The organism is Hydrogenophaga sp. (genome assembly GCF_026125785.1).
Classification (GTDB): domain Bacteria; phylum Pseudomonadota; class Gammaproteobacteria; order Burkholderiales; family Burkholderiaceae_C; genus Hydrogenophaga.
Genome location: NZ_JAHCKL010000003.1, coordinates 225,440 through 282,442, shown reverse-complemented (window position 1 = coordinate 282,442; position 57,003 = coordinate 225,440). Strand labels below are relative to the sequence as shown.

The following is a 57,003-nucleotide window of genomic DNA, read 5'->3' as shown; positions in this document are numbered from 1 at the left end:
TGGTGCTGCTGGAAGCGCTGCAGGCCGACGTGGTCGGGCCGCGCAACCCGGACGCCTGTTCCATGGACGACTTCTACTTCCTGGCGCGCGCCGCGCTGGTGAAGGACGAGAAGCACTACGACAAGTTCGACCGTGCCTTCGCCGCCTACTTCAAGGGCGTGGAGATGATCGCGGATTTCACCAAGCCGATCCCGGCCGACTGGCTGCGCCAGGAGATGGAGCGCATCCTCTCCGAAGAGCAGAAGGCGAATGCGCCGAAGATGGACTGGGACGAGCTCATGGATACCTTGCGCAAGCGCCTGGAGGAGCAGAAGGAGCGGCACGAGGGTGGCAGCAAATGGATCGGCACCGGCGGCACCTCACCTTTTGGCAACGGCGGCGTGAACCCGCAGGGCATACGCATTGGCGGCAAGGGCGGCGGCAAGACCGCCGTGAAGGTGTGGGAGCAGCGCGCCTACCGCGACTACGACGACACGCAGGAACTGGGCACGCGCAACATCAAGGTGGCGCTGCGGCGCCTGCGCAAGTTCGCGCGCGAAGGCAACGACCTGGAACTCGACCTGCCCGACACCATCCGCTCCACCGCGGCGAATGCCGGCTACCTGGACATCCGCATGATCCCGGAGCGGCACAACAACGTGAAGGTGCTGCTGCTCATGGACGTGGGCGGCACGATGGACGAACACATACAGCGGGTGGAAGAACTGTTTTCGGCGGTGAAGAGCGAGTTCAAGCACCTGGAGTTCTATTACTTTCACAACTGCGTCTACGACTTCATGTGGAAGAACAACCGCCGCCGCTACGCGGAGAAGTTCCCGACCTGGGACATCATCCGCAAGTACAACAAGGACTACAAGCTCATCTTCGTGGGCGATGCGACCATGAGTCCTTACGAAATCTTGCAACCTGGCGGCAGCGTGGAATACAACAACGAAGAGGCGGGTGCAGAGTGGCTGCAGCGCCTCACGCACGCGTTTCCCCGGTTCGCTTGGATCAACCCGGAACCTCAAGGGGTGTGGCAGTATCGACAGAGCATCAGCGTCATCCAGCAGTTGATGGGCCAGCGCATGTTCCCGCTGACCCTCAAGGGGCTGGAAGACACCATGCGCCTGCTGTCGAAATAAGCCCACATGACATGTGTTCTCCCGGCCGGGCTTGCCCGGGCCTGGTTTCTCCTGCTTTGCGCTGCCGTGGTATTCGCAGCGCCGTTCCCGGCCGAGGCCCAGGCGCCGTCGGCGGTCGAGGCTGCCCCGGCGGGCGGTGCGGCGGCGACGCCAGCAGCAACGGACGCTGAGGCCGACGCCGACGATGCCGGCGACAGCGCGCAAGAGCGCGCGGCACAGGAGCGCCGTCTGGCACGGGCCCAGCGCGCGCCAGCGGGCCCGCGCTTCGAGATCGACCTGCAGGCCGGCGACGAGGCCATCCAGGCGTTCCTGCTGCGCCACCTGGAATTGCAACGCTACCGGGAGCTGCGCAATCTCGACGCCAACGAGCTGGGTCGCCTGCTGGTGCTGGCCCCGGCCAACGTGCGTGAGTTGCTCGCCACCCTCGGGCACTTCGCCCCGAAGGTGGAGGTCCTCGCGCCGCCCGGGCTGGGTGAAGCGGTGAGCGAAGACCGGTCCGCCAACGGCGCGGGCAACGCGCCACGCCCCCTGGGCACGGTGATCATCAAGGTCGAGCCAGGCCCGGTCACGCAGGTGGTCTCGGTGAACGTTTCCTTCGTCGGGGACATTTCCAGCCGGCCGGAGGCCGCCGAACAACGCGCGGAGATCCAGCGCGAAGCCGGCCTCATCGAGGGACTGCCTTTCACGCAGGCCGACTGGGATGCCGCCAAGACGGCCGCGCTGCGGCGGCTGGTGGCGCAGCGCTACCCGCTGGGCAAGGTGCAGAACAGCCTGGCCGACATCGACGCACAGGCCAACCAGGCGCGGCTCTACATAGAGCTCGACTCCGGCCGCGCCATGCGCATGGGCGAGGTCGTGGTGCAGGGCGCGCAACGCTACGACGGCATCACTGCCGAACGGCTGGTGCGCCTCTCGGGCATCGCGCCAGAAAGCGACTACGACCTGGGCAAGCTGCAGGACGCGCAGCGGCGCCTGGCCGAGAGCGGCTACTACGACTCGGTGTTCGTGTATGTCGACCCCACGCCCGATGGCAGCGACACGCTGCCGGTGATGGTGCAGTTGCGCGAGAGCAAGCGGCAGAAGGTGGTGTTCGGCGTGGGGGGCAGCACCGACAACGGCGCGCGCATCTCGCTGGAGCACACCCACAACAGCGTGCCCGGCCTGGGCTGGCGTGCGCTGAGCAAGCTGCAGCTCGAACGCAACGACCAGCTCGCCAACACGGACTGGAGTTCGCCGCCCGACGACGATGGCTGGCGCAAGATCTTCGGTGCCCAGGCGGCGCGGCAACTGGACAGCTTCACCACCACCAGCAGCCAACGCCTGCGCGCGGGCCAGGCGCAGGTGGGGGTGGAGTTCGACCGCAGCTTCTACCTGCAGTACGACCGCGCCCGCGTGGTCAACAACGTGGTGCCGGGCGCCCTCGACGCCAGCGCCGATGCCGCCATCAGCGCCAACTACGCCTGGACGCGCCGGCGCTTCGACGACCTGATCTTTCCCAACCGGGGCTACGGCCTGGCGGTGGAGCTGGGCGCCGGCTACACGCTGGGCGGCACCCGAGTGCCCTTTGGGCGCACGCAGGCACGCTGGCTCACCTACTGGCCGCTGGGTGCTGCGGCGGCCGCCGCCGAGCCCACTCCGGGCCAGGCACGCGACGTGAACGCCTCGCGCCGCACCCAACTGGGCCGCCTGGCACTGCGCGTCGAAGGCGGAGCGGTGGTCGCGCGCGACGATGCGCCGATCCCAGAGACGCAGCTCTTCATCACCGGCGGTGACAACACGGTGCGTGGCTACGGCCTGCGCGACATCGGCGTGCGCCGCGCCGACGGCAGCATCGGCCCTGGCCGCTACAAGGCCGTGGTCAGCCTGGAATGGCAGCGCCCGATCTGGAACGCGGACAACCGGTCCAACTGGGAGAACGTGATCTTCATCGACGGCGGCGCCATCGCCAACAAGGCCGGCGACCTCAAGCCGGTCTGGGGCGTGGGCACCGGTATCCGCTACAACAGCCCCGTGGGCCCGCTGCAGCTGGACCTGGCCTATGGCCTGGAGACCCGCCGCCTGCGCCTGCACCTCAACGTGGGCTTCACCTTCTGAGCGCGGCATGGCGGACGACGACCACGACAAGGCCCCCGACCGCATCGCTCCGCCGCCCTCGCGCGTGGGACGCTGGGTGCGCCGCATCTTCGGAGGCATGGCCGCGCTGGTGCTGCTGGTGCTGCTCGGCTTTGGCCTGTGGGCGGCCTCGCCGGGCTCGCTGGCCCAGGCAATCGGCTGGGGCCAGGCCCTCCTGGCGCGACAGGGCAGCGCCATGGGCACGCTGGCGGTGGACGAGGTGCAGGGCAGCCTCTTCGCAGGCGGCCACATCGGCCGGCTGCAGTGGGCGCGCGATGGCCTGACCGTCACCGCCACCGACACCCGCATCGGCCTGAGCCGGCTGTTCTGGATGGATGCCCTGCTCTGGCGCGGCGTGCGCCTGTCGCACCTGGACATCGGCCGCCTGCAGATCGACGACCAGCGGCCGCCCACGCCACCCGAGCCCCTGCAGCCGCTGGAGCCCGTCACGCTGCCGCTGCCCGTGTCGCTGCCCTGGTCGGTCGGTGAGCTGGCGCTCAGCGGTTCGCAAGCCGCCACGCTGAGCGAACTCAAAGGCCTGTACCGCTACCGTCCAGCCGATGCGGCCTGGCGCCTGGGCGTGGCCGATGCGCACCAGCTCGACCTCGACAGCCTAGTGGTGGCCGACGGCCGCTACCGCGTGCAGGCCGTGCTGGGCGCGCAGGCCCCCATGCCGCTGCGCGTGAAAGCCCAAGGCGAGGTGCGCGCCCCCGTACCGGGAAGCACCGAGACCCTGACGCTGCAAGCATCGGCCGACGTGAGCGGCACCCTCGCCACCCTGGACGCCGCGCTCGACGCGGTGGCCAGCCTGCGCACCACCGGCACGCCAGCCACGGACCGCGCTCCCACGCTGGACGCCAAGGCCCGCCTGCGCCCCTGGCGCCAGCAGCCACTCGAATCGGCCGAAGCCACCATGGCCCACCTGGACCTGGCCATGCTCTGGCCCAAGGCCCCGGTGACCCAGCTCAGCGGCACGCTGCAGGCGCGCCCCGACGGCGATACCTGGCGCGCCCAGGCTCGCCTGAGCAACGCGGCCAGCGGCCCGGCCGACCGTCAGCGGGTGCCGCTGGAGCGGATCGAGGCCGACCTGGCGCAGCAAGGCGAACGCTGGACACTCTCGCGCCTGGACGCGCAACTGGGCGGCGGGCGCCTGCAGGGCGAAGGCTGGTTCGAACCCGCCGGCGCGCTCGGCCGCTGGCAAGGCGAACTGACGGCCAGCCGCCTCAACCCGGCCTTGCTCTGGAGCGCCATCGCCCCGGCCGCGCTCGACGCCCGCCTGCAGGCGCGCACCGTGCAGGACGCGGTGGACCTGGAGGCTCGCGTGCTGCCCGCCGGCACCCAGCCCCGTGGCGGTGCGTTGCAGGGACTGCGGCTGCGCGAGCTCACGGCCAAGGGACGCTGGCAGCCGCAGGCCGCCGACCCCGCCCAGGGCGTGCTGACGCTGAGCGCACTGCGCCTGGGCGCCGCCGACGCCACCCTTGACGGCGAGGGCCGCTTCGACACCCTGGCGCGCGGCTTCGACGGCACGGTCACGCTGCAGGTGCCCGGCGCGCAGGCGCGCTGGCAAGGCCTGCTGGCGCACGCGCAGGGCCAGGGCGACCTCGACCTGCGGGTGGACGATGCCAGCCGCGTGCTGGCCTGGACCCGCAGCCTGCAAAGCCTGCCGGTGGCCGGGCCACAGATCGCCGCCGCGCTCAATGGCCTGCCGGGCCTGCAGGCCGAGGGCAGCGCCCGGCTGGAAGCCGGCTGGCAGGGTGGCCTGGGCGCATTCGGCTACCCCGCCCCAGCCAGCGGCCGTCCCGCCACGGCGGCGCCCCCCAGCCTGCGGCTGGGCCTGACGTCGCCGCGCCTGCGCGTCTCGCGTGAGGTGGCTGCTGCGAGCACGGGGCAGGCAGCCCACACCGAAACCACCGAACTGCGCGCCTTCAGCCTGCGCGCCAGCGGGCCGCCCGAGCGCCTGGCGCTGGCCCTGGACGGCCAGGCCGAGCAGGGTCCGTGGCGCGCCGCTCTGGACACCCAGGGCACGCTGCAGTTGGGCGGCGCCAGTGCCGCGCGGCGGCCCGACGTCGACAGCGGCCGGCTCGACCTCGCGCGCCTGAAGCTGCAGGCCACCGACAGCGCCCGCAGCGACCGCACCGTGACCTGGACGCTGGACAGCGCCGCGGCACTGGGCCTGCAGTGGCAGGGTGCGCGCAACGGACCGCTGCAAGTGCAGGTCGACCCCGGAGAGTTGCGCCTGCAGCCCACGTTCAACCGCCGCGCGGCCTCGGCCAGCGCCAGCGCCAACGCCACCAGCACCGCCAGCGCCAGCGTGGTGATTCCCGACGCCACGGCGGCGGCCGCCGCCGCGGCCACGCCCCAGGTCACCCAGCCCATGACCCTGGCCTGGGAACGCCTGACCTGGCGGGCTGGCGCCCTGGACACACGCGGACGCCTCGCGGGCCTGCCCATGTCCTGGGTGGACGCGCTGGCCACCGCCGAAGGCGCGCGCCACGGCCCGCTGAGCCAGTCCGGCCTGGGCGGTGACGTGGTGTTCGACGGCGCCTGGGACCTGTCTCTGCCGGCCGACGCCGGCACCCCGCCGCGCCTGTCGGCGCAGCTGCAACGCCGCAGCGGCGACCTGTCGGTACAGACCGACGGGGCCTTCGAAGAGAACACCAGCTCCGGGCAACGCCTGCAGACCGGCATCCGCGAAGCACGGCTGAACATCGACACCCAGGGCAGCACCGTGAACGCCCGCCTGCGCTGGGACAGCGAGCGGCTGGGCACGGCCAGCGCAGACCTGAACACCCGCCTGAGCCCGCCCAACAGCGAACACCCCGCCTGGCACTGGCCCGAGCAGGCACCCTTGAGCGGCCGCATCCAGGCCGAGCTGCCACAAATGGGCGTGTGGTCCGCACTCGCACCACCAGGCTGGCGCGTGCGCGGTTCCCTGGCCACCGACCTCACGCTCGCCGGCACGCGCGCGGCGCCGCTGCTCAACGGTTCGCTCAACGCCGACAACCTGGCCCTGCGTTCGCTGGTCAATGGCATCGCATTCACGCGCGGCCAACTGCGCGCCACGCTGGCCGGTGAGCGCATCACCATCGAACGCTTCTACCTGGAAGGCCGGGGCGGGGCAGCCAGCGGCGGCACGCTGCTGGCCACCGGCAGCACCGAATGGCGCAGCTCCACGGTGGACGGCCAGACACGCCGCCAACCCTATGTCAGCCTGCGCGCCACGGCGACGCAGTTGCGCGTCTCCACGCGGCCCGACCGCCGCCTCACCCTCTCCGGCCAGCTCCAGGCCGACCTGGCGGGGCCGGCGCTGCAACTGCGCGGCCAGCTCACCGCCGACGAAGCCTTGTTCGTGCTGCCGGACGAGTCCACGCCCTCACTGGGCTCGGACGTGGTGGTGCGTGGCACCGAGATCCCGCTGGAAGACCCCAACGCGTTCCGCGTGCAACCCGATGTGCTGGTCGAACTGGACCTCGGCCGCAATTTCGAGGTACGCGGCCAGGGCCTGCGTACCTTCCTGAGCGGGCAGATCAACCTGCGCAGCACCCCCGCCCTGCCCACCCCGCGCGTGTTCGGCGAAGTGCGCACGGTGCGCGGCAGCTACCGCGCCTACGGCCAGCAACTCGGCATCGAGACAGGCGTGCTGCGCTTCACCGGCCCCTACGACAACCCCACACTGGACATCACTGCCATACGGCCCAACACCACGCAGCGCGTGGGCGTGGTCATCAGCGGCACCGCCCAGGTGCCGCGCGTGCGCCTGTTCTCGGACCCGGAACTGCCCGACAGCGAGAAACTGGCCTGGCTGGTGCTGGGCCGCCCGGCCAGCGGCGCCGGAGCGGAAGCCGCCGTGCTGCAGCAGGCGGCGCTGGCGCTGATCGCGCGCAGCGGCGGCGGCATGGACGGCGGGCTGGCCAGCGCGCTGGGCCTGGACGAACTGTCTTTCGCCGGCAGCGCCACCAACGCCGACGGCACCACCTCGGCCGCCGCGCTCACGCTGGGCAAGCGCATCTCCAGCAAGCTCTACCTCAGCTACGAGAGCAGCCTGGCCGGCGCGATGGGCACGGTGTCGATGTTCTACGACCTCTCGAAACGGTTCACCGTGCGCGCCCGCGCAGGTGAAGAGAACGCGATCGACCTGATCTTCACGACGACATTTGACTGAACCCGCGCCGTGCCGATGGCGCGTCACCCCCTTTCAGGGGGCAACACCTGCGGCCTGGCCGAGCCAGTTCCGCGGTGTTCTCGGTAGGGGCCTTGCGCTCGCGCAGCCTCAGGCGACCTGAGCCACGCTGGGCTGGTTGGCGGCCGCGGCTGTCTGTCTGCGGATTTCACCTTCGGCGTCGGCCAGTGCTTTCGCCCTGGGTTCAGGTCCCATGGCCACGCCCTCGGCGCGCACGAAGCGCACGTCGGTGATGCCGAAGAAGCCCAGCACCGTCTGCAAGTAAGTCTCCTGGTGCTCCATGGCGCGACCACCTTCGCTGGAGGAATACACCCCGCCACGCGACAGCGCCACGATCACGGTCTTGCCGCCGGCCAGGCCCACGGCCCCCTTGTCGGTGTACTTGAAGGTGCGGCCGGCCTGGGCCAGGCGGTCGATCCAGGCCTTGAGCTGGGTCGGGATGGTGAAGTTGTAGAGTGGCGCACCGATCACGACCACGTCGGCCGCAAGGAACTGGGTCACCAGTGCCTCGGACAGCGCGTTCTCGCGGCGCTGGGCCTCGGTGGCGGCGGCCTGGCCGGTGCGGAAGCCCAGCGCATCGGCGCTCAGGTGGGGCACCACGTCGGAGGCCAGGTCCAGGTATTGCACCTGCGTGCCTGGGTGGCTGGCCACCCAGGCCGCCACGGCCTGGGCGCTGAGTTGGCGGGACACCGACTGGTCACCGGTGATGGCGGAATCAATGTGCAGCAGCTTCATGGATATCTCCTGATGGATGGGGATTGCCACCTCTTGTGGCCATAGATAGATTCTGAATTCGTATCCATTGACTGATAAGTCGGCAAAATTGCGACTTATCGTTCCACCATCAGGACAATAGAACGGCCTTCACACCATGCAGGACCTCAACGACATGCTGTTCTTCGCCGAAGTCGCCGAGCGCGGCGGTTTCGCGGCGGCCGCCCGGGCGCTGGGCGTGCCCAAGTCCCGGCTGTCGCGGCGCGTGGCCGGCCTGGAAGCGCGGCTGGGCGTACGGCTGCTGCAGCGCACCACACGCCGACTGTCCCTCACCACCGTGGGCGAGACCTACCTGCGCCATTGCCTGGCCATGCGCGAATCCGCCCAGGCGGCGGCAGACAGCGTGGCCCAGGCGCAGGCGGAACCGCGCGGCACCCTCCGCGTGACCTGCCCGGTGACGCTGGCGCAATCGGTGCTCGGTGAACTCATGCCCATCTACCTGGCCCGGCATCCCCAGGTGCGCCTGGACATGCAGGTCAGCAACCGCGTGGTCAACCTGGTGGAGGAAGGCGTGGACGTCGCGCTGCGCGTGCGGCTCACGCTGGAGGAAAGCGGCAGCCTGGTCATCAAGCGCCTGGACGAAGCACGTTCGGTGCTGGTGGCCAGCCCCGCCCTGCTGGCGCGGCAAGGGCACCCGGCCACGCTGGAAGAAGCCGGCCGGCTCGACAGCATGGCGATGTCGGCCGGCGCGGCCGACGGCAGCGCGACCATCCGCCTGACCAACCGCGAAGGCCGCGAAGGCGTGCTGCAGCACACGCCGCGCTACATCGCCGACGACCTGCTCACCTTGAAGCTCGCCGCCATCGCGGGCACCGGCATGTGCTGGCTGCCAGACTACATGTGCGAAGAGGAACTGCGCGACGGCCGGCTGGTGCAGCTGCTGCCCGAATGGACACCCCCGCTGGGCGTGGTGCACGCCGTCTTCCCCTCACGCCGGGGCCTGTCGCCCGCCGTGCGCAGCTTCCTGGATTTTCTGGGTGAACACATGCCCGGCCGCAGCAGCCTGCCGGGCCGCACCGCGGCCTGAGCCCCGAGAACGGACCCTTACAATGCGGGCTCCTTTCAACCGCCATAGTTCAATGGATAGAACGAGCGCCTCCTAAGCGCTAGATACAGGTTCGATTCCTGTTGGTGGTACCAGAAAAATGCCGGACCGATCCTGTATCGCCCGGCATTTTTGCTTTCTCTCTATAAATCAGCACCCCGTCGACCCCGACCTGCGGCCAAGCTTGGCCCAGCCCCCGGCTCACTGGATGCAAGCGATTGAAGCTCCTCTTTGTCCACCAGAACTTCCCCGGCCAGTTCCGGCACCTGGCGCCCGCGCTGGCCGCTCGCAGGGGCCATGAGGTCGTCGCCCTGGCCATCCGCCCGGATCCTGCTCCGCTGCAGTGGAACGGCGTGCGACTGGTGCCCTATCAGGTCACGGGCAGGAACGCCCCCGGCATCCACCGCTGGGTGCTGGAACTGGAAACCAAGGCCCTGAGGGCCGAGGCCTGTTGGCGCGCCGCACGCGCGCTGCGCGACGAAGGCTTTTCGCCAGAGGCCATCGTGGCGCATCCCGGCTGGGGCGAGGCCCTGTTCCTGAAACAGGTCTGGCCCGCCGCCAGGCTCGGACTCTATGCGGAGTTGTTCTACCAGGCCGAAGGCGCGGATGCGGACTTCGACCCGGAGTTCGCGCCACCGCACCCGGACGCCGAAGCCTGCCGTCTCCAGATGAAGAACCTGAACCACCTGGCGCAACTGCAGCACGCTCACGCCGCCCTCAGCCCCACCCACTGGCAGGCGGACACCTTTCCCGCCCCCTGGCGTGAGCGCATCCACGTGGCCCACGACGGCATCGACACCGAGGTCCTGCGCCCGCTCGCCAGCGCCCGCCTGGCACTGCCGGACGGCAGCACATGGACGCGCGATGACGAGGTCATCACGTATGTGTCGCGGCACCTCGAGCCCTACCGCGGCTTCCACATCTTCATGCGTGCGCTGCCCAGCCTGCTGCGCGCGGCCACGGGCTCACGTCGTGATCGTGGGCGACGATGGCGTGGGCTACGGTGCCGGCCCGCCCGAGGGCACATCGTGGCGGCAGGTGTTCACCGCCGAGGTGCGTGGCCAGATCCCGGACGCCGACTGGTCGCGGGTGCACTTCGTGCCCCGGCTGGCACGCGAGGACTTCACGGCGCTGCTCCAGGTTTCGCGCGTGCACGTGTACCTGAGTTATCCCTTCGTGCTGAGCTGGAGCCTGCTCGAAGCCATGAGCGTGGGCTGCTGCATCGTCGCGAGCGACACGGCACCGGTGCGCGAAGCCATCGCAAGTGGGGAGCACGGGCAACTGGTCGACTTTTTCGACGTGCACGGCCTGGTTCGGCAAATCAGCGACCTGCTGGAAGATGGCGCGCGGCGGCAGTTGCTCGGCACGCAGGCCCGGCAGCGGGCGCAGGAGCGTTACGACCTCAAGACGGTCTGCCTGCCCGCCCAGCTCGCCTGGCTCGACAACCTGGTCCACGGCACCCGCAGGTTGGAGAGGCGCTGATCAGCGCCCCAGGGTACGGCGTCTCAACGCAGCATCGCGTAGCCCACACCGATCGCTGCCGCCAGGCCCACCGCATCGGCGAACAAGGCGCAGGCCAAGGCGTGCCGCGCATGCCGGATGCCCACGCTGCCGAAGTAGACCGCGAGCACATAGAACGTGGTCTCGGTGGAGCCCTGCACGATGGCGGCCAGACGGCCTGCGAAAGAGTCCACGCCGTGCGTCTGCATCACGTCGATCATCAATCCCCGCGCGCCGGCGCCCGAGAGGATTTTCATCAGGCCCACCGGCAGCGCCGGCAGGAAATCGGTGTTCCAGCCCATGGCCGCCACCGCCGCGCCGATGCCCGAGAGCAGGAAATCCATGCAGCCCGCGGCGCGAAACAGGCCGATGGCGATGAGGATGGCGATCAGGTAGGGCACGATCTGTATCGCCACGCCGAAGCCTTCCTTGGCGCCGTCGATGAAGGCCTCGTACATGTTCACGCGCCGCCAGGCACCGGCCAGCAGGAACAGCGCCACCACGCCCAGGATGACCGCCGCGCCGGTGGTGCCGGCGATGCGGGCGGCCTGCTCGGCCGGCAGGCGCGCCAGCGCCGCCACCGCGCCGCCCAGCAAGCCGGCCACCAGCAGCACCGGCAGCAGGAAGCGCGCGCGCCACAGCGGCAGGCGCTGGCACACCGCCACCGCCAGCACGCCCGCCAGCAGCGCGGTGAAGGTGACCAGCAGCGTGGGCAGGAAGATGTCGGCCGCGTTGAAGCCCGCGCCCAGCCCCTGCTTGAGCGCGATGCTCTGGCGGATGGCGATGACCGAGGTTGGAATCAGCGTCAGGCCGGCGGTGTTCATCACCACGAACATGATCTGCGCGTCGCTGGCGGTGCCGGCCTTTTCGGTGTTGAGGGTCTGCAGCTCGCGCATGGCCGTGAGACCCAGCGGCGTCGCCGCGTTGTCCAGGCCCAGCAGGTTGGCGGACATGTTCATGGTCATGGCGCCCTGTGCCGGATGGCCCTGCGGCACGCCGGGAAACAGGCGCCGCAGCAGCGGCCCGGCCGCGCGTGCCAGCAGCTCGATCATGCCGGCGCGCTCGCCCACGCGCATGAGCCCCAGCCACAGTGCCATCACCCCGGCCAGGCCGATGGATATCTCGAAGCCCGAGCGAGCGCCGTCGAACAGCGCGGTGAGCAGGGCCTGCAGGATGGCGTCTTCACCCAGAGCCCAGCGCACCGCGGCGGTGGCCAGCGCCACCAGAAACAGACCGACCCAGACCCAGTTCAATGCCATGGACCACGATGGTAGCGGCTGGCGCGGCACCGCCTTGTCGAAAACCGGGCGGGTCGATCGTCGTACCTGTGCAAGCCGCGGCGGGAAAACACCCGCACCCTTTCACTTTTCAGGAGCGCCCCCACCATGACCACCCAACTCTGTGCCTACCTGTCCTACGACGGCCGCTGCGCCGAAGCCATGGCCTTCTACGCCGAGGTGCTGGGCGCCCGGCTGGAAGCGCTCATCACCTACGCACAGATGCCCGGCGGCGAGGCCACACCGCCCGAACACGCCCAGCGCATCGCCCACGCCTACCTGGTGCACCCTGACTTCGCGCTCATGGCCGGCGACACACCGCCCGGCGTGCCCTTCAACGGTATCCAGGGCACGATGATGGCCATCACCTTTCCCACGGTGGCCGAGGCGCAGCGCGTCTTCCAGGCCTTCGCCGAAGGTGGCCGCGTCACCATGCCGCTGGCCGAAACTTTCTGGGCCGACACCTTCGGCATGCTCACGGACCGCTTCGGCACACCCTGGGGCATCAACGGCGGGCCGCGCGAGATGCCCACCTCCTAAGGTTCAGAGTTGGCCTTCGGTCAGTGTGTCGAGCTGGAAGCGCCCGCTGCGGTCCCACAGCCATGTATCGACGTACTGCACCCGCCCGAAAGCACCGGGTGAGGGGAAGGGCGCGGCCTGGCGCACCAGGCGTTCGATCTCGACCATGACCTCGGGCGCGTGGCTGGGACCGCGCAGCCAGCGGGTGGCGCCGACGCGGCCACCCGCGAGCACCTCGACCTCCAGCACGCCGATGGCGTAGAGCATGGGCGGCAGCTTGCCCTGGTAGATGCGGTCGGGGTAGCGGCTGTAGATGTGGCTGGCCGCGGCGCGGCGGTACGCGGTACTGGCCGGCGCCTGGCCCGGCAGCGGCGGGCGCACGGAACAGGCGGTGGCCAGCGCGGCCGCGCCGCCGGCCGCCGCCAGCGAGAGGATGCGGCGGCGTGTGTCGTTGGGGGTGGAAAGCATCGGCGGATTACAGCAGCCGGGGACGAACGGCACAAGCCGTTGCAACACCCGCTTACCGCTGTCGCAAGGTTCGGCTGAGCAGGATCACCGGCACCAGGCCCACCAGCACCAGCGTGAGCGCCGGCAGCGCGGCCTCGCCCAGGCGCTCGTCGCGCGCGAGTTGGTAGGTGACCACGGCCAGGGTGTCGCTGTTGAAGGGCCGCAGCACCAGGGTGGCGGGCAGTTCCTTCATCACGTCCACGAACACCAGCAGCGCGGCGGCGGCGGTGGAGCGCTTCAGCAGCGGCCAGTGCACGCGGGTGGCCAGCCCCAGGCCGGTGGTGCCCAGCATGCGGGCCGAGTCGTCCAGGCTGGCGGGCACGCGGGCGTAACCGCTCTGGACCGACTGCAGTGCCACGGCGGTGAAGCGCACCAGGTAGGCCCACACGATGCCCAGCGCCGTGGCGGTAACCCAATAGCCCACACTGGCCTCGGGCCACGCGACCTGCACCCAACCCACCGGCAGCAGCAGGCCGACCACGATGACCGCGCCCGGCACCGCATAGCCCAGACTGGCGAGCTGCGCCACGCCGCGCGTGAGCGGGCTGGGCCGGGCCCGCAGCGCGAAGGCCAGGGCCAGCGCGATCGCCACCGCCAGCAACGAAGCGATGCCGGCCAGCCAGATGCTGTTGCGCGCCCACTGCACGAAGGCCGTCCAGGGCAGTTCGTCCCAGCCGCCGATCAGGGGACGCAGCATGAACAGCACCGGCAGCACGAAGCCCGCCAGGATGGGCAGCGTGCACACCGCCAGCGCCAGTGCGGCACGCGAACCTTGCAACCGCACCGGCTGGGCTTCCGCGCTGCCGGCGCGCTGGCCGCGCAAGGTGGCGAAGCGCATGCGGCGCTGCGCGCGGTGTTCAAGCCACAGCAGCAGGGCCACCAGAGCGAGCAGCAGCGTGGCCAGTTGCGCAGCGGCAATGCGGTTGTCCATGGCCAGCCAGGCCTTGTAGACACCGGCGGTGAAGGTCTGCACGCCAAAGTAGCTGACCACGCCGAAATCCGCCAGCGTCTCCATGAGCGCGAGCGCCACGCCCGCGGCCACCGCCGGACGGGCCAGCGGAAGCGCCACCTCGCGGATGCGCCGCAGCAGCGGTGCACCGAGCAGGCGCGCGGCCTCCATCAGCTGGGCTGCGCGTTCGGTCAACGCGGTGCGTGCCAGCAGATAGACGTAGGGATAGAGCGAAAAAGTGAACACCCAGACCGCACCGCCACGGCTGCGCACCTCGGGCAGCAGGCGCCCGCTCAGGCCGAAGGTCTCGCGCAGCCACACCTGCAGCGGGCCGCTGAACTGCAGGAAATCGGTGTAGGCATAGGCGACCACATAGGCCGGCATGGCCAGCGGCAGCAGCAGAGCCCATTCAAAGAAGCGCCGCCCGGGGAAGTCGAACAGCGTCACGGTGCTGGCCGTGGCCATGCCCACCACGGCCACGCCCAGCGCGACGGCGATACACAGGACCAGCGTGGTGAGCGCGTACTCAGGCAAGACGGTCTGGGCCATCTGGCCCAGCACGTCGCGCGCGGCGGCGTCGAACTGGAACCAAGAGGCTCCCAGCGAGAACACCGGCAACGTCAGCAGCAAGGCCAGCAGGAACAGCAGGACCGGGGTCAACCAGCGCAGCATGGGCAGAGAGGTCCGGGTGAAAGGGCCTTTGCCCTAAGTCAACATCAACACAAATGAGAATTGTAGTTATCTACAATGCCTTTCCCATGCCCACGTTCCTCAACGTCGCTCAACTCAGCGTCCGCTACCCCGGCCTGGCCCATCCTGCCGTCGACGGTGTGTCGCTCGGTCTGCGTGCCGGCGACATCGGGGTGCTCATCGGACCGTCCGGCTGTGGCAAGACCACGCTGCTGCGCGCGGTGGCTGGCCTGGAGCGGGCCAGTGGTGGCAGCATCACGCTCGACGGCGAGGTGGTGAGCAGCGAAAGCACCCACGTGCCAGCGGAACAGCGCCGCATCGGCATGGTGTTCCAGGACTACGCCCTTTTCCCGCACCTGGATGTGGGCCGCAACGTGGCCTTCGGCATCCACCGCCTGCCGCGCGCCGAGCGCGAGGCCCGCGTGGCCGAGGTGTTGAAACTGGTGGGGCTGGGCGGCCTGCAGGCGCGTTTCCCGCACGAGCTTTCGGGCGGCCAGCAGCAGCGCGTGGCGCTGGCGCGCGCACTGGCACCGCGCCCGCGCCTCTTGCTGCTGGACGAACCCTTCTCCAACCTCGACGTCGACCTGCGCGAGCGCCTGGCGCACGAGGTGCGCGGCATTCTCAAGGCCGCCGGGGCCACCGCGCTCTTCGTCACACACGACCAACTGGAGGCCTTTGCCATCGGCGATCTCATTGGCGTGATGCACGAAGGCCACCTGCACCAGTGGGACGACGCCTACGCCCTGTACCACCGCCCGGCCACCCGTTTCGTGGCGGAGTTCATCGGGCACGGCGTCTTCGCGCCCGCACAGATCCACATGAACGGCAACGCCGTGTCGGTGCAGACGCCGCTGGGGCCCCTGCAGGACATGGAGGAATGCCCGCTGCCCAGCGCCTACGAGGCCGGCCTGTGCGACGTGCTGCTGCGCGCGGACGACATCGTGCACGACGACGACGCACCGGTGAAAGCGCAGATCCTGCGCAAGGCGTTCCGCGGATCGGAGTTCCTCTACACCCTGCGCCTGGCCAGCGGCGAGGTGCTGATGACGCACGTGCCCTCCCACCACAACCACGCGGTGGGCGAGTGGATCGGCATCCGCGCCGAGGTGGACCACGTGGTCACCTTCGAGCGCGGCGGAGGCGCGAGCTCGCCGCCCGCGCCGGCGGTGGACCTCAGTTCAGCGCGGACCTGAGCGCGGGCAGCCGCGACACCACCAGCCCATCGAGCAACAGCACCGCCAGCAGCACGGCGCCGGTGAGCGGGAACGCGAGCGCGGCCACGCACATCACCACGGCCCCGCCCTTCCACAGCGGCATCTCGCGCGGCAGCGGCGGCGCGGCCAGGCGCCATTGGCCCGCAGGCCGGCGCTTCCACCACATGACGATGCCGCTGACACACAGGAACACGATGGCCAGGCACAGCAGCACATTGAGGCCGGCGTTCCAGAGCCCCAGGTCGCCCTGGTGCAGCGCGATGCCCACCGCCATGGCCTTGGCCATGGCGGGGTAGTCCGCGTAGCTCACCTCGGCCAGCACGCGGCCGCTGTACTGGTCGATGTGCACCGTGCGGTCCTGCGTGGGCCGGCCCAGGTCGCCGCTCATGGTGTTGGCGGTGAGGGTGTAGACACCGGTCGCATCCTTGGGTGGCATCACATGGTGTTGCCCGGCAAAGCCGATCTGGCGCGCGAACGCGGCCACGCTGTTCAGGTTCACCGGTTGCCCGGCCGGCAGACCGGCGGTGCCGGCGATCGAACCCGAGACCGGCAGCGGTGTCTGCTCCAGCCCCCAGGGCACCTGCAGCGGTCCGCCGGTGCGCAGGCTGGCATGGGTGGCGTCGGAGGTGGGCACCGCGTCCCATTTGGCCGCCGGGAAGCTGCCCCAGGGCTGCACCAGCTTGCCGCCCCACACGCCGGTCCAGGACAGGCCGGTCAACAGAAACAGGAGCAGCACCAGACTGAGCCAGAAACCCACGCTGGCATGCAGCGAACGCCACCACTGGCGGCCCTTCAGCCGCAAGTCCGGCCACAGCACCTGTGCCCAGCGCGTACCGCCGCGCGGCCACCAGAGGTACAGGCCGGTGAGGATCATGACGATGCCGAAGCCCGCGGCGATCTCGATGAGGCGGTCACCCAGATCGCCCAGCAGCAAGGTGCCATGGATCTTCTCGGCCCAGGCGAACCAGGTCTGGTCCTTGTCCACCAGTGTGAGCACGCGCGCGGTGTAGGGATCGACCGCGATGGCCTCGGTCACGCCATCGCGCGCGAGCACGAACCAGCTCGCGCGGTCCGGCGCCGCCGGCGCCTGGTACTCCAGCAGCGCGGCCTGCGACCGCAGTTCCAGCGCGGCCGCGGCCTGCTGGCTTACCGGCAGCGGCGCGGCCTGCGCCGGCACCGCCACCGTCACCACCGGCCCCAGCCGGGTCTGGAAACCGGTGAAGAACACCATCACCAGCCCGGTGAGGGCCAGCATCAGCAGGAACGGCACGACGTACAGGCCGGCATAGAAGTGCCAGCGCCAGGCGACGGCGTGGAAACGGGAGGCGGCGGGCGCCTGAGGCTGTCGGATAGGGGTGTTCATGGCGTGGTCAGAAAGTGTTGGGTGGTCATCACGAGCCGCAGGGCAATGAAGCCGGCGCGCGTGCCGGCCACCGATTCCCGGCCGGCCTCCAGGTGCAGGCTGGCCCAGGCCACCGGACGGTAGCCCAGCATGAGCGCGTGGCGGGTTGCGCTGCGGTAGCGGTCCAGGCGTGTCTCACGCACCAGCATGGCAGCGCCAGGTCCCTGGAGCGCATGATGGGCTCCCAGGCTTTCGCCGCGCCAACCCAGCTCCCAGCGAGGGTTCACGTGCCAGATGGCCTCTAGCCAGCCACCCTGGTTGCGCCCGTCGTAGCGGGCCAGCCCGTTGGCGGACTCCAGCGAACCACGGTCCTGGCGCAGCCAGCCTGCGGCGGTGAAGGTCCACGGCCAGGACGGCGAAGCCTCCCGACCGCTCCAGCGCACACTTCCGCCGGTCAACTCGGTGCTGCCGGTGAAGCACGCCACTTCCACCAGGGCGGCGTTGCACACGGGTGCTGTGTGGCTGTGGCCGGCGGCGCCCGCAATCGACGTGCCGCGTCCCAAAGGCTGGAAGCGGGCCCAGATGCCATCGAGGGCCCAGGCTTCGCTGCGCCAACCCAGGTGCAGGCTGGGCACCGGACGGCCGTCGCGTGCGCCAGGAAAGGCCTTGCCGCGCCAGACACCCGCATCCAGCGCCAGTTCGCCGCCGCGCGGCCTGCCACGCCAGCCGAGCTGCAGGCCGTCGTCGATCCAGTCGTGGTCCAGCGCCATGCGCTGGGCCAGCGGCCGCAGGCCGAACCGGTCCAGGTGCCCGGCGCCCGCCAGCACACCACCCATGGCCGGCGTCTGACGGCCCAGGTTGAACAACCATGCGCTGTCCTCATCGGTGTCGTGCCGCCACTGCAGCCAGGCCGCCTCCACGTGCGCGGACTCATTGCCATGTTTGCCCACCACCCATTGCCCCCCCAGGTTCTGCGTAGCGCGCCAGGACAGACCGAGCGTGCCGTGCTCCAGCCGCGAACCGCTGGGGTCATCACCGGTATCCCCTTGCAGCAGGAAACCGTCGAGCCGGGCCGAAGGCAGCACCTGCTCCGCGCGCAGGTGGCGCAAGGCAGCGGCGGCCTCGACGGCCACCGTACCCGGCTCTGCGGGCAACGGATCGTCGGCCTCGCCATGCGCGTGGGCCAGCGTGGCGGCCAGCGCCAGCGTCCAGACGACACCGAGATGGCGGTACAGGCGCCATCGCTCAGGGCCGGAACGGATCTGCGAACTTCGGGTTGTTGAGGAAATCATGGTCGGTAAGGGTCTTGAGAAAAGCCACGATGTCGGCCTTCTCCTGCTCATTGAGGTCAATGAGGGAGATCAGGTCGCTCTTGTTCGGATGAAAGCGGCCATCACCGGCATAGGGGCCGGTGGTGATTCGCCGGCCGCCGGCTGCATAGAAGTCCAGCACCTCCTCCAGCGTGGCGATGCTGCCGTCGTGCATGTAGGGCGCCGTCACCTCCACGTTGCGCAGGCTCTGGGCTCGGAACAGCCCCCGGTCCTCCGGCTTGAATGTGAACTCGAACAGCCCCTGGTTGCCTTCCGGAAAATTGCCGGTGCCTCCAATGTTGTAGAGCCCTGTGTTGTGGAACGGTGTGCTGATCACCCGCGTGGCCGCGTGCACCACCTGGTCGTTGAAGTTGTGGCTGGCATGGCAGTGAAAGCACTCCGCTTTCTCGCCGAAGAACAGCGTCTGCCCACGCAGCTCGGCCGGCGTGAGCGCAGCCTTGCCTTGCAACGCCTGGTCGTACTTGCTGTTGCCCGAGATGAGCGTGCGCTGGAAGCTCGCGATGGCCTGCGTGATGCGGCTCCAGGTGACCACCTCCCCCGTGCTGCCATAGGCCGCCGCGAACATGGCCGGGTAGCGCGCGTCTCCGCGGATGCGGCCCAGCACTTCGTTCACGTTGCCATCGTTGACGCCCATTTCCACCGGGCTGTCGCCGAACAGCGGCACCTGCAGTTGGGACTCCAGGCTCAACAGCGACGGATTGGCCCATGTGAAGGTGGCGTTGTAGACCACGTTGGCCAGGCTCTGCGCATTGCGCGGGTGCATATCACCGGTGGAACCGATGGAACGCGCCAATCCGTCGGTGAACGCCTTGTCCTGCTGGTGGCAACTGGCGCAGGCTTGCGTGCCATTGCCAGAGAGACGACGGTCGTAGAACAGGTGGCGCCCCAGTTCCACCTTGGCTTCGCTCAGCGGGTTGTCCTGTGGCACACGCGGTACCGGAAAATTCGCCGGCAGGCTCCAGCTCCAGCCGTCTGCTGAGGGTGCCGTCACCGTGTCCTCCACACTCACGCCGCCCCCACCGCCACAGGCGGCCAGGAGCAGCGCACCACCCAGGAACGCTGCCCCGGTGACCCGGGGCAGCACCGGCCAGCGACACTGCCCCGCGCTCATTTGGCGACAGCCCGGAAGACGGTCTGCGTCGAGCCGTTGCCCACCGTGAGTCCGGTGGGCAGATCGATGGCCAGCGCCTCGAACACCTTCACGCATTCGGGATCGGTCTTGCCCGACATGCAACCAGTCGGGCCACTGCCGTTGACGGTAACGTCGTTGCCGGCCAACAGCGCACGCACGTCCACGGCGATCTTCTGGGTGGCCGGGTCGAAGGTGGCGAACCCGAAGTCCAGGCGGTTGGGGCCGGTACAGGCGTCCACCTCGCCAGCGGCTGGGTTGGTCCCGGTGCAGCCGGTGGAGCCCAGGTGAACGTTGAAGGTCGGGGCCGTCCAGCTGGGGTCGTTCACCTCGATCTTGGCGAACTTGCGACCCCCTGCCCAGTTCCACGCCATGCCTGGGTGCACGGCGTTGTTGACCACGGCGGGTGACTCGCCCGCGCCGGTGCCGATGGCTCCGCCCTGGTTGGTGTGGTTGAGCGCGAAGGGCACGCCCAGCGTCATCTTCACGCCCACGTAGGTACCCGCAGGCACGGTGCCCTTGACCTCGCTGTTCATCGCCACCGTGCCGCCTGTGCAGGTGCCTGATGCGTTCTCAAGGTCCACCAGCGTCACGCGGTCGCTGCCGACGGTGGCATTCCAGTCGTCGGTGGCGCCCAGTACCAGGGGTACCTCGGCACCACCGCTGGTCACCAGTTTGACGTTGGAGATGTAGAAGCGCAGATCGCGCAGCCCCCCTTGCGCGTTGGTAATGCCCAGATCGGTCAAGGCCGTGCTGCAGTCGATCGGCGTGGATCCCGCCATGGCTGCGAAGGCAAGGCTGATGTTGAGGTCGGGCTGGGGAACAGGTGTTGTCGGGGCAGGTGTTTCTTCGCCGCCTCCGCCGCCACACGCAGCCAGCAACGCGGCCAGAGAGACAGCAGACAGGTAGGACAAGTAACGTGAGGTTTTCATGATGTATCTCGAACAGAGCTGAACAGGCCATGCGGTACCGTTCGCGGGAAACTCCGCGCGGTCCGGCATGGACGAATGGGAAATGCCGGCGGCCACATGAGCCGGCCGGGCGGTTCAGGCCACGTTCGAGGGGGGTGCGCGCATCGCTGACATCAGCAGCACGCGCCGGGGATTACCAGGTGGCTGCCAGATGCGCCAATCCGGCAGCGGCGTGGCCTGCGCTGGCAGCAGGCGCTGCCACGGGGTGCCCGCCACGCGCTCGGGCGCCCCCGAAACACCCACCCATACACAAGGCTGACCCAGTGCCGCCGTGCCCTCGGGCGCCAGATCGTTAGGTTCTCCGCTGGCATCCGAGACCACGACCCACCGCATGCCTTGTGCGGTACAGACCTGGACGACTTCGGCACCGGCGATGCGCGGCACCAACCACGCCCCCAGGACGCCCTGGAGGGCCACGAACGCCATGCAGGCCGCCAGCCAGGCATGCAGCCAGCGCCGTGGTCGAATCGGCGGCATGCCATACGGGCGGAGGCACGAGCGTGGCAGCATGAGTGTGGCACTCAGTGAGCGTGTGCGCCGGGGTTGGCTGCGGCACCACGGGCACGCGGGGTCTGCACCCACACGATGACCTCGCGTTCACCCGCTCGCTCAAACCGGAGCGTGATTGGAAAGCGTTGGCCGTCCTCCAGCGGCTGGGTCAGATCCAGCAGCATCAGGTGAGCACCGTCCGCAGCGTTGTGGCGCAAGGCGACCGTCTCGCCCGCAGGCAATTCCAGCGCTGGCAGTGAATGCATGCGCGCGATGTCACCCTCCAGACGCACCTGCTGGATCTCCACATGGCCGGCGCGGGGCGTGCTCGCTCCCACCAAACGATCGCCCTGGCGACCCAGGTTCTGGATGCCGCGCAGGTACACCGCGCCGGTGCGCATGCCAGGCCCGGTCGGCGTGGCATAAGGGTGGTCGATGCGCAGGTCCCCGGCCTTGAAGCCATGGGCCATGGCACCACCCGTGAACGTCAGAGAGACGCACGTCAACAGGAGGCATCGCCGCGCGAACGACGACACCTCCGCGCCCGTACCGGGCGCGGAACGACGCAGACCCATGGCCTCAGTGCTTGTGCTTGCCGTGGTCCTGCGCGCCGGCCGCAGGCGCCGCGCCGCCGCCCAGTGCACGCGCCGTGGCCTTGACGTCCAGCGTGCTGCGCTGGCCGTCCTTGCCTTCGAGCACCAGCGTGAGCGGGACCACGTCGCCGGCTTTCACCTGCCCTTTGAGGTCCATCAGCATCACGTGGTAGCCGCCGGGCTTGAGCTCCACCGGCTTGCCGGCGGTCAGGCTCAGGCCGCCCGCGACCTCGCGCATTTTCATCACACCACCGTCCATGCTCATCTCGTGGATCTGCACCACGCCGGCAATGGGGGAGCGGGCCTCGACGATCCGCACATCGGAGGACGATGTGATCTGCATGAAGGCGCCAGTGGCCTTTTGCTGCGCGACGGTGGCGCGCACCCAGGGGTCCTTGACGTCGACGGAGGCCTGGGCCCAGGAGGTGGTGGCGGCGAAGGCGATCAGGGAAGAGAGAAGCAGTTGTTTCATGGAGCTGTCCTGCAAGGCAATGAGGTCGGGTAGCACGCGGGCCTCCATCAGGCCCGGGCTGGGAAGCCGCGCCGGCACGCAGGCCGGAGCACGGCGGTGAACGACTTCAAGCCTGCGGCGGAGCCCGGGAACGCGCGCCGGGCCATTCCCTCTGGACGTCGGCGGAAACCACCTGCACCGCAGGCACGGCATCGCGCGGCGAGAGCAGCACCAGGGCCGGCGGCGCCGGCGGCAGGCCGGCGGCGCCGTGCGGATTGCACCAGGGACAATGGCGCGGCGCATCGGCAAGGGACTTGCCGTCGGCGCTGTCTGGTGCCGCGCCATCGGCGCGCACCCAGACCATGCCGCTGGCAGAGCAGACCTGCAGCCAGCCCGAGCCATCGTCCCGTGCCGACACCACCGCCTGCGCCACGGTGGGCGCCAGCGTGCCCACCAGCATGGCAAGCATGGCCAGCCAGGCAGCGATACGGCGGGTGACGCGGGAGAACGGCATGGGCAACGAGTTTATCAGCCAGGGTGGCGCGTCAACTGAGCGACGCTGCCCTGGCAAGCCGCCCACTAGGATGCGGCGACGCACCCGCGACCACCACAAGGAGACACCCATGCCCACGCTCTGCGGCTTCTCGGCCAGCAATTACTACAACAAGGTCAAGCTGGCCCTGCTCGAAAAAGGCATCCCCTTCGAGGAAGAACTGGCCTGGGTCGGCGAGACCGACAAGGCCTGCAGCCCACTGGGCAAGGTGCCCTACCTCAAGACCGACGGCGGTGGCGCCATCTCCGAGTCCACCGTCATCCTCGACTACCTGGAGGCGGCCTATCCGCAGCGGCCCTTGATCCCGGTGGACCCGTTCGCCGCGGCCAAGGTGCGGGAACTGGTGCGCTACTTAGAACTGCACCTGGAACTGGTCGCGCGCAACCTGTATCCAGAAGCCTTCTTCGGCGGTCGGATCAGCGACGCCGCCAAGGAAAAGATCGGGCCTCAACTGGAAAAGAACATCGCGGCCTTCGCCAGGCTGGCCCGCTTCGAGCCCTTCCTCGCGGGCGGCAGCTTCACCCTCGCCGACTGCGCCGGCGCGGTGCACCTGCCGGTCGTCAGCGGCGCCACGAAAGCGATCTACGGCCGCGACTTCCTGGCCGATCTGCCGGTGCGCGAGTACCTGCAGAAACTGGGAGAGCGCCCCTCGGTGCAGCGGGTGAATGCGGACCGCAAGGAGAACACGGCGTTGATGTTGCGGCGGGTCAAGGGATAGCTGGCGAAAGAGGCAGCGCAAAGCACAAAAACGCCCTCACAACTTGCCAGGGTTCTTCACCACCGCATACCGCTGCAGCGTCTTCTCCCGCGCCACCGCGTGATCCACCATCGGCAAGGGATAGTCCTTGCCCAGCGTGACGCCGGCGGCGGCGAGTTCGATCTCGTTGGCAGTCCAGGGGGCATGAATGGCCTGGTCAGGCAGACCGGCGAGCTGGGGCAGGTAGCGCCGGATGAACTTGCCCTGCGGGTCGAACTTCTCGCTCTGCGTCACCGGGTTGAAGATGCGGAACCAGGGCTGGGCGTCGCAGCCGCTGGAACTCGCCCACTGCCAGCCGCCGTTGTTGGCCGCGAGGTCGAAGTCGATCAGGTGGTCGGCGAAGTAGCGCTCGCCCCATTGCCAGTGGATGCCCAGGTCCTTCACCAGGAAACTGGCCACCACCATGCGCAGGCGGTTGTGCATGTAGCCGGTCTGGTTGATCTGCGCCATGGCCGCGTCCACCAGCGGGTAGCCGGTGCGGCCCTCGCACCAGGCTGCGAACTGCTCGCGCGCGTGCTTGCCGTGCTCGAAGCGCACGGCGTCGTACTCGGACTTGAATGCCTTGTCCACCACGTGCGGGTGGTTGGCCAGGATCTGGTGGTAGAAGTCGCGCCACACCAGTTCGGACAGCCAGGTGCTGGCGCCGGTGATGCCCTGCAGGTGCATCTGGTAGGCCAGCGAAGCCGCCTGCCGGATGGAGAGCGTGCCAAAGCGCAGGTGGGCGCTGAGGTAACTCGGGCCCTTTACGGCGGGAAAGTTGCGCGCTTCATCGTACCGATCGATGCGTTCGACAAAGTCCTCGAACAGGGCCTGGGCGCCGCTCTCGCCAGTGGGCAGCGCCAGTTGCGCCAGGTTGGTGGACTGAAAGCCCAGATCCGCCAGCGCAGGAGCGGGCCGCGCGAGCTCCTGCGGCCGGGCCGCGAGCGCTCCCGCGTAACGCGCCACCGGATAGGCCTTGAGGTGAAAGGGCGTGAGCGCCTTGAGCCAGGCGTTCTTGTACGGGGTGAACACGCCAAAGGCGTGCCCGGCCTGTGTGAGCACCTCGCGCCGCTCGAAGACCACATGGTCCTTGTGGCTGTGCATGAGAATGCCAGCGTGCGCGAGATCCCCGAACACGCGCGCGTCGCGCGCCAGCGCGGCCGGCTCGTCGTCGTGGTTGGCAAACACCGCCTGCACGCCCAGCTGCTGCGCCAACGCCGGCAGCACCTGCCGGGCCGCCCCCTGCAGAACGATGAGGCCGGCACCGGCCACCCCATGCTCCTGCGCCAGTGCGCGCAGACGCTCGTCCAGTTCGACCAGCGATTCGCGGATGAACTCCACCCGCCGGTCCGCCACCAGGCCACGCTGGCGCAGGTCGTCCAGGATGTCGTCGTCGAACACGAACACGCACCAAACCTGCCGGCAGGTCTTGAGCGCGTGGTAGAGCGCCGCGTTGTCCTGCGCGCGCAGGTCGCGGCGAAACCACATCAGGCCCTTGTCGAAATGGTTCATGAGGCGGAGGCAGGCGTTGCGGCCGGCGTGCGTCGCCCGGCGAGACGGGCGGCTTAAAATCCCGCCATGTCCGCTGATTCTGCCTCCATCAACCTGACCAATCACTTCCTGATTGCGATGCCCGGCCTCAGCGACGAGCTATTCGGCCGCAGCGTGGTGTTCATGTGCGAGCACAGCGAGCGCGGCGCGCTGGGCCTGGTCATCAACAAGCCCAGCGACATCCTCCTGCCCCGACTGTTCGAAAAGGTCGATCTGCCGATGGGCCGCGACGACCTCGCCACGCAGCCGGTCTTCCAGGGCGGCCCGGTACAGACCGAGCGCGGCTTCGTGCTGCACGAGGCCGTCTCGGGCGAGGGCGAATCGGTGTACGCGTCCACGCTGTCCATCCCAGGCGGCCTGGAGATGACCACCTCCAAGGACGTGCTGGAAGCCATGGCCTCGGGCGCAGGTCCGCGCAAGGTCTTCGTCTCGCTGGGCTACGCCTCCTGGGGCCAGGGGCAACTGGAATCCGAAATCACGGAGAACAGCTGGCTCACCGTGCAAGCCGATCCCAGCCTGATCTTCGACGCGCCCGTGGCCGAACGCTACGAACGCGCCATGGCCCTGCTGGGCCTGCAACCCTGGATGCTCTCGCCGGACGCAGGCCATGCCTGACGTCCCGCCGCACTGCCAGTTGTTCCTGGCCTTCGATTTCGGCCTCAAGCGCACTGGCGTGGCCTCGGGCAACCGCCTCACGCGCAGTGCGACGCCGCAAGCCACCATTGCCGCCGAGGGCGACGCGCGTTTTGCCAGGATCGCCGAGCGCCTGAAAGAATGGCAGCCCGATGCGCTCGTGGTCGGCGTGCCCTACCACCCCGACGGCGCCGCCCACGAGAACACCGCGCGCGCGCAGAAGTTCGCGCGCCAGTTGCGTGGGCGCCATGGCCTGCCGGTGTTCGAGGTGGACGAGCGCTACAGCACGACCGAAGCACACAGCCTGGGCGCGAAGGATGCCGATGCGGCGTCCGCCTGCATCATCCTGGAACAGTTTCTGAGGAGCCTGCCTTGAGTTCACCGTCCCCCTTGCCAGACGCCGAAACGCTGTATGCCGAGTTGCTGCGAGGCGTGCGCGCGCTGATGGCCGAGCCAACCCGGCCGCTGGTCCTGGCCGGCATCACCTCGGGTGGAGCCTGGCTGGCCGAGCGCCTGCAGCGCGACCTCGGCCTGAGCGGGCCGGCCGGCGTGATCTCCTCCAGCCTGCACCGCGACGACTTTGCGCAGCGCGGCCTGGCTTCCAGCGCGCAGACCGCCCTGCCCTTTGACGTCAACGGCGCGCACGTGCTGCTGGTCGACGACGTGCTCTACACCGGGCGCACGCTGCGCGCGGTGCTCAACGAACTCTTCGACTACGGTCGGCCCGCCAGCGTGCGGCTGGCCGTGCTGGTCGACCGCGGTGGGCGCGAACTGCCCATCGAAGCCAATGTGTGCGCCGCACGGGTGCAGGTGCCCGATGGCCACTCGCTCGAACTCGCGCGCGACGGCGCCACCGGTCGCCTGAGCTTCGTGCTGGAAAACAAGGAAGCCTGAACGTGTCGCAACGCAACCCCCAGCTCAACAAGAACGGCGAGCTCATCCACCTGCTCTCCACCGAAGGACTCTCGCGCGAAACCCTCACGCAGATCCTGGACACCGCCGCCAACTTCGTGAGCGTGAGCAGCCGCGAGGTGAAGAAGGTGCCCCTGCTGCGCGGCAAGAGCGTATTCAACCTGTTCTTCGAGAACAGCACCCGCACACGCACCACCTTCGAGATCGCCGCCACGCGGCTCTCGGCGGACGTGATCAACCTGGACATCGCGCGCAGTTCCACCGCCAAGGGCGAATCGCTGCTGGACACCATCGCCAACCTCAGCGCCATGGCCGCCGACATCTTCGTCGTGCGCCACAGCGAATCGGGCGCGCCCTACCTGATCGCCCAGCACGTGGCGCCGCACGTGCATGTGGTCAACGCCGGCGACGGGCGCCATGCGCACCCCACGCAGGGCCTGCTCGACATGTACACCATCCGCCACTACAAGAAGGACTTCACGCAGCTCTCGGTGGCCATCGTGGGCGACGTGCTGCATTCGCGTGTGGCGCGCTCCGACATCCACGCCCTCACCACCCTGGGCTGTCCGGACGTGCGGGTGGTCGGTCCGCGCACCCTGGTGCCGGGCGACCTCTCCCATATGGGCGTGCGCGTCTGCCACACGCTGGAGGAAGGCATCAAGGGCTGCGACGTGGTGATCGCGCTGCGGCTGCAGAACGAGCGCATGAGCGGAGCGCTGCTGCCGTCCAGCCAGGAATTCTTCAAAAGCTTCGGCCTCACGACCGAGCGCCTGCGCTGGGCCAAGCCGGACGCCATCGTCATGCACCCCGGCCCGATCAACCGCGGCGTGGAAATCGACTCGGCCGTGGCCGACGGGCCGCAGAGCGTGATCCTGCCGCAAGTCACCTACGGTATCGCGGTGCGCATGGCGGTGATGAGCATCGTCGCGGGAAATGAAGCATGAGGGATGACCCCCACGCTCCGCCGCTTCGCGGGTCGCTGCCCCCCGAGGGGGCTGACCCCGCCTGGGGGCGGCCCGGCGGCGGGGTCCCTGACCCCCACGCTCCGCCGCTGCGCGGGTCGCTGCCTCCCGAGGGGGCTGACCCCGCCTGGGGGCGGCCCGGCGGCGGGGTCGGTGGCCCCCACGCTCCGCCGCTTCGCGGGTCGCTGCCCCCCGAGGGGGCTGACCCCGCCTGGGGGCGGCCCGGCGGCGGGGTCGGTGGCCCCCACGTTGCGCCGCTTCATGGGTCGCTGCCCTCAAGGCGGTCCGGCGATGAAACCTCGCATCACAAGGTAAGCACATGAAGATCCTGATTCAAAACGGGCGGGTGATGGACCCGGCCAGTGGCCGTGACGAACTGGCCGATGTGGCGATTGCCGCCGGGCGCATCATCGCGATCGGCAACGTGGGGGCCGACTTTCATCCCAGCCGCACACTGGATGCGCGGGGCTGCGTGGTGGCGCCGGGCCTGGTGGACCTGGCCGTGCGCCTGCGCGAGCCTGGCCAGGAGCACGCCGGCATGCTGGAGAGCGAGATGGCCGCCGCCGTGGCCGGTGGCGTGACCTCCCTGGTCTGCCCACCGGACACCGACCCCGTGCTGGACGAGCCGGGCCTGGTGGACATGCTCAAGTTCCGCGCCGAAAAGCTGCACCTGGCGCGCGTGTTCCCACTGGGCGCGCTCACGCGCGGCCTGCAGGGCGAGGTGCTCACCGAGATGGCCGAGCTCACCGAGTCGGGCTGCATCGGCTTCGGCCAGGCCGAGGTGCCCATCGTCAACGCCCAGGTGCTGCAGCGGGCGCTGCAGTATGCGGGCACCTTTGGCTACACCGTCTGGCTGCGGCCACAGGACTTCTGGCTCGGCAAGGGCGTGGCCGCCAGCGGCCCGCTGGCCACGCGCCTGGGCCTGGCGGGCGTTCCCGCCGCCGCGGAAACGATCGCGCTGCACACGCTGTTCGAATTGATGCGGGGCGCCCGGGAACCTGCCCACGTGCACCTCTGCCGCGTCAGCAGTGCCGCCGGGCTCGCGCTGGTGCGCCAGGCCAAGGCCGAGGGCCTGCCCGTCACCTGCGACGTGAGCGTGCACAACCTGCACCTGACCGACGTGGACATCGGTTTCTACGACAGCCGCCTGCGCCTGCAGCCGCCGGTGCGCCAGCAACGCGATCGCGACGCCCTGCGCGCCGGCCTGGCCGACGGCACGATCGACGCGCTGGTCTCCGACCACAACCCGGTGGACAGCGATGCCAAGACCCTGCCCTTCGCCGAGGCCGAGCCCGGCGCCACCGCAATCGAACTGCTGCTGGGCCTGGCCTGCAAGTGGGCGCAGCAGGATGGCCTGGGCCTGATGCAGGCGCTCACGGTGCTCACCAGCGGACCACAGGCCGTGCTGGGCGCCAGTCTGGGCACATTGCAAGCCAGCGTGGGCCGCATCGCCGTCGGCGGCGTGGCCGATCTTTGCATCTTCGACGCCAGCACGCCCTGGACGGTGCAGCCCGCTTCGCTGCGCAGCCAGGGCAAACACACGCCCTTTGGCGGCCATGAGCTGCCCGCCAGCGTACGCGCCACGCTGGTGGCCGGACAGCTGGCTTACCAGGCCGCTGAATTCGAGCGGACCGTTCACGCGTGATGAAGGCGCTGCGCGCGCTCTGGCGTGTGGTGCGGGCCACCGCCCACGTCGTGCGCGGGCTGTGGATCATCCGCACCGAGTTCGGCCGCCTGACGCCACCGCAGACCGAACTGCTGGTGCGGGAATGGTCGCGCCAGATGCTGCGCATCATGGGCGTGGAACTGGTGGTGCACGGCACGCCGCAAGCGCAAGGGCCGCTGCTGCAGGTCGCCAACCACATCTCCTGGCTGGATATCCTGGTCATGAACGCGGCGCGGCCCAGCCGCTTCGTCTCCAAGGCGGACGCGCGCCACTGGCCGCTGCTGGGTTCGCTCATCACCGGCGCGGGTACGCTCTACATCGAGCGGGAAAGCCGGCGCGATGCCATGCGCGTGGTGCACCACATGGCCGAACGCCTGCGCGAAGGCGACGTGCTCTCGGTGTTTCCCGAAGGCACGACCAGCGACGGGCGCACCTTGCTGCCCTTCCACGCCAACCTGCTGCAATCCGCCATCTCGGCCAACGCGCCGGTTCAGCCGGTGGCGCTGCGCTTCATCGACAGCCGCCACGGGAGGTTGCACGATGCGCCCGTCTTCGTGGGCGACACCACCCTGCTTGGCTCCATCTGGGCCACCCTGTGCGCCAGCGGCGTGCGGGCAGAGGTGCGCTACGGCGAACCCCAGCATGCCAGCGGCCGGGACCGGCGCGCCTGGGCCACGGACCTGCGCGGCGAAGTGGAGCGGTTGCTGGGCTGAGCGTGCAAGCCCTGCTAAGGCGATTTGGACACAGGCGCCTCACCCTTCTGCAAGCGCCGGTACAGCATCCCACGCGAGACCCCGAGCGCACGGGCGGCTTTGGCGATGTTGCCCTTGCAGGCGGCCAGCGTGGTGTCGATGAGGCGTTGCTCGTGGTCGAGCAGCGTCGCGGGGGCCGCGTGGTCGGGCGCGTCCTCTGGCCCGGGTTCTGGCGAGGTGGCGGGTGCGGGCGCTGAAGGCGATACCGGCACCGAGTGCCGAGGGTCGGCGCCGTCACGGGCCGTGAGGCGGGCCTTGACCCACACGCCCAGCCCGCTGGGGAGGTGCAAGGTGTGCATATGATCGTGGCGGGTCAGCGCAAGCAGTTGTGCCAGCGTGGCACCAAAAGCGTCCTCCACGGCAGGTTGGCCATGGGTACGGCAGCCCGTGAGGCGGCGCGCCACGCCATTGAGCCAGAGCACGCACCCGTCCGCACCAATGCCGGCCAGTGCCTCCATCGGCGTGCCCAGCAGCGCGGGACTGGCCTGGAACTGCAGCACCAGGTGCTCGGTGGACTGCAGTTGCAGCAGGCGGTTCTCGATGGTGGTGGCGTACATGCCCACCAGGGCCGCGGCGTCAAAGGCAAAACGTCCGGCCTCGATGGAGATGTCCAGCACACCCGCAAGCTGGCCATGGATGTCGCGGATGGGCGCGGCCGCACAGTGCACGGTCTGCAGGCACTGGAAAAAATGCTCGGCGCCCGTGACGGTGCAGGCTTCGCCGGTACGCACCACGATGCCTGGCGCATTGGTGCCGATGTGGCTCTCAGCGATGTTCACCCCCACGCGCGACGCGGTCTTGAGCAGCGGCTGCTCGCGCGGAGGCGGCATGTCGGTGGCGTGGATCACCACGCCATGCGCATCGGTCAGCAGCACGCGGCAGTCGGTGCCGCGCAGCGCGGCCTCCATGTGGTGCAGTTCCAGGTTGCCTGCCTGCAGGAGCTGGCGGTTGCGGTTGAGGCTGGCGTGCGCGCGGCTGCGCGAGACCTGCTCAAAACTCACCAGCTTGCGGGGGTCCTGGCGTTCGGACGTGCAGCGCAGCCAGGACTGGATCACCGCCTCGCCCACCAGTCCCGAGGGCCGTGTGCCTTCGTCGAAGAAGCGCTGGCGTGCCAGCGCGGTGCGCTGCTCGGCGGTCTGGAAAAAAAGCTGGCGCGGCGTCAACGCCGGGCTGTCGTCTGGCGCGTGGGGCATGGTTCTGTTGTCTCCAGCGGGCAGTATCCGACCCCTGGGCACGGGCTGTATACGGGTTAGCCCTGCTCCTGCGAGGGGCATGTGTTCCACGCCGGAACACTTTGGCTTCAGGGAAATCCCGAAGGTGAACGCACGCAGGCGGATGCCGAAGATGCCCATGCTGGACCGGGCCTGCGCCCGTCCGGGTTGGCCCCACCACAGGCCCGCGCCACGCGGGCCGTACCAGGAGACAAGAAAGATGAAACCGATCCCGCTTGCCGCGGCGTCCTGCCGCGTGCTTCTCAGCCTGCTGTCTGCGCTGATGCTTGCCGGCACCGCTCAGGCCCAGGCACCTGCCAAAGGCTCGCCGCAGCACATCAAAGCCGCCGTCGGCAAGGTGGATGGCGCCTTCATCCGCGGCAATGCCCGGCAGACGCACGACTGGCCCAGCCATGGCCTGGACTACGCCGAAACGCGGCATTCGAAGCTGAACCAGATCAACGCGGGCAACGTGAAGGAGCTCGGCTTGGTCTGGTCCTACAACCTGGAGTCCACGCGCGGCGTGGAAGCCACGCCGCTGGTGGTCGACGGCATCATGTACGTCACGGCCTCCTGGAGCGTGGTGCACGCGGTGGATGTGCGCACCGGCCAGCGGCTGTGGACCTTCGACCCCCAGGTGCCGCGCGAAGCGGGCTACAAGGGCTGCTGCGACGTGGTCAACCGCGGCGTGGCGCTGTACGAGGGCAAGGTCTTCGTCGCGTCGTACGACGGCCGGCTGATCGCGCTGGACGCGGCCAGCGGCGCCAAGGTGTGGGAGAAGGACACCATCATCGACCGGCGTTTCAGCTACACCATCACCGGCGCGCCACGCGTGTTCAAGGGCAAGGTGATCATCGGCAACGGCGGCGCCGAGTACGGCGTGCGCGGCTACATCACCGCGTACGACGCCAGGACCGGCGACCAGAAGTGGCGCTGGTTCACCGTGCCGGGCGATCCGTCCAAGCCCTTCGAGGACGAGTCCATGGCCCGCGCCGCCAAGACCTGGGACCCGGCCGGCAAGTGGTGGGAAGCCGGCGGCGGTGGCACCGCCTGGGACGCCATGGCCTTCGACCCGGAGCTCAACCTGATGTACGTGGGCACCGGCAACGGCTCGCCCTGGGCACGCAGCAAGCGCAGCCCGGCCGGCGGCGACAACCTGTATCTCGCGTCCATCGTCGCGCTCAACCCCGACACCGGCAAGTACGTCTGGCACTACCAGGAGACCCCGGGCGACAACTGGGACTTCACGTCCACGCAGCCCATGATCCTGGCCGACATCAAGGTCGACAACAAGCCTCGCAAGGTGATCCTGCATGCCCCCAAGAACGGCTTCTTCTTCGTCATCGACCGCACCAACGGCAAGTTCATCTCGGCCAAGAACTTCGTCGATGTGAACTGGGCCAGCGGCTACGACAAGAACGGCCGGCCGATCGAGACGGCCATTGCGCGCACCGCCGACCGGCCGCGCGAGATCATCCCCAGCGCCTTTGGCGCGCGCAACTGGCACTCCATGTCCTACAACCCCGCGACCGGCCTGGCCTACATGCCGGTGCAAAGCGTGCCGCTCACCCTCATGGACAACAAGGACTGGAAGTTCAACGGCGTGCGGCCGGGTGAGCCGCACAGCAACATGGGCTGGAATCTGGCCACCTTCGCCAACGTCGAACCGCCTGCCAGCAAGCCCTTCGGCCGCCTGGTGGCCTGGGACCCGGTGAAGCAGGAGGCGCGCTGGACGCAGGAACAGATCTCTCCGTGGAACGGGGGCACACTGACCACCGCCGGCAACCTGGTCTTCCAGGGCACGGCCGACGGGCGCTTCATCGCCTACAACGCCACCACCGGCGACAAGCTGTGGGAAACGCCCACCGGCACCGGCGTGATCGCCGCGCCCTCCACCTACCTGGTCGATGGCAAGCAGTACGTCTCCATCGCCGTGGGCTGGGGTGGCGTGTACGGTCTGGCCCAGCGCGCCACCGACCGCCAGGGACCCGGCACGGTCTACACCTTCGCCATCGGCGGCAAGGCACAGGCACCCGCCTTCGTGAAAGTGCAGTTGGGCAAGCTGGTCGCTGGTGTGAAGTACGACCCTGCGCATGTGCCCGAAGGCACCGCGCTCTACGTCAGCAACTGCGTGTTCTGCCATGGCGTACCGGGCGTAGACCGTGGCGGCAACATTCCCAACCTGGGCTACATGGACGCGGCCTTCATCGACAACCTCGACAGGTTCGTCTTCAAGGGTCCGGCCATGGCGCGCGGCATGCCGGACTTCACCGGTAAGCTCTCGCCGGACGATGTCCAGAAAATCAAGGCATTCATCCAGGGCACGGCCGATGCCATTCGGCCGAAAGAGTGAGAAGGCCCCCACGCTCCACCGCTGCGCGGGTCGCTGCCCCCCGAGGGGGTGGATGATCCTCCTTGGGGCGGCCCTGCGGTGGATCATGGCCCCCACGCTCCGCCGCTGCGCGGGTCGCTGCCCCCCGAGGGGGTGGATGATCCTCCTTGGGGCGGCCCTGCGGTGGATCATGGCCCCCAAGCTCCACCGCTGCGCGGGTCACGGTTTCCCGAGGGGTCGAAGCCTGCCTTGGGGAGGCCCGGTGGCCGCGTGCTGGCTTGTCTGGGGTGCGTTGATCTTGGGTTGGGCGTGGCCTGCCGGGGCGCAGGAGGTTCCTGCCGGCGCCCTGGCGCCGGTCGTCGTCACGGGCGAGAGCGCCTGGGAACAGGTCTGGCTCGCGCCCGGCTCGGTGGATGTGGTGGATGGCGAAGAGCTGCGCGCCGGGCAGTTGCAGATCAACCTGTCCGAGAGCCTGGGGCGCGTGCCCGGCCTGGTGGTGCGCAACCGCCAGAACTACGCGCAAGATCTGCAGATAGCCTCGCGCGGCTACGGCGCACGGGCGCCGTTCGGCGTGCGCGGCGTGCGTCTCTATGTCGACGGCATACCCGCGAGTGCGCCCGACGGCCAGGGGCAGGCCGCCAACTTCCCCCTGGGCAGCGCCGACCGCATCGAGGTCGTGCGCGGCCCCTTCTCCGCGCTGTACGGCGCATCGGCCGGCGGCGTGATCGCGCTGTACACGCAGGACGGCCTGCCGCAGGGCGAATGGCGCACGGGCATGGCCACCGGCGCCGATGGCCTTTGGCGCCTGTCCTCCCAGCTCAGCGGGCGCACCGGCACGCCCGAGCAGCCCGGCTGGTCCTATGTGCTCGATGCCGGCCGATTTGGCACCGACGGGCAACGACCCCAGTCCGCCGCCATGCGCACCACCATCAACCTGAAGCTGGCGCGCGCGCACGAGGGCGGGCGCAGCGTGATCCTGTTCAACCGGCAGGACAGCCGCGCGCAAGATCCGTTGGGCCTGACCCGCGCCGAGTTCGACACCGACCCGGGCCAGACCACGGCGGCGGCCACGCAGTTCGATACCCGCAAGACGGTGGCGCAAGGCCAGCTCGGCCTGGCCTGGGAACAGTCGCTGGGCGGTGGCCACCGCGTCGAGCTCATGGGGTATGGCGGCCAGCGCAGCGTGCGGCAGTTCCAGGCCATCCCGGTTGGCGCGCAGACGCCACCGGGCAGCGCGGGCGGCGTGATCGACCTGGCGCGCGACTATTGGGGGTGGAACGCGCGCTGGCGACACGACCGTGATCTGGGCACGGGCCGCCTCACCGTGAGCGCCGGTCTGGCCATGGACCGGCAGAGCGAACAGCGGCTGGGCTATGAAAACTTCGTCGGCACCACGCTGGGCGTGCAAGGCCGGCTGCGCCGCGACGAGACCAACCGTGCGGCCACGCTGGACCCCTATGCGCAGGCCGAATGGCGCAGCGAGGCCAGCACCTTCACCGCCGGGCTGCGGCACAGCCGCGTGCGCCTGAGCTCGGCCGACCGCTACATGGTCGCCGGCAATCCCGACGACAGCGGCAGCGTGCGCTTCAACGGCTTCAGCCCGGTGCTGGGGATCCGCCACGCGATCACCCCGCGGTTGCAGGCCTTCGCCAGCCTGGGGCGCAGCCTCGAAACGCCGACGCTCAACGAGGTGGCCTACCGGACTTCCGGTCAGAGCGGTCTCAACCCTTCCCTGGCCGCGGCGCGCGGCCTGAGCGCGGAAACCGGCCTGCGAGGCCGCCATACCTGGGGCACCTGGAGCGCCACACTGTTCGAGACCCGCACGCGCGACGAGATCGTGGTGCTCTCCAACACCGGTGGCCGCTCCACCTTCCAGAACGCCGGCCGCACGCGCCGCCATGGCCTGGAACTCTCGGGCCTGTTCCAGTGGGGCGAGCAGGTCACCCTCACGCCGGCCTACACCTGGATGGACGCGCGCTACCGCGACGGCTTTCTCACCTGCACCGCCACGCCGTGCGCGGCACCCAACACGCCCGTGGCCGCGGGCAACCGCATGCCCGGCCTGGCACGGCAGCAGGCCTGGCTGCAACTGGCCTGGACACCTGGCTGGGCCGGCAGCGTGTTCACCCTGGAAGCGGTGCACACCGGCCGCATGGCGGTGAACGACCGCAACACCGACTTCACCGAGCCGGCCACGCTGTTCCATGCCGGGGTGCGTTTCGAACAGCAGCGCGGCGAATGGACCTGGCGGCAGTTCCTGCGGATCGACAACCTGACCGACCGCAGCCACGCCGGTTCGGTGATCGTCAACGAAGGCAATGGTCGGTACTTCGAGCCCGGTGGCCGCAGAGCGGTGTTCGTCGGCGTGGAGGTGGTCCGGCGCGGGTTTTGATCCCTCGCCGCCCAGTGGTGCTCCTTCCGGACTACACCTCTACCTTGGCGTAGTGGCCGATCAAGGCCAGCAGTTCGTCTTCCGAGTACGGCTTGCCCAGGTAGTGGTCCACACCCAGTTCGCGCGCATGCTCGCGGTGCTTCTCCGCAATGCGCGAGGTGATCATGATCACCGGCAGGTCGGAGAGCCGCACGTCGCTGCGGATGTTGCGCACCAGATCGAAACCGTCCATGCGCGGCATCTCGATGTCCGACAGCACAACCGCTGGCCGCTCCATCTGCAGCTTCTCCAGCGCCTGCAGGCCGTCGGCGGCCAGCACGACACGGTAGCCCTCACGCTGCAGCAGACGTTGGGTCACGCGGCGGACGGTGATGGAATCGTCGACCACCAGCACCAGGGGTACGGTGCTGACGTCGAGTTCCCCGCTGGTCTCCGTCGCCAGCGAGGACGCGCTGGCATGGCGCTGCTGGCTGGCGATCCAGGCCGGCACCTGGCCGCCGTAGACGGTGGCCAGCGCCACCGGGTTGTAGATCAGCACCACCGCACCCGAGGCCAGCACCGACATGCCGGCCAGGCCTGGCAGGCGCGAGAGCTGAGAGCCCAGGTTCTTCACCACCACTTCCTGGTTGCCCAGCACCTCGTCCACGTGCAGGGCCACGCGTTGTGCGGCGCTTCGGAAGATCACCACCGGCTGGGTGCGTCCGTGGGTTTCCTGCGAGGCCGGTGAGGACTGCAGCAGGGCGCCAGCCCAGTAGAAGGGCACGTCCTCGCCACCCAGGTTGAGGGCACCGCTGGCATAGGCGCGGCCCAGGTCTTCGTTGCCAATGCGGCGCACCACCTCCACCAGGTTGGACGGCACGCCCACGGTGAGCGCACCGGCGCGCAGCATCACCACCTGGGTGACGGCGGTGGTCAATGGGAGCACGAGGGTGAACTTCGCGCCCTCGCCACGTTTGCTTTCGATCTCGACGCGGCCGCCCAAGGCCACCACGTCGTTGCGCACCACGTCCATGCCAATGCCACGGCCCGCCAGTTCGGACACTTCCCGCGCGGTGCTGATGCCAGGCTCGAACACCAGGTGCGCGGCTTCATCGTCGCCCAGCGCGGTGCCCGGTGCCACCAGACCCAGGGTCTGCGCCTTGTCGCGCAGGCGGTCCAGGTCCAGGCCGGCACCGTCGTCGGAAAACACCACGGAGACGTCGTTGAGCTCCTGCACCAGGCGGATCTCGATCTGGCCTTCGGCCGGCTTCTCGGCCTGTTGCCGCACGTCGGGCGCCTCGATGCCGTGCACCACGCTGTTGCGCAGCAGGTGCTCGAACGCAGCGGTCATGCGATCGAGCACGCCACGGTCCATTTCGATGTTGCCGCCCGTGATGTCCAGGCGCACCTGCTTGCCGGTTTCCTTGGACGCCTGCCGCACCACCCGGTAGAGGCGCTCGGAGATGCCTTCAAACTCCACCATGCGCGTGCGCAGCAGGTCGCGCTGCAGTTCGCGCGTTTGCCGCGCCTGGGCCACCAGGCTGTCTTCCGTGGCTTCCACGGCGCGCTGCAGGTTGCGCTGCACGGTGGCCACGTCGTTCACCGACTCGGCCATCATGCGGGTGAGTTCCTGCACGCGCGTGAAGCGGTCGAATTCCAGCGGGTCGAACGACTGGTCGGCATCGCGCGCCTGGGCCAGGCGCGACTGCATCTGCGTCTCGGCCTGCAGCTCGATGTCGCGCAGTTGCTGGCGCAGGCGGTCGAGGTTGCCCGTGAGGTCCTTGAGCGAGCCGCGCAGCGTGACGAGTTCGGCCTCCATGCGCGAGCGGGTGATCATGACCTCGCCGGTCTGGTTGACCAGCCGGTCGAGCAGTTCCGGGCGCACGCGCACCGCCGCACCGGCGCGGATCTGGACGGGCGTCGGGGCCTGCGGCAGTTGCAGTCCGCTCAGGCCGGCCGGGCTGGCGTCGGCGATGGCCGGGCTCTCGGCTGCGGGCGCGGGCACCTCTTCATCCAACAAGGGAGCCGCAGTGGGTGCGCCCAACTGCTCGGGGGTGGTTTGCACCACGTCCTGCGCGGGATGGGCGTCCGCATGGCGCAGCACCTCGAAGCGCGCGCTGATCGCGTCGAAAGCGGTCTGCAGCGGTTCCAGGTCGGCGCTGCGCTGCACGTCCGACCCCAGCCGCTCGGCCGTGGTCTCCATGCGGTGCGCCATCTCACCCAGGCGCAGGGCACCCGCCAAGCGGGCACTGCCCTTGAGCGTGTGCAGGTTGCGCAGCACCTCGGCACGGGCGCTGCCGTTGTCGGGCCGCGCCACCCATTGCCGCAATGCCCCCGCGAGTTGCGGCAGCAGTTCCATCGCCTCTTCGGCAAAGATCGGGAACAGGTCGACGTCGATGGTGTCGACGACGTCAATGTCGTCGTCGATGTCCTGCACCGGTGCGCTCGGCGCTCGCTCGGCATCGGGCTGTGGCGCAATGAAGGGTTCCAGCAGTTCACCGTGGCTGGTGGTGGCTTCGAAACCGGTGAGCGGCAGCACCGGCGACACCGCTTCGGCCACCGCAGTGTCCTCGACCTCGGGGACCGGCGCTTCGGCGACGATCGCCGCAGGCGGCTCGTGCACCACCCGGTGCAGGGCCTCCAGCAGTTCGGCGTGCGGCTCCTTGAGGAAGCCGGCCGCGAACTGGTGCAGCAGGCGGCGAATGTCATCGGCCGCCTGCACGAAGAGTTGCGCCTGCTCGGGCGTGGCCGCATGGCCTTCCTGCTGGTGCAGCGCCACGGTTTCGATGGCGTGCTCCAACGCGCGCGCGATCTGCGACAGCGGATCGAAGCCGACGGTGGCCGAACTGCCGGCCAGCGAATGCGCCAGAGCCTCGGCCTGTTCGGGCACCGGCTCATGGTGTTCCAGCGCCCACTCGCCCAGCACGGTGTTGAGGCGACGCGACCATTCGTCGGCCTCGTTGAGGTAGACGTTGTAGAGCTTGTGTGCGATGCGCAGCGGCCCGATGACGCGCGTCTGGTCGTCGGGCATGGCCTCCGCCTCCAGTGGCGCGGGGGCCGAGACCTGCGGCTCGCCGGCCTCCGGCAGCAGGGACTCGGCGGTCAGCGCTGGCGCCACCTCGGGCTCGGCGGCCACCGGCTCGGGCTCGGGTTCGGGCACAGCCGCTTCCATCTCCTGCGGCACCGGTGCGGGCGCTTCGGCGGGCGCGCTGGCCAGAAGGTCGAAGTCGATGTCGGCCAGCAGGGGCGGCGCCTCGGAACTCGGCGCTGCAACCGCCGGTTCTTCCGGCAGGAACTGCAGATCGGTCGGCGGGAAATCGGCGACCTCGGGCCATTCGCCCACAGACTCCTGCACCACCGGCTCGGGCACCGCCGCTTCGGCCTCGGGCAAAGCCGGCGCAGGCTGGGCCAGTGCATCCAGGTCGAAGCTGAAGTCGGGCTCCACGGCTTGCGTGGGTGCGACGGCCTCGGGCATTGCCTCGGGCAGGGAGACCTCGGATTCGGGCTGGGGTTCGAGGTCGAACACCAGATCGGGCACGCCGGGCGGCCCATCCTCGGCGGGCACGGCATCGTCGGGAACCTCCGCCAGCCCCTGGGGCGGCAAGGCCAGCGGCAGGTACTGGCCCTGCTCGCGCAGGACCTCGGCGCTGGCCCGGAAAGGCTGCGAGCGCCAGGCCTCGGCACGCCGGGCCGCGATGTCGCCCACCCAGCGGCCGAAGGCCTGCATGGCCTCGCCAGCCAGCGTCAGCAGCGGTGGATGGGCCGAACGCTGTTCGGCCAGCACGGTGTTGAGCAGTTGCTCCATCGCCCACGCGGCTTCACCGAACTCGTCCAGCCCGACCATGCGGGAACTGCCCTTGAGGGTGTGGAAAGCTCGGCGCAGCGTGGTGAGGTATTCGAGGTCGCCCGCATGCTCCTGCAGGTGCGAGACCGCGTCCAGGCCATTGGCCACCACCTCGCGCGCCTCCTCCAGGAAGATGTCGAGCAGGTCGTCTTCGTCGTTGTCTTCGGCCGCAAGCGCTGCGGGCTGCGGTTCGGCCGGCACCAGCGGAGCGGTCTCCGTCAGGCCCACCAGCGCCTGCGCTCCGGCGGCCGCGTTGTGGCTGACCACCGCCTCGGCGGCTTCGCGCGCGGCGCGCGCCACGCCGGACTGTTCCGCGAGCGACGCCTGTTCGGCCAGCGAGTCGAGCTGCAGGCTGAGGTCGGCCAGGCTGGCGCCACCTTGCACACTTTCCACCACGCGCGCCACGCCATCGCTGATCGCCCGCGCGTCGGCGTGCGAAGGCGGTGGCAGCGGCCGGGCACCCTCGGAGCGGCCCATGAGTGGCAGCAGTTCGCCCTTTTCCTCATCGAACACGAACAGCTTGCGGGCCAGCGCGGGCTGGTAGTTGAGCATGTCCACCAGGAAGCTCAAGGCACTGAGGTTGTTGCCCAGTTGCTGGAAGGTGCCGGCCTCGCGGGCCATGGCTTCATCCACTTCGGTGTCGAGGATCTGGTCCACCGTGTTGCGCATGCGCGCCACGGTGTGTTCGGCCTGCTCCAGGCCCAGCACGGACAGCACACCACGCATCTGGGCCAGTTGCGAAACGGCGACGTGCAGGCCTGCCTTTTCCTGTGGCGCGCGGAAGAACTGGTCGAGCGACTTCTCCACTTCGCCCAGCGACACCTTGAGCTCGCCCACCACGCTGCCCATGGTCTGGCGGTCGCTCACGCGGCGGTAGAGCTGCTCCATCCAGGCATCCAGCGGGCGCGCGTGCTCGCCGGCCAGCACGCCCTCCAGGCGTTCGGCCAGGGCCTGGGTGCGCTCGGTAAGTTCCGGTGCGCTGGGGTCGAAGTCCTCGAAGGCGGCTTCCAGGTACAGCGTGGTGGTGGCCACCTCCATCGCCAGTTCCGGGCTCACGCCGGCGGCTTCGTGCACCGCGTGGTCCGCGGCCTTCACCAGCGCCTGCGCCAGGCGCGTGCTGGCCGGATGCAGCTTGAGCAGCGAGTCGCCGATCAGACTGAACTGGTCGGTCACCTGGCGCGCGCGCGTGGTGTCCCCGCCGGAGAAAAGCGACCACACCTCCTTGGCGGCGTGGATGCGCTTGCGCGCCTGCGCCAGCACCGCCGGGTCGTAGCGGCCCAGCGTGGCCTGGTGGTAGTCCACCGCCGGTTGTTGTCCGAGGCCGAAGGCCTGGCGCACCGCCGTCAGATGCGGCGCCGCCTCGGCCGTGGCGCCATGGGCCTGGGCGCAGAAGAAAAGCAGGTCGTGCAGCAGCGTCTCCGATACCTGGCTCTTGCCCTGGGCCAGGCCCGCGAACTGCAGCAGGATGCGCGAGGCCGCGCGCTTGACGTAGAGGTCGGACGGCAACAGCCGCTGCGCCACGCTCTCGAAATGGGCGGCGCAGACGCGCCAGAAGGTGCGCACGCGCGCGTCGTCCGCCCCGGCGCTCAGGCCAGCGCTGAGCTTGGCCAGTTGCTGCGCAGCGGCCGGACTCTGGGTTTTGACCACCAGCAGCACCAGCCGGTCGAACAGCGAGCGCATGGCCGGATTGCCCTGCAGCGGCGCCACGTCGGCGGGCGCGCCCACGTCGATACCGCGGTGCTCGAACGGCCAGAGGTCGGCGGGGTGCACGCGCTCGGCCGCGGCCAGTTCCTGCACCTCGCGGTACTGCGCGAACAGGGCCACCGGCTGCACCGGCTTGTTGTTGAGCACCGCCTCCAGGTACTCGACCATCGCGAAGCTCGCGCGCTCGACCTTGGCGGCCGCATCCTCGGTGCAGGTGTTGGGACGCTGCACAAAACGCTGCACCGCCGCCTCCATGGCACGCAGCACCTGGGCTGGCGCGCCCAGGCCCACCATCTCCAGCGCACCCACGGCCTGGTGCAACTGCTGGCGAGCCAGGCGCAGGGAACCGGGGTCGACCGCCTCAAGGTCGTTGTGGCGCGACTGCTCGGTCTCGCGCACGAAGCGTCTGATGGCCTTGTTGGCCCCATCGAGGGACTTGCGCAGTTCATCGAAAACCCAGGCCAGCGGCCCGAGGTCGGCGACCGTGTCCATCGGCTGGCTGTCGGTCTCGGCGGCGTTGTCGAACATGGTCATCCCGGGTCTGGTCCTAAGGGGCGTCAGGCAATCTTGAACCGCGCCACCGACTGACGCAGTTCCTCGGCCATGGCCGAGAGTTCACGCACCTGCTGCGCTGTGGAACGTGTGCCTTCGCCGGTCTGTTCGGTCACCGCGAAGATGTGCTGGATGTTGCCGGCCACCTCGTTGGCCGAATCGGCCTCGCGGGACGCGGCGGCGGAGATCTGTTCAATCAGGTCGGCCAGGCGTCGCGACACGCGGTCGATCTCGGAGAGCGCCGTACCGGCGTTGTCCGACAGCTTGGCCCCCTCGACCACACCCTGCGTGGAGCGCTCCATGGCGGCCACCGCATCCTGCGTATCGGTCTGAATGGCCTTCACCAGCGCGGCGATCTGGCGCGTGGCGTCGGCAGAACGCTCGGCCAGGCGCTGCACTTCTTCCGCCACCACCGAGAAGCCCCGGCCCGCTTCACCGGCGGACGCGGCCTGGATGGCGGCATTGAGGGCGAGCACGTTGGTCTGCTCGGTAATGTCCGAGATCAGCTCCGTGATTTCACCGATCTCCTGCGAAGACTCACCCAGCCGCTTGATGCGCTTGGACGTCTCCTGGATCTGGTCGCGGATCGCGTTCATGCCGCCGATGGCGTTCTGCACCGCCTGCAGGCCGGATTCGGCGGCCTGCAGAGAGGCGCGGGCCACCGAGGCCGACTCCTGCGCCTGGCCGGACACCTGGTTGATGCGCTGCGCCATGTCCAGCACCGACTGGCCGGTTTCGCGGATCTCGCGCAGCTGTTCGGTGGACGCGGCGAGCAGTTCCGTGGACGTGCTTTCCACCGCCGACGTGGTCTGTGCCACGCGGGTGGCCGTGGCCTGCACGTTGCCCACCAGCGAACGCAGTTCCTCCACCGTGTAGTTCACCGAGTCGGCGATGGCGCCGGTGATGTCCTCGGTCACCGTGGCTTCCTGCGTGAGGTCGCCTTCAGCCACCGTCTGGAGTTCGTTCATGAGCCGCAGAATGGCCGCCTGGTTCGCGTCGTTGACCCGCTTGGCGTCCTGCTGCTGCGCCTCGGCGGCCAGACGCTGGTTTTCAGCGGCCGCCTGGCGCTGGCGGCTGTCCTGCAGTTGCACATAAGCCAGGCCCGCGGCGCACAGCAGCGCGAACAGCGCCGAGAGAGCCAGCGCAAGCACCTCGCCGCCACCGAGACCGGAACGGGAGGACAGTTCGCTCTGCAGCTTCTCCAGACCCAGGCGCAACGGTTCGCTGTCGGCAACGATGCCGGCCTGCGCCTCGCGCGCAGCCACCAGGCCTTGCAGGTTGCCCAGGATGGCGCCAGCCTCCACGCGGGTCTCTTCGTAGAGCTTGAGCAGGGACTCCAGGCGCTCGCGCACCTGCGCGTCCGACGCCGCGCGCAGGCGCAGCTCGTCGCTGCCCTTGAGCAGGCCCTCGGCAATCTCCTTGAACGAGTTCAGGTCCTTGCCCAGCAGGAACACCGCCTCCGGGCTCACGCCTTCCATGGTCAGGAATTCGTTGGCCGACTTGCCGATGCGCTGCGTGAGCATCACGAGCTGGCCCGATGCGGAGATCTCCGCCGCCGGCGCGTTCTGCTGCAGCTTGAGCGAGGACACTGTCTCGGCGATCTCCAGCAGGTCCGAGGACTGGCGGTTGATGGTGCGCAGCGCGTTGCCCACCTGGGTCAGGGTGTTCTGCTGCGCCAGCACGGTCGAGGCGTTGCGCTCGGCCTGCTCGATGCGGGGCATCAACTCGTCGAGGCCCGCGGCGTACTGGGGCGCGAGCGCATCGAGCGCCATGTCCGTATCGCCCTGCTTGAGGCCGCGCGCCGTGCGGACCAGCACGTCCGAGCTTTCGCGGACTTCCGGGAAGGCTGAGGCGCTGCCCACCAGCGCCTGCGACACGCTCTTGGCCAGCCGCTGCGACTGCATCAGCGCCTGGCCGCTGGCGGCCACCTGCTGACCGACACGCTCGGTCTGGCTGAGGGCAAACAGCGTCACCGAACCGAGCACCACCAGGCCGAACGCCAGCAGCACGGCCAGCGTGCGCTGGTGCTGCTCGGCCGGACGGCGGCCCAGCAGCGGCACGGACACCAGGCCCGCGGCGCCATCCGATCCGTCGTCGTCGTCCTCGGTGCTGGCGCCGCCGAGGAAACCGTCGTTCGAGATGACCGGTGCCAGACGCGCCGCCGCCAACTCCGCGACCTCCTGATCGGAGGCGAGCGCGAGATCGGGGTCGTCACCGGCCTTCTTCTTGAAGAGACCTTGGAATCGATCAAGCATGGCCATGTGTTTCAACCTTCCAACAGAAAACGTAACGACAGAAAGCGCCTCGTCGCACCGAGGGCCTGAACCATCAGGCCGCGATCGCGAGGAACTCGGGTTCGGCCACCAGGGCCTGCAGGTCCAGTTCCTGCCAGGACTGTCCTTGCAGGTCCACCAGCGAACGGGTGAAGTAGCCCGGCGCGCCCGGTGGGCTGGCGCCAACGGCATGGAACATGGCGGGGTTGCGCAAACCCAGCAGGCGATCGATCCAGATCACCGCATTGATGCCCAGTGCGGCGTGCAGGCTGACCAGACGCGATTCGGAGGTGACGCGTTCCGCCCCGGAGACGGGCCGCTCGCTCCCCAGGGCCCCGGCCACCAGTCCCGCCAGGTCGACCACGCCATGCAAGCCGCCGCGCAGGCTGGCCACCCCGGCGTACCAGGGTTTGGTGTAGGGCACCCGCTGCACGGGGAACCAGGGAAAGATCTCACCGGACTGCACCAGCGGAAGCAGGTACCGCTGGCCTGCGGCCTCCACCGCGAGCCAGGTTGCCGTGACGGCTTCGGTCTTGGCGACCGTCAAGCGCTGGGCCAATCGTTCCTGGAGCTCCTTGAGGGACTGACGGTTGGCCATTAGGGTCTGTTCAGAACAAGGCAGCCTTCAGCCGAGCGCCCGGATCTTGGACAGCAGCTCTTCCGCGTTGACCGGCTTGGTGACGTAGTCGCGCGCGCCCTGGCGCATGCCCCATACACGGTCGGTCTCCAGGTTCTTGCTGGTGCACATGACGATCGGAATACTCGAGAACTGCGGGTCCCGCGTGATGGCACGCGTGAGCTGAAAACCATTCTGACCGGGCATCACCACGTCCATCAGGATCAAGTCGGGCTTTTCCTCCCCGATCCGACGAAAGGCCTCGTCCGCATTCTCAGCGGTGCGCACGGTGTAGCCGTTTTTTCCCAGCAGGTCGGAGAGCACCATCAGTTCGGTCTTGGAGTCATCGACCACGAGGATCTTGCGAATGGGCATCTCAGTGCTCCGTAGAGGAAGAAACGGCCGGGGCGGCACCGAACTGCTGCACGGCCTGCAGAAGCTGGTCTTTGGTGAAAGGCTTGGTGAGGTAGTCCTGCGAGCCGACCATGCGGCCGCGCGCCTTGTCGAAAACACCGTCCTTGGAGGAGAGCATCACAACCGGGATGCTGGCAAAGCGCAGGTTGCGCTTGATGATCGCGCAGGTCTGGTAGCCGTCCAGGCGCGGCATGAGGATGTCGCAGAACACCAGGTCGGGCTGGTAGTCGTTGATCTTGGCCAGGGCATCGAAGCCGTCGTCGGCCAGCAGGACCTCGTGGCCCCCCTGCTTGAGGAAAATCTCGGCGCTTCGGCGAATGGTGTTGCTGTCGTCAACCACCAGGACTTTCAGGGCAGGTGCTGTGCTCACGGTTCACTGGCTCCAGATGAAGGACAGGGGGCAAGGGCAGGATCGACCACATCGACTCGGCCCCTTACAAGACCGGCAGAAACCTCAAGCGGGCATCAGATCTGCACCATCTCGAAGTCTTCCTTGCGTGCACCGCACTCGGGGCAGGTCCAGTTCATCGGTACTTCAGCCCAGGGTGTGCCGGGTGCGACGCCGTGGTCCGGCGCACCCGCCGCCTCGTCGTAGATCCACCCGCAGATCAGGCACATCCAAGTCTTGGATTCGGTCATGGTTATAGGAGGCATTGTCTTAGAATGCAAGCATTGTATCGAGCGATGTTTACCGCTCCACAGGCCGTTCAGGCCGGCTGTCGATCACCTCTGCCACGCGGCATGATGTGCGGCCCGAACGGGCTCCGCGCCCACCCGATCCCCCTCCCCTTCCATGCCCGATACACCCGAATCCCGCACCGCCCCCCCGACCGAGGCGCCTGGCGAATCCTCACTGCCCTGCGTGATGGTCTTCAACGCCAGCGACCCCAGCGGCGCGGGTGGGCTGAGCGCGGACATCACGGCCATGTCCAGCGCATCGGCGCACGTGCTGCCGGTGGTCACTGGCGCCTACGTGCGCGACACCTCCGAGGTACACGACCACCTGCCCTTTGACGAGGAGGCCGTGGCCGACCAGGCGCGCTGCGCGCTGGAGGACATGCCGGTGCAGGCCTTCAAGGTCGGCTTCGTCGGCAGCCCGGAAAACCTGAGCACCATCGCCGGCATCACGAGTGACTACGCCGAGGTACCGGTGATCACCTACATGCCGGACCTGTCCTGGTGGGACGAGGTGGAGATCGAGACCTACCTCGACGCCTGCGTGGAACTGCTGCTGCCGCAGACCACGGTGCTGGTGGGCAACCACAGCACGCTCTCGCGCTGGCTGCTGCCGGAGTGGGAGGGCGACCGTCCGCCGAGCGCGCGCGAGGTGGCGCGCGCCGCCGCCGTGCACGGCGTGCCTTACACGCTGGTCACCGGCTTCAATGCCGCCGACCAGCACCTGGAGAGCCATCTCGCGTCACCGGAAACGGTGCTGGCGACGGCACGCTACGAACGCTTCGAGGCCACCTTCAGCGGCGCGGGCGACACGCTCTCGGCCGCCCTGTGCGCACTCATCGCCGGTGGCCAGGACCTGCAGACCGCCTGCGCCGAGGCCCTGACCTACCTGGACCAATGCCTGGACGCCGGCTTCCAGCCCGGCATGGGTCACGCCGTGCCGGACCGCCTGTTCTGGGCCCATGAAGACGAAGCCGCGGGCACCGATGGCGAGGACCAGACCGACAGCACGCTCGACGCCGACGACTTTCCCCTGGACACCACCCGACACTGAACACCCATGACCGACCGCAACCAGCAACTCTTTGACCGTGCCAGGGCCCTGATTCCCGGTGGCGTGAACTCGCCGGTGCGCGCATTCCGCGCCGTTGGCGGCACGCCGCGCTTCGTGCAGCGCGCCCAGGGCGCCCACTTCTGGGACGCCAACGGCCAGCGCTACATCGACTACATCGGCTCCTGGGGCCCGATGATCCTGGGCCATGGCCACCCCGCAGTGGTGGAAGCGGTCCAGCAGGCGGTGCTCGAAGGACTGTCCTACGGCGCGCCGACCGAACGCGAGGTCGAGCTGGCCGAGGCCATCGTCGAGCTGGTGCCCAGCATCGAGATGGTGCGCCTGGTGAGTTCGGGCACCGAGGCGGGCATGAGCACCATCCGGCTCGCGCGCGGGGCCACGGGCCGCAAGAAGATCATCAAGTTCGAAGGCTGCTACCACGGCCATGCCGACGCATTGCTGGTCAAGGCGGGCTCGGGCCTGGCCACCTTCGGCAACCCCACCAGCGCGGGCGTGCCGCCCGAGGTGGTGCAGCACACGCTGGTGCTGGAGTACAACAATGTGGCGCAACTCGAGGCCGCGTTCGCCGAGCACGGCGCCGACATCGCCTGTCTGATCATCGAGCCGATCGCGGGCAACATGAACTTCGTGCGCGCCTCGGTGCCCTTCATGAAGCGCTGCCGCGAGCTGTGCACGCAGCACGGCGCCCTGCTGGCCTTTGACGAAGTGATGACGGGCTTTCGTGTTGCCCTCGGTGGCGCGCAAAGCGTGTACGCCAGGCTGATCCCGGGTTTCGAGCCGGACATGACGGTGATGGGCAAGGTGATTGGTGGCGGCATGCCGCTGGCGGCCTTCGGTGCCAAGCGCGCGGTCATGGAGCACCTCGCACCTCTGGGCCCGGTTTACCAGGCCGGTACGCTGTCGGGCAACCCGGTGGCCACGGCCTGTGGCCTGGCCACCCTGCGCGAGATCCGCAAACCCGGCTTCTACGAGGCGCTCTCGGCCACCACACGCTCGCTGGTCGAAGGCCTCAGCCGCGTGGCGGCAGAAGAAGGTGTGACGCTGTGCGGCGACAGCGAGGGGGGCATGTTCGGCTTCTTCCTGCTCGACGAATTGCCGCAGAACTACGCGCGTGTCCTCACCACCGACGGCGCCCGCTTCAACAGCCTCTTCCATGGCCTGCTGGAGCGCGGCGTCTACATCGCCCCGGCCCTGTACGAAGCCGGGTTCGTGAGCGCGGCCCACACGGCGCAGGACGTCGAGGACACCCTGGCCGCGGCGCGCGAGGCGTTCCGCCGGCTGCCGCGCTGAGGCCGGGGCGGGCGTTCCTCAGCGAGACTGCTTCACCACATCGATCAGGGCCGAATTGGTGTCGGCCAGCAACTGCGTGGTGATGGCGCTGTAGCGCCCCGGGTCCGCATGGATCTCGATGTCCTTGCGCGAGAAGCTCTGGCCGCTGAGCACGCCCGAGAGGAAGCCGATGGCGTTGACCGACGAATCGGTCACGTCCTTGCTCACGCCATAGGCCTGTTCCGAGAACACCGCCTGCCCCAGTTTGACGCTGCTGATGGCATTCGGGCAGTAGCCCACGCAGCGGCTGCCCGACAGCGTCGTGTAGCTGATGCCGCTGCCGGTGCGCACCGACAGGCCCTGCCCCATCGCCACCTCGGCGTTGCCGCCCTTGACCATCGAGCGCCCGCTGCTGGAAGCGTTGAGGAAGTCCACGTAATAGGTCACGTGCATCACGCCGGCTTCCTGTTCCTTGATCAGGTCGGGAAAGACGCGGATCGGGCTCGCCGTGTCAAAACCGGAGAAGCCCGAGGCCACGCCAGCATCGCCCGGGAACAGGGTGAGCTTGGTGCCGCTGGCCGCCACCATGAGCACGTCGCCGGTGGTTGACGAGTCCAGCGCCGCCGGATTGGGCACGCTGGAGAGGCGCGCGTAGGCGGGCGATGAACCCAGGGCCGTGGGCTCGACCACCGTCAGCCCCGAGGCCCTGAGCTTGCGCACGAAATCGGCGTAGGCGGCATCGACAATGGCCTGGTACACGCGCGGCTCCACGCCCAGGAGCTTGCCCTTCATCTGGGCGGACGCGGTATTGGCACTGAACAGCGCGCTGCTCTGCGCGGACGCCTTCACCGACTGGTTGAAGGCCACGCGGAACGAGGCCAGCACCACCTTGTTCTCGCCCTTGATGGAACTGGTGCCCGAGCTCTCCACATTGCCCAGCGGCACACCGAACGCGCCTCGCGCCACGGCGGGCTGGCCGCTGCCGCCGGTGGCCACGCAGCCTGAAAGCATCAAGGCGCCAAGCGCCACGGAAAGAAGAACGTGCGAACGGGGAAAACAGGGCATGGTCGGGGACTCCGGAAGACGGGACAGACAAGACTGTCCCGATTCTTCGCAGGCCCACGAAAGGCGCCTACCCCGCGTTCAGGGGGTTGGTTGCGCGCCCCGCGCGCAATCGGTCACGAAGGCGCTGTCTTCTTCAGTGCCGGAAGTGGCGCACGCCGGAATAGACCATCACCACGCCGCGCTCGTCGGCCGCGTCGATGACCTCCTGGTCGCGCATGGAACCACCCGGCTGGATGACGCAGGTCGCACCGGCGTCGACCACCACGTCCAGTCCGTCGCGGAACGGGAAGAAGGCGTCGCTGGCCACCGCCGTGCCCTGCAGCGAAAGCTGGGCATGGCCCGCCTTGATGCTGGCGATGCGCGCCGAGTCCAGCCGGCTCATCTGCCCCGCCCCCACGCCCATGGTCATGCCGTCCTTGCAGAAGACGATGGCGTTGGATTTGACGAACTTGGCGACCTTCCAGGCGAACAGCAGGTCTTCGATCTGCTGCGCCGTGGGCTGCAGCTTCGTCACCACCTTGAGGTCCTCGCGGCGCAGCACGTGGTTGTCGGCACTTTGGATCAGCAGGCCCGAGCCGATGCGCTTGACGTCGCTCAGGTTCAGGCCCTTGTCCCATGCGGTGGGCCCGCCCGGCGGCAGCGCGATCTCCAGCACGCGCACATTCACCTTGGCCTTGAAGACCGCCAGCGCCTCGTCGCTGTAGCCCGGCGCCATCAGCACCTCGACGAACTGCTTGCTCACCGCTTCGGCAGCGGCCTTGTCCAGCGGACGGTTGAACGCGATGATGCCGCCGAAGGCGCTGGTGGGATCGGTCTGGAAAGCCTTGGCATAGGCCTCGTGGGCGTCCTTGCCCACGGCCACGCCGCAGGGGTTGGCGTGCTTGACGATCACGCAGGCCGGCGTGTCAAAGCTCTTCACGCATTCCCAGGCGGCATCGGCGTCGGCGATGTTGTTGTAGCTCAGTTCCTTGCCTTGCAACTGGCGGGCCGTTACCAGCGAACCGGGCGCCGGCCACAGGTCGCGGTAGAAGGCGGCCGTCTGGTGCGGGTTCTCGCCGTAGCGCAGGTCCTGCAGCTTGACGAAGCGGCCATTGGACTGGCCCGGGTACTCGCTGCGGCGCGGCACGCTGGCGGACTCGTCGAACTCGATCGAGGACAGGTAGTCGCTGATCGCGGCGTCGTAGTTGCTGATGCGGTTGAAGGCAGCGACCGACAGCGCGAACCGCGTCTTCAAGGACAGCCGGCCCTGGTGCCGGAGCTCCTCGACCACGCCGGCGTACTGCGAGGCATCGGTCAGCACCGCCACGTCCTTCCAGTTCTTGGCAGCGCTGCGCACCATGGCGGGCCCGCCGATGTCGATGTTCTCGATCGCGTCCTCCAGCGTGCAGCCGGCCTTGGCCACCGTGGCCTCGAACGGATAGAGGTTGACGACCAGCAGGTCGATGGTGGCGATGCCGTGGGCTTCGAGCGCCGCCATGTGTTCGGGCAGGTCGCGGCGCGCCAGCAGGCCGCCGTGCACCTTGGGATGCAGGGTCTTCACGCGGCCATCGAGCATCTCGGGGAAACCGGTGACCTCGGCCACTTCGGTCACGGGCAGCCCCTGCTCGGCCAGCAGCTTGGCGGTACCGCCGGTGGAAATCAGGGCCACACCCAACTGATGCAGGGACTGGGCCAGTTCGACGATGCCGGTCTTGTCGGAAACGGAGATGAGTGCGCGCATGGGGTTCGGAGGTTGAGCGTTGGATGTTGGGTATTGGACGTTGAGCGAGGAAGACACGCTGAACGCCGAACGCCCAACGCGCCACCTCTGTCAGAGCAATTGGTGTTCGACGAGCTTCTTGCGCAGGGTGTTGCGGTTCAGGCCCAGCCACTGCGCGGCGCGCGACTGGTTGTGCTGGGCCTGTTCCATCACGACTTCCAGCAACGGTTTCTCCACCGCCTTGACCAGCATGTCGTGCAGGTTGGCGGGATCGGTACCGTCCAGGTCGCGGAAGAACGCTTCCAGGCTGGCGCGCACGCAATCGTGCAGTGTGTTCTGTTGCGGTTTCATGCGGCCAGTTTCCAGTTGTCTCTCGAAGGGGTGGTGGCTTGCGACGACCATTCGTCCAGGCTCTCGCTCACGCAGCGCAACTGCGCGTCGATGGAGGTGGCTGCATTCACCCGCGAGCGGAACAGCGCTGCTGCGCCCGGCGGCAGCGGCAGCGACTGCGCGTACCAGCCCAGGTGCTTGCGCGCGCTGCGCACGCCGGTGAACTCGCCATACAGGTCATAGTGATCGTGCAGGTGATCGAGCAGCCAATGCCGGACCTCTTGCAGCGCTGGCGGCGGCAGGTGTTCGCCAGTGGCCAGGAAGTGCGCGATCTCGCGGAATATCCAGGGCCGACCCTGTGCCGCCCGGCCGACCATGATGGCGTCGGCGCCGGTGCGCCGCAGCACCTCGCGCGCCTGCTCGGGTGAATCGATGTCGCCGTTGGCCACCACCGGGATGCGCACCCGGCTCTTGATGTGGGCCACGGTGTCGTGCTCGGCCTGGCCCTTGTAGCCCTGCTCGCGTGTGCGGCCGTGCACGGTGAGCATGCGCACGCCGGCCGCCTCGGCGGCCAGCGCCAGCGTGGGTGCGTTGCGTACACCGGCGCACCAGCCGGTGCGCATCTTGAGGGTGACCGGCACGCCATGCGGTTCACAGGCCGCCACCACCGCCTCGACGATGGAGATGGCCAGCGCCTCGTCCTGCATCAGTGCCGAGCCTGCCCATTTGTTGCAGACCTTCTTGGCCGGGCAGCCCATGTTGATGTCGATGATCTGCGCACCGCGGTCGATGTTGTAGCGCGCCGCGTCGGCCATCATCGGCGCGTCGGTGCCGGCGATCTGCACCGCGATCGGTGAGGCCTCGCCCTCGTGGTTGGCGCGACGAGAAGTCTTGAGACTGTCCTGCAGGTCCGGCCGCGAGGTCACCATCTCGCTCACCGCATAACCCGCGCCGAGCCGCTTGCACAGCTTGCGGAACGGCCGGTCCGTCACCCCCGCCATGGGCGCGACAAACAGGGCATTGGGCAGGGTGAAGGCCCCGAGCTGCATGGCGGTGGGAGAATGGGTGTCGAGCGGTGGAACTGCCGCGAACCCTGCCAGCGCAGGGTGCGAAAGGAAGGGCATTGTATCTGCCTGTTTTTTCAGCAGACGATATCCTTGCCCAGTTTTTTTCCATCCACCTGCCCGACCCGATCGCGAGCGCCACGCCGCCCCTTCATGCCCGACTGGCTGACCTCCCTGCTGGAACTGCTGTCCTTGCCCGAGTTCGGGTTGAGCACGGTGTTCATCGTTGCCTTCATCTCGGCCACGCTGCTGCCCATGGGCTCGGAGCCGGCGGTGTTCGGCCTCATCAAGCTCAACCCGGAGCTGTTCTGGCCCGCCATTCTGGTGGCCACCGCCGGCAACACCGCCGGTGGCGCGCTGAGCTGGCTCATGGGCCTGGGCACCCACAAGGTGGTGGACCGCGCACGCGGCAGCCCGACCGAACTGCGCGCGCTGGCCTGGCTGGAACGCTTCGGGCCCAAGGCCTGCCTGCTGAGCTGGCTGCCCGTCGTCGGCGATCCGCTGTGCGCGGTCGCGGGCTGGCTGCGTTTCCCGTTCTGGCCCTGCGTGGCCTACATGGCCATCGGCAAGTTCCTGCGCTACCTCACCATGACCGCGGCCCTGCTGTGGGTTTTTCCCGGCACCTTCCATCCATGAGCCATCCAGCCTCCTCCCATGCACTGCCCCGCGCCCTGTGGGCGCTGATGGTGGGCAACTTCGTGATCGGCACCGGCGTGATGGCCGTCCCGGGCACGCTGAACGAAATCAGCCACGCCCTGGGCGTGTCCATCCCGCAGGCGGGCCAACTCATCACGGCAGCGGCCATCCTCATGGGGGTGGGCGCACCGGTGTTCGCCTCGCTGGTGGCCGGCTGGGACCGGCGGCGCCTGCTCGCGCTCTCGCTGCTCTGGTATGGCTTGCTCAACGGCGCCTGCGCGCTCGCGCCCAACTACGCCAGTCTGCTGCCCTTGCGCGTGCTGGCCGTGATCGCACCCGCCATCTTCACGCCCCAGGCCGCCGCCAGCGTCGGCCTGCTGGTGCCCGCGGCACAGCGCGGGCGGGCCATCACCTTCATCTTCCTGGGCTGGTCGGTGGCCTCGGTCATGGGCATGCCGCTGGCGGCCTGGATCGGTGGCGAGCTCGGCTGGCGCTGGGCCTTTGGCCTGGTGGGACTCATGTCCCTGGCCAGCGGCTGGTGGGTATGGCGTGAGATGCCCGACGGCATACGCCCCGCCGCGCTCTCGCGCCAGGCCTGGGCGCAGACCCTGGGCTCCGCCCCCTTGATGATGGCCGTCGGCGTGACCCTGCTGGCGGGCTTCGGGCAGTTCGTGCTGTTTTCCTACATGGCACCGTACTTCCAGGAAACGCTGGGCGTGCGCGGCGGCATGCTCTCGCTGATGTTTCTGTGGTTTGGCGCCTTCGGCCTGGCGGGCAACATGCTGATGTCGCGCTGGATCGACCGCATCGGCGCCAGCCGCGCCGTGCTGATCGCGGCAGCGGCCATGGCCTTGAGCCTGCTGCTGTGGCCGCTGGGCCGCCTGGGCATCTGGCAGCAGGGCCTGGTGGTGGTGCCCTGGGCCCTGGGCTGCTTCGCCATGAACTCGGCCCAGCAGGCCCGGCTGGTGCACATGGCGCCAGCGCTCGCTCCGGCCACCGTCGCGCTCAACAGCTCGGGCATCTATGGCGGGCAGGCGCTGGGGGCGGCGCTGGGCGGCGTCATGATCGCGCAGGGGCACATGCTGCAACTGCACCAGGTGGGCTTCGTGCTGCTGCTTGTTTCAATGGCCCTGAGCGTGTGGGCCGCGCACACTCAGAAGCGCTCGAGCGCGCCCAGGTAGCGCCACTGCCCGGCCTGCAGGCCATCGAGCCCGATGCGCCCCAGGCGCTGGCGCCGCAGCGCTGCCAGCTGCAGGCCGGCGCGCTCGGCCAGAAAGGCCACCTGGCCCGGCAGGCTGCCTTTGATCGCCAGCCGCAGGCGGCGCTCGCTCTGCCAGCTCGCGCGCGCATCGGGCAGCCGCTGTCCCTCGAAGAACAGCGGCTGTGTCAGAGACTGCAGCACCGCCGCGCGCCGCTCGGGCGCATCCAGCGCCGCGTCGTCCTGCACCTGCACCAGCCACTCGTGCTCCAGCGGCGTGGCGCGGTCGTCCACACGGCGCTGCACACCGGGGTTCTGCGTGAAGGCCTGCAAACCGCTGGCCTGCGCATCCAGCGGCGCCAGCGCGAACAGGCGGTGGCGATGGACCTTGAGCCCGCGCACCCCGGAGCGATCGGCAGGCGATCGCCGACCGGCATCGAACCAGGCCGCGGCTAGGTCGTCCGGCAGCAGCGGCACATCGGGCAGCGCTTCGCCGGCAGGCTTGTGCCAGACCACCGTGACCGGCGGCAGCGGCTCGCAGCGCGCCTTCGCATCCAGCGCCACGGCCTGCGCCGCATGCACGCGCGCCATCGGTTCTTCCACCAACGCGCCATCGACCCGCACCCAGCCACCGGCGATGTAGAGCTCCGCGTCGCGCCGCGAGCAGCCGAGTTCGGTCGCCAGGCGTTTGGCCAGGCGCTGGGTGGGGTCGTTCACGTCAGGCATGCAGTTCGACACTCTCGGGGGCCACGTCCAGGTACACGAACTCGTCGCAAGCGGCCACGAAGGCCCGCGCCGCGTTGCGCTGGCCAAAGCCGTACACCGGCAGACCGGCCTCCTGGATGCGCGCGGCCAGGCCGGTGAAGTCGCTGTCGGAAGACCCCAGGCAGAAGCCGTCCACGCTGCGCTGGTGCAGCAGATCCATCGCGTCCATGATCAGCGCCGCGTCCGTCGCATTGCGGCCGCGCCGGTAGTGGAACTGCTGGAAGGGGCGGATGGCCAACGGATGCAGCACGTTCTTCCACAGGTTGAGCTGCGGCGTGGTCCAGTCGCCGTACGCGCGGCGCACGATGGGCTGGCCCAGGGCCTGCACCCGCTTCATCAATTGCGGCGCGTACTCGCCGCTCAGGTTCTCGGCGTCGATGAGCAGCGCCAAGCGGCGCTGGGGTGGGGACGATGGTGACGGAGCTTGCATGGATACCTCCCAGTCGATGACACGACGCCACCGGCACCCGGCGAAGGTGGCGGTGGCCCAGACGGGTTGGCATACCGGGACGATCGCTCAGGACCGGCGAGCCATACGGCTCCCCATCCGGGCCACCAAAAGGGGACCGATAACAATAGCCGCAACACCGAGCATTGCCGCCATTTGGTCGAACGATCGTCTTCGAGATGCCAATCTCGGTTGTACTTTAGTTGTACAACGCGCGCAGTATAGACGAGCCCCAGCCCGCCCAGCCACGCCCTGGCGCGCTCAACTGCTGAAGAGGAAGTTCATCACGTCGCCATCCTTAACGACGTAGTCCTTGCCTTCGGCGCGCATCTTGCCGGCGTCCTTGGCGCCCTGCTCGCCCTTGTAGGCGATGAAGTCGTCGAAGGCGATGGTCTGGGCGCGGATATAGCCCTTCTCGAAATCGGTGTGGATCACGCCGGCCGCCTGCGGACCGGTGTCGCCCACGCGGATGGTCCAGGCGCGCACTTCCTTCACGCCGGCGGTGAAATAGGTCTGCAGGCCCAGCAACTGGTAGGCGGCACGGATCAGGCGGTTGAGGCCCGGCTCTTCCTGGCCCAGTTCCTTGAGGAATTCGAGCCGGTCGGCATCGTCCATCTCGGACAGCTCGGCCTCGATCTTGGCGCAGATGGCCACCACGGGCGCGTTCTGCGCGGCGGCGAAGGCCTTGAGGCGATCGAGCAGCGGGTTGTTCTCGAAACCGTCTTCGGCCACGTTGGCCACGAACATGGCGGGCTTGGCGGTGATGAGGAAGAACTGCTTGAGCTGCGCGCGCTCTTCCTTGCTGAAGTCGATGGTGCGCACGGGCTTGGTGTCGTTGAGCGCGGTCTGGCACTTCTCCAGGATGGCGACCTGCTTGGCCGCCTCCTTGTCGCCCGAGCGGGCGATCTTGGTCACCCGCTGCAGGGCTTTCTCCACCGAAGCCAGGTCGGCCAGGCATAGCTCGGTCTGGATGACTTCGATGTCGGCGATCGGGTCCACGCGGCCCGCCACGTGCACGACGTTGGGGTCCTCGAAGCAGCGCACCACGTTGACGATGGCGTCGGTCTCGCGGATGTGGGCCAGGAACTTGTTGCCCAGGCCTTCGCCGGTGCTGGCGCCCGCCACCAGGCCGGCGATGTCCACGAACTCCACGATGGCCGGCACGATGCGCTCGGGTTTGACGATCTCGGCCAGTTGCTGCAGGCGCGGGTCCGGCACCTCCACCACGCCGGTGTTGGGCTCGATGGTGCAGAAGGGGTAGTTCTCGGCCGCGATGCCGGCCTTGGTCAGCGCGTTGAAAAGGGTGGACTTGCCGACGTTGGGCAGGCCCACGATGCCGCATTGGAGGCTCATGGAAAACTTTCGGGTCGATCGGGGAAACCCGCGATTTTACGGGTCGGCCCCTTCGGCGTTCAGTCGAAACGCCAGTCCGCCGTCACCGCCTGCCCCACGCGCAGCATCTGGCCATCGCCTTCGATGACGATGGCGTTCATGCCGAAGGTC

General features: G+C 69.0%; 48 protein-coding genes, 1 tRNA gene and 1 pseudogene (2 of these 50 only partly in view). 22 read left to right on the top strand and 28 right to left on the bottom strand.

Annotated features, from left to right (window positions below; genetic code table 11):
* The 3 genes in view from KIT53_RS05295 to KIT53_RS05285 are tightly spaced (at most 7 nt apart) and all read left to right on the top strand, a layout consistent with a single transcriptional unit that may run on beyond the window.
* Positions 1-1,124, top strand: partial view of a VWA domain-containing protein gene (locus KIT53_RS05295; RefSeq protein WP_297748747.1) — the 3' portion only. 64 nt of this gene lie to the left of the window's left edge; the window shows 1,124 of its 1,188 coding nt (coding positions 65-1,188); its start codon lies off the left edge, out of view; its stop codon occupies positions 1,122-1,124.
* A 6-nt stretch (positions 1,125-1,130) separates the two neighbouring features.
* Complete coding sequence (locus tag KIT53_RS05290; protein ID WP_297748744.1) at positions 1,131-3,218, top strand: BamA/TamA family outer membrane protein; 2,088 nt, start codon at positions 1,131-1,133, stop codon at positions 3,216-3,218.
* A 7-nt stretch (positions 3,219-3,225) separates the two neighbouring features.
* On the top strand, positions 3,226-7,398 hold the full coding sequence (locus KIT53_RS05285) for a translocation/assembly module TamB domain-containing protein (protein WP_297748741.1): 4,173 nt from the start codon (positions 3,226-3,228) through the stop codon (positions 7,396-7,398).
* Positions 7,399-7,506: 108 nt separating this feature from the next.
* On the opposite strand, the gene KIT53_RS05280 is transcribed toward KIT53_RS05285, so the two are convergent.
* Complete coding sequence (locus tag KIT53_RS05280) at positions 7,507-8,151, bottom strand: FMN-dependent NADH-azoreductase (protein WP_297748738.1); 645 nt, start codon at positions 8,149-8,151, stop codon at positions 7,507-7,509.
* 136 nt (positions 8,152-8,287) lie between these two features.
* On the opposite strand from KIT53_RS05280, the gene KIT53_RS05275 reads away from it, so the two are divergent.
* From KIT53_RS05275 to KIT53_RS05260, 4 genes and pseudogenes are all read left to right on the top strand, one after another.
* Entirely contained in the window at positions 8,288-9,217 is a 930-nt protein-coding gene (locus KIT53_RS05275) for a LysR family transcriptional regulator (protein ID WP_297748733.1), read from the top strand.
* A gap of 38 nt (positions 9,218-9,255) precedes the next feature.
* Positions 9,256-9,330, top strand: a tRNA-Arg gene (locus KIT53_RS05270).
* Between the two features lie 123 nt (positions 9,331-9,453).
* Positions 9,454-9,981 (top strand): annotated as a pseudogene (locus KIT53_RS05265) (glycosyl transferase family 1); the annotation flags it as partial.
* Between the two features lie 226 nt (positions 9,982-10,207).
* Entirely contained in the window at positions 10,208-10,717 is a 510-nt protein-coding gene (locus KIT53_RS05260; RefSeq protein ID WP_297748730.1) for a glycosyltransferase, read from the top strand.
* Positions 10,718-10,740: 23 nt separating this feature from the next.
* Here the strand turns inward: KIT53_RS05260 and KIT53_RS05255 are convergent, their stop codons facing one another.
* Entirely contained in the window at positions 10,741-11,994 is a 1,254-nt protein-coding gene (locus tag KIT53_RS05255; protein ID WP_297748726.1) for a nucleoside recognition domain-containing protein, read from the bottom strand.
* A 126-nt stretch (positions 11,995-12,120) separates the two neighbouring features.
* Here KIT53_RS05255 and KIT53_RS05250 point away from each other — a divergent pair, with 126 nt between their 5' ends.
* Complete coding sequence (locus KIT53_RS05250; RefSeq protein ID WP_297748723.1) at positions 12,121-12,552, top strand: VOC family protein; 432 nt, start codon at positions 12,121-12,123, stop codon at positions 12,550-12,552.
* A gap of 3 nt (positions 12,553-12,555) precedes the next feature.
* On the opposite strand, the gene KIT53_RS05245 is transcribed toward KIT53_RS05250, so the two are convergent.
* Entirely contained in the window at positions 12,556-12,999 is a 444-nt protein-coding gene (locus KIT53_RS05245; protein ID WP_297748720.1) for a hypothetical protein, read from the bottom strand.
* A gap of 52 nt (positions 13,000-13,051) precedes the next feature.
* Entirely contained in the window at positions 13,052-14,659 is a 1,608-nt protein-coding gene (locus KIT53_RS05240; RefSeq protein WP_297748717.1) for an iron ABC transporter permease, read from the bottom strand.
* 86 nt (positions 14,660-14,745) lie between these two features.
* On the opposite strand from KIT53_RS05240, the gene KIT53_RS05235 reads away from it, so the two are divergent.
* The gene (locus KIT53_RS05235) at positions 14,746-15,870 is read left to right on the top strand and encodes an ABC transporter ATP-binding protein (RefSeq protein ID WP_297748713.1); all 1,125 of its coding nucleotides are present in this window, start codon (positions 14,746-14,748) and stop codon (positions 15,868-15,870) included.
* Here KIT53_RS05235 and KIT53_RS05230 read toward each other — a convergent pair.
* From KIT53_RS05230 to KIT53_RS05195, 8 genes are all read right to left on the bottom strand, one after another.
* Complete coding sequence (locus tag KIT53_RS05230) at positions 15,851-17,254, bottom strand: PepSY domain-containing protein (protein ID WP_297748710.1); 1,404 nt, start codon at positions 17,252-17,254, stop codon at positions 15,851-15,853. The genes KIT53_RS05235 and KIT53_RS05230 overlap by 20 nt on opposite strands.
* The gene (locus tag KIT53_RS05225) at positions 17,251-18,525 is read right to left on the bottom strand and encodes a hypothetical protein (RefSeq protein ID WP_297748707.1); all 1,275 of its coding nucleotides are present in this window, start codon (positions 18,523-18,525) and stop codon (positions 17,251-17,253) included. Before KIT53_RS05225 ends, KIT53_RS05230 begins: the two co-directional genes overlap by 4 nt.
* Positions 18,479-19,675, bottom strand: coding sequence for a methanobactin export MATE transporter MbnM (locus tag KIT53_RS05220; RefSeq protein ID WP_297748705.1), 1,197 nt, complete (start codon positions 19,673-19,675; stop codon positions 18,479-18,481). Before KIT53_RS05220 ends, KIT53_RS05225 begins: the two co-directional genes overlap by 47 nt.
* A complete protein-coding gene (locus KIT53_RS05215) occupies positions 19,672-20,625 on the bottom strand; it encodes an MbnP family copper-binding protein (RefSeq protein ID WP_297748702.1) in 954 nt (317 codons plus the stop codon). The genes KIT53_RS05220 and KIT53_RS05215 overlap by 4 nt, the downstream gene beginning before the upstream one ends.
* 114 nt (positions 20,626-20,739) lie before the next feature.
* Entirely contained in the window at positions 20,740-21,141 is a 402-nt protein-coding gene (locus KIT53_RS05210; RefSeq protein ID WP_297748700.1) for a hypothetical protein, read from the bottom strand.
* Positions 21,142-21,185: 44 nt separating this feature from the next.
* Complete coding sequence (locus KIT53_RS05205) at positions 21,186-21,659, bottom strand: copper chaperone PCu(A)C (RefSeq protein ID WP_297748697.1); 474 nt, start codon at positions 21,657-21,659, stop codon at positions 21,186-21,188.
* Between the two features lie 73 nt (positions 21,660-21,732).
* The gene (locus tag KIT53_RS05200; RefSeq protein ID WP_297748694.1) at positions 21,733-22,218 is read right to left on the bottom strand and encodes a copper chaperone PCu(A)C; all 486 of its coding nucleotides are present in this window, start codon (positions 22,216-22,218) and stop codon (positions 21,733-21,735) included.
* A gap of 106 nt (positions 22,219-22,324) precedes the next feature.
* On the bottom strand, positions 22,325-22,711 hold the full coding sequence (locus KIT53_RS05195) for a DUF2946 domain-containing protein (RefSeq protein ID WP_297748691.1): 387 nt from the start codon (positions 22,709-22,711) through the stop codon (positions 22,325-22,327).
* Between the two features lie 109 nt (positions 22,712-22,820).
* On the opposite strand from KIT53_RS05195, the gene KIT53_RS05190 reads away from it, so the two are divergent.
* Entirely contained in the window at positions 22,821-23,468 is a 648-nt protein-coding gene (locus tag KIT53_RS05190) for a glutathione S-transferase (protein WP_297748689.1), read from the top strand.
* Between the two features lie 36 nt (positions 23,469-23,504).
* Here KIT53_RS05190 and KIT53_RS05185 read toward each other — a convergent pair whose 3' ends face one another.
* Positions 23,505-24,998 (bottom strand): deoxyribodipyrimidine photo-lyase, encoded by a 1,494-nt coding sequence (locus KIT53_RS05185; RefSeq protein WP_297748686.1) that lies wholly within the window; start codon positions 24,996-24,998, stop codon positions 23,505-23,507.
* A 66-nt stretch (positions 24,999-25,064) separates the two neighbouring features.
* Here KIT53_RS05185 and KIT53_RS05180 point away from each other — a divergent pair, with 66 nt between their 5' ends.
* From KIT53_RS05180 to KIT53_RS05155, 6 genes are all read left to right on the top strand, one after another.
* Positions 25,065-25,652 carry a YqgE/AlgH family protein gene (locus KIT53_RS05180; RefSeq protein ID WP_297748683.1) on the top strand — a complete coding sequence of 196 codons (588 nt, stop codon included), beginning with the start codon at positions 25,065-25,067 and terminating at the stop codon, positions 25,650-25,652.
* Positions 25,645-26,046: a Holliday junction resolvase RuvX gene (ruvX, locus tag KIT53_RS05175; RefSeq protein WP_297748680.1), complete on the top strand. Its 402-nt coding sequence runs from the start codon at positions 25,645-25,647 to the stop codon at positions 26,044-26,046. The genes KIT53_RS05180 and ruvX overlap by 8 nt, the downstream gene beginning before the upstream one ends.
* Positions 26,043-26,564: a bifunctional pyr operon transcriptional regulator/uracil phosphoribosyltransferase PyrR gene (gene pyrR / locus KIT53_RS05170; RefSeq protein ID WP_297748677.1), complete on the top strand. Its 522-nt coding sequence runs from the start codon at positions 26,043-26,045 to the stop codon at positions 26,562-26,564. The genes ruvX and pyrR overlap by 4 nt, the downstream gene beginning before the upstream one ends.
* Before the next feature lie 2 nt (positions 26,565-26,566).
* Positions 26,567-27,526, top strand: a complete 960-nt coding sequence (locus KIT53_RS05165; protein WP_297748674.1) for an aspartate carbamoyltransferase catalytic subunit — start codon at positions 26,567-26,569, stop codon at positions 27,524-27,526.
* Positions 27,527-27,863: 337 nt separating this feature from the next.
* Positions 27,864-29,189: a dihydroorotase gene (locus KIT53_RS05160; RefSeq protein WP_297748671.1), complete on the top strand. Its 1,326-nt coding sequence runs from the start codon at positions 27,864-27,866 to the stop codon at positions 29,187-29,189.
* The gene (locus KIT53_RS05155) at positions 29,189-29,923 is read left to right on the top strand and encodes a lysophospholipid acyltransferase family protein (protein WP_297748668.1); all 735 of its coding nucleotides are present in this window, start codon (positions 29,189-29,191) and stop codon (positions 29,921-29,923) included. Before KIT53_RS05160 ends, KIT53_RS05155 begins: the two co-directional genes overlap by 1 nt.
* A 14-nt stretch (positions 29,924-29,937) precedes the next feature.
* On the opposite strand, the gene KIT53_RS05150 is transcribed toward KIT53_RS05155, so the two are convergent.
* On the bottom strand, positions 29,938-31,155 hold the full coding sequence (locus tag KIT53_RS05150) for a helix-turn-helix domain-containing protein (RefSeq protein ID WP_297748666.1): 1,218 nt from the start codon (positions 31,153-31,155) through the stop codon (positions 29,938-29,940).
* A 301-nt stretch (positions 31,156-31,456) separates the two neighbouring features.
* Between KIT53_RS05150 and KIT53_RS05145 the strand changes: the two genes are divergently transcribed.
* Positions 31,457-33,526, top strand: a complete 2,070-nt coding sequence (locus tag KIT53_RS05145) for a PQQ-dependent dehydrogenase, methanol/ethanol family (RefSeq protein ID WP_297748970.1) — start codon at positions 31,457-31,459, stop codon at positions 33,524-33,526.
* A gap of 277 nt (positions 33,527-33,803) precedes the next feature.
* A complete protein-coding gene (locus tag KIT53_RS05140; RefSeq protein WP_297748662.1) occupies positions 33,804-35,897 on the top strand; it encodes a TonB-dependent receptor in 2,094 nt (697 codons plus the stop codon).
* Positions 35,898-35,928: 31 nt separating this feature from the next.
* On the opposite strand, the gene KIT53_RS05135 is transcribed toward KIT53_RS05140, so the two are convergent.
* From KIT53_RS05135 to KIT53_RS05110, 6 genes are all read right to left on the bottom strand, one after another.
* A complete protein-coding gene (locus KIT53_RS05135; RefSeq protein ID WP_297748659.1) occupies positions 35,929-41,958 on the bottom strand; it encodes an Hpt domain-containing protein in 6,030 nt (2,009 codons plus the stop codon).
* A gap of 23 nt (positions 41,959-41,981) precedes the next feature.
* Entirely contained in the window at positions 41,982-44,237 is a 2,256-nt protein-coding gene (locus KIT53_RS05130) for a methyl-accepting chemotaxis protein (RefSeq protein ID WP_297748656.1), read from the bottom strand.
* A gap of 67 nt (positions 44,238-44,304) precedes the next feature.
* Positions 44,305-44,847, bottom strand: coding sequence for a chemotaxis protein CheW (locus KIT53_RS05125; RefSeq protein WP_297748653.1), 543 nt, complete (start codon positions 44,845-44,847; stop codon positions 44,305-44,307).
* Positions 44,848-44,874: 27 nt separating this feature from the next.
* Positions 44,875-45,240: a response regulator gene (locus tag KIT53_RS05120; RefSeq protein WP_297748651.1), complete on the bottom strand. Its 366-nt coding sequence runs from the start codon at positions 45,238-45,240 to the stop codon at positions 44,875-44,877.
* Position 45,241: 1 nt separating this feature from the next.
* Complete coding sequence (locus KIT53_RS05115; RefSeq protein ID WP_297748648.1) at positions 45,242-45,649, bottom strand: response regulator; 408 nt, start codon at positions 45,647-45,649, stop codon at positions 45,242-45,244.
* A 95-nt stretch (positions 45,650-45,744) separates the two neighbouring features.
* Entirely contained in the window at positions 45,745-45,918 is a 174-nt protein-coding gene (locus tag KIT53_RS05110) for a rubredoxin (RefSeq protein WP_297748645.1), read from the bottom strand.
* A 154-nt stretch (positions 45,919-46,072) separates the two neighbouring features.
* Between KIT53_RS05110 and KIT53_RS05105 the strand changes: the two genes are divergently transcribed.
* Positions 46,073-47,008: a bifunctional hydroxymethylpyrimidine kinase/phosphomethylpyrimidine kinase gene (locus KIT53_RS05105; RefSeq protein ID WP_297748642.1), complete on the top strand. Its 936-nt coding sequence runs from the start codon at positions 46,073-46,075 to the stop codon at positions 47,006-47,008.
* Between the two features lie 6 nt (positions 47,009-47,014).
* Entirely contained in the window at positions 47,015-48,316 is a 1,302-nt protein-coding gene (gene hemL, locus KIT53_RS05100) for a glutamate-1-semialdehyde 2,1-aminomutase (protein WP_297748638.1), read from the top strand.
* A gap of 18 nt (positions 48,317-48,334) precedes the next feature.
* Here hemL and KIT53_RS05095 read toward each other — a convergent pair whose 3' ends face one another.
* The 4 genes from KIT53_RS05095 to dusB form a co-directional block, all read right to left on the bottom strand.
* The gene (locus KIT53_RS05095; RefSeq protein ID WP_297748635.1) at positions 48,335-49,360 is read right to left on the bottom strand and encodes a hypothetical protein; all 1,026 of its coding nucleotides are present in this window, start codon (positions 49,358-49,360) and stop codon (positions 48,335-48,337) included.
* A 133-nt stretch (positions 49,361-49,493) separates the two neighbouring features.
* Positions 49,494-51,080 (bottom strand): bifunctional phosphoribosylaminoimidazolecarboxamide formyltransferase/IMP cyclohydrolase, encoded by a 1,587-nt coding sequence (gene purH / locus KIT53_RS05090; protein ID WP_297748632.1) that lies wholly within the window; start codon positions 51,078-51,080, stop codon positions 49,494-49,496.
* A gap of 90 nt (positions 51,081-51,170) precedes the next feature.
* Entirely contained in the window at positions 51,171-51,410 is a 240-nt protein-coding gene (locus KIT53_RS05085; protein ID WP_297748629.1) for a helix-turn-helix domain-containing protein, read from the bottom strand.
* On the bottom strand, positions 51,407-52,438 hold the full coding sequence (dusB, locus tag KIT53_RS05080) for a tRNA dihydrouridine synthase DusB (protein WP_297748626.1): 1,032 nt from the start codon (positions 52,436-52,438) through the stop codon (positions 51,407-51,409). Before dusB ends, KIT53_RS05085 begins: the two co-directional genes overlap by 4 nt.
* A gap of 168 nt (positions 52,439-52,606) precedes the next feature.
* Between dusB and KIT53_RS05075 the strand changes: the two genes are divergently transcribed.
* Both KIT53_RS05075 and KIT53_RS05070 read left to right on the top strand, forming a co-directional pair.
* Positions 52,607-53,089, top strand: coding sequence for a YqaA family protein (locus KIT53_RS05075; RefSeq protein ID WP_297748623.1), 483 nt, complete (start codon positions 52,607-52,609; stop codon positions 53,087-53,089).
* Positions 53,086-54,270: an MFS transporter gene (locus tag KIT53_RS05070; RefSeq protein WP_297748620.1), complete on the top strand. Its 1,185-nt coding sequence runs from the start codon at positions 53,086-53,088 to the stop codon at positions 54,268-54,270. Before KIT53_RS05075 ends, KIT53_RS05070 begins: the two co-directional genes overlap by 4 nt.
* Here the strand turns inward: KIT53_RS05070 and KIT53_RS05065 are convergent.
* The 4 genes from KIT53_RS05065 to KIT53_RS05050 form a co-directional block, all read right to left on the bottom strand.
* Positions 54,243-55,004, bottom strand: coding sequence for an RNA pseudouridine synthase (locus KIT53_RS05065; protein WP_297748617.1), 762 nt, complete (start codon positions 55,002-55,004; stop codon positions 54,243-54,245). The genes KIT53_RS05070 and KIT53_RS05065 overlap by 28 nt on opposite strands.
* Before the next feature lies 1 nt (position 55,005).
* A complete protein-coding gene (locus tag KIT53_RS05060; RefSeq protein ID WP_297748614.1) occupies positions 55,006-55,482 on the bottom strand; it encodes an NYN domain-containing protein in 477 nt (158 codons plus the stop codon).
* 279 nt (positions 55,483-55,761) lie between these two features.
* Positions 55,762-56,853: a redox-regulated ATPase YchF gene (gene ychF / locus KIT53_RS05055; protein WP_297748611.1), complete on the bottom strand. Its 1,092-nt coding sequence runs from the start codon at positions 56,851-56,853 to the stop codon at positions 55,762-55,764.
* 59 nt (positions 56,854-56,912) lie between these two features.
* Positions 56,913-57,003: the 3' end of an MOSC N-terminal beta barrel domain-containing protein gene (locus KIT53_RS05050; RefSeq protein ID WP_297748607.1), read on the bottom strand. The gene runs 809 nt beyond the window's last position; only the last 91 of its 900 coding nucleotides appear in the window; the start codon falls outside the window, past its right edge; its stop codon occupies positions 56,913-56,915.

Bases quoted from the DNA above. Each gene is read 5' to 3' on its own strand.
- KIT53_RS05290 (WP_297748744.1), top strand. From the start codon at position 1,131: ATGACATGTGTTCTCCCGGCCGGGCTTGCCCGGGCCTGGTTTCTCCTG.
- KIT53_RS05285 (WP_297748741.1), top strand. From the start codon at position 3,226: ATGGCGGACGACGACCACGACAAGGCCCCCGACCGCATCGCTCCGCCG.
- KIT53_RS05280 (WP_297748738.1), bottom strand. From the start codon at position 8,151: ATGAAGCTGCTGCACATTGATTCCGCCATCACCGGTGACCAGTCGGTG.
- KIT53_RS05275 (WP_297748733.1), top strand. From the start codon at position 8,288: ATGCAGGACCTCAACGACATGCTGTTCTTCGCCGAAGTCGCCGAGCGC.
- KIT53_RS05255 (WP_297748726.1), bottom strand. From the start codon at position 11,994: ATGGCATTGAACTGGGTCTGGGTCGGTCTGTTTCTGGTGGCGCTGGCC.
- KIT53_RS05250 (WP_297748723.1), top strand. From the start codon at position 12,121: ATGACCACCCAACTCTGTGCCTACCTGTCCTACGACGGCCGCTGCGCC.
- KIT53_RS05245 (WP_297748720.1), bottom strand. From the start codon at position 12,999: ATGCTTTCCACCCCCAACGACACACGCCGCCGCATCCTCTCGCTGGCG.
- KIT53_RS05240 (WP_297748717.1), bottom strand. From the start codon at position 14,659: ATGCTGCGCTGGTTGACCCCGGTCCTGCTGTTCCTGCTGGCCTTGCTG.
- KIT53_RS05235 (WP_297748713.1), top strand. From the start codon at position 14,746: ATGCCCACGTTCCTCAACGTCGCTCAACTCAGCGTCCGCTACCCCGGC.
- KIT53_RS05230 (WP_297748710.1), bottom strand. From the start codon at position 17,254: ATGAACACCCCTATCCGACAGCCTCAGGCGCCCGCCGCCTCCCGTTTC.
- KIT53_RS05225 (WP_297748707.1), bottom strand. From the start codon at position 18,525: ATGATTTCCTCAACAACCCGAAGTTCGCAGATCCGTTCCGGCCCTGAG.
- KIT53_RS05220 (WP_297748705.1), bottom strand. From the start codon at position 19,675: ATGAGCGCGGGGCAGTGTCGCTGGCCGGTGCTGCCCCGGGTCACCGGG.
- KIT53_RS05215 (WP_297748702.1), bottom strand. From the start codon at position 20,625: ATGAAAACCTCACGTTACTTGTCCTACCTGTCTGCTGTCTCTCTGGCC.
- KIT53_RS05210 (WP_297748700.1), bottom strand. From the start codon at position 21,141: ATGCCGCCGATTCGACCACGGCGCTGGCTGCATGCCTGGCTGGCGGCC.
- KIT53_RS05200 (WP_297748694.1), bottom strand. From the start codon at position 22,218: ATGAAACAACTGCTTCTCTCTTCCCTGATCGCCTTCGCCGCCACCACC.
- KIT53_RS05195 (WP_297748691.1), bottom strand. From the start codon at position 22,711: ATGCCGTTCTCCCGCGTCACCCGCCGTATCGCTGCCTGGCTGGCCATG.
- KIT53_RS05190 (WP_297748689.1), top strand. From the start codon at position 22,821: ATGCCCACGCTCTGCGGCTTCTCGGCCAGCAATTACTACAACAAGGTC.
- KIT53_RS05185 (WP_297748686.1), bottom strand. From the start codon at position 24,998: ATGAACCATTTCGACAAGGGCCTGATGTGGTTTCGCCGCGACCTGCGC.
- KIT53_RS05180 (WP_297748683.1), top strand. From the start codon at position 25,065: ATGTCCGCTGATTCTGCCTCCATCAACCTGACCAATCACTTCCTGATT.
- ruvX (WP_297748680.1), top strand. From the start codon at position 25,645: ATGCCTGACGTCCCGCCGCACTGCCAGTTGTTCCTGGCCTTCGATTTC.
- KIT53_RS05160 (WP_297748671.1), top strand. From the start codon at position 27,864: ATGAAGATCCTGATTCAAAACGGGCGGGTGATGGACCCGGCCAGTGGC.
- KIT53_RS05155 (WP_297748668.1), top strand. From the start codon at position 29,189: ATGAAGGCGCTGCGCGCGCTCTGGCGTGTGGTGCGGGCCACCGCCCAC.
- KIT53_RS05150 (WP_297748666.1), bottom strand. From the start codon at position 31,155: ATGCCCCACGCGCCAGACGACAGCCCGGCGTTGACGCCGCGCCAGCTT.
- KIT53_RS05145 (WP_297748970.1), top strand. From the start codon at position 31,457: ATGCTTGCCGGCACCGCTCAGGCCCAGGCACCTGCCAAAGGCTCGCCG.
- KIT53_RS05135 (WP_297748659.1), bottom strand. From the start codon at position 41,958: ATGACCATGTTCGACAACGCCGCCGAGACCGACAGCCAGCCGATGGAC.
- KIT53_RS05130 (WP_297748656.1), bottom strand. From the start codon at position 44,237: ATGGCCATGCTTGATCGATTCCAAGGTCTCTTCAAGAAGAAGGCCGGT.
- KIT53_RS05125 (WP_297748653.1), bottom strand. From the start codon at position 44,847: ATGGCCAACCGTCAGTCCCTCAAGGAGCTCCAGGAACGATTGGCCCAG.
- KIT53_RS05120 (WP_297748651.1), bottom strand. From the start codon at position 45,240: ATGCCCATTCGCAAGATCCTCGTGGTCGATGACTCCAAGACCGAACTG.
- KIT53_RS05110 (WP_297748645.1), bottom strand. From the start codon at position 45,918: ATGACCGAATCCAAGACTTGGATGTGCCTGATCTGCGGGTGGATCTAC.
- KIT53_RS05105 (WP_297748642.1), top strand. From the start codon at position 46,073: ATGCCCGATACACCCGAATCCCGCACCGCCCCCCCGACCGAGGCGCCT.
- hemL (WP_297748638.1), top strand. From the start codon at position 47,015: ATGACCGACCGCAACCAGCAACTCTTTGACCGTGCCAGGGCCCTGATT.
- KIT53_RS05095 (WP_297748635.1), bottom strand. From the start codon at position 49,360: ATGCCCTGTTTTCCCCGTTCGCACGTTCTTCTTTCCGTGGCGCTTGGC.
- purH (WP_297748632.1), bottom strand. From the start codon at position 51,080: ATGCGCGCACTCATCTCCGTTTCCGACAAGACCGGCATCGTCGAACTG.
- KIT53_RS05085 (WP_297748629.1), bottom strand. From the start codon at position 51,410: ATGAAACCGCAACAGAACACACTGCACGATTGCGTGCGCGCCAGCCTG.
- dusB (WP_297748626.1), bottom strand. From the start codon at position 52,438: ATGCAGCTCGGGGCCTTCACCCTGCCCAATGCCCTGTTTGTCGCGCCC.
- KIT53_RS05075 (WP_297748623.1), top strand. From the start codon at position 52,607: ATGCCCGACTGGCTGACCTCCCTGCTGGAACTGCTGTCCTTGCCCGAG.
- KIT53_RS05070 (WP_297748620.1), top strand. From the start codon at position 53,086: ATGAGCCATCCAGCCTCCTCCCATGCACTGCCCCGCGCCCTGTGGGCG.
- KIT53_RS05060 (WP_297748614.1), bottom strand. From the start codon at position 55,482: ATGCAAGCTCCGTCACCATCGTCCCCACCCCAGCGCCGCTTGGCGCTG.
- ychF (WP_297748611.1), bottom strand. From the start codon at position 56,853: ATGAGCCTCCAATGCGGCATCGTGGGCCTGCCCAACGTCGGCAAGTCC.